44 protein-coding genes and 4 pseudogenes (1 of these 48 running past the window's edge) are annotated in these 57,671 nt (G+C 41.1%); 21 read left to right on the plus strand and 27 right to left on the minus strand.

Going from position 1 to position 57,671, the window contains the following annotated elements:
• Positions 1 to 254 precede the first annotated feature (254 nt).
• Positions 255 to 815, minus strand: coding sequence for a hypothetical protein (locus HCR01_RS28640; RefSeq protein WP_226889700.1), 561 nt, complete (start codon positions 813 to 815; stop codon positions 255 to 257).
• A gap of 650 nt (positions 816 to 1,465) precedes the next feature.
• On the opposite strand from HCR01_RS28640, the gene HCR01_RS28645 reads away from it, so the two are divergent.
• From HCR01_RS28645 to HCR01_RS28655, 3 genes are all read left to right on the plus strand, one after another.
• Positions 1,466 to 2,260: an aspartyl/asparaginyl beta-hydroxylase domain-containing protein gene (locus HCR01_RS28645; protein ID WP_193199459.1), complete on the plus strand. Its 795-nt coding sequence runs from the start codon at positions 1,466 to 1,468 to the stop codon at positions 2,258 to 2,260.
• 134 nt (positions 2,261 to 2,394) lie between these two features.
• The gene (locus HCR01_RS28650; protein WP_193199420.1) at positions 2,395 to 3,402 is read left to right on the plus strand and encodes a quinone oxidoreductase family protein; all 1,008 of its coding nucleotides are present in this window, start codon (positions 2,395 to 2,397) and stop codon (positions 3,400 to 3,402) included.
• A gap of 95 nt (positions 3,403 to 3,497) precedes the next feature.
• Positions 3,498 to 3,896: a nuclear transport factor 2 family protein gene (locus HCR01_RS28655; RefSeq protein WP_193199421.1), complete on the plus strand. Its 399-nt coding sequence runs from the start codon at positions 3,498 to 3,500 to the stop codon at positions 3,894 to 3,896.
• Positions 3,897 to 3,939: 43 nt separating this feature from the next.
• Here HCR01_RS28655 and HCR01_RS28660 read toward each other — a convergent pair whose 3' ends face one another.
• The 5 genes from HCR01_RS28660 to HCR01_RS28685 all read right to left on the minus strand — a co-directional run bounded on the left by HCR01_RS28660 (position 3,940) and on the right by HCR01_RS28685 (position 14,103).
• Positions 3,940 to 4,416, minus strand: coding sequence for a hypothetical protein (locus HCR01_RS28660; RefSeq protein ID WP_193199422.1), 477 nt, complete (start codon positions 4,414 to 4,416; stop codon positions 3,940 to 3,942).
• Between the two features lie 243 nt (positions 4,417 to 4,659).
• Positions 4,660 to 7,449 (minus strand): response regulator, encoded by a 2,790-nt coding sequence (locus HCR01_RS28665; protein ID WP_320073199.1) that lies wholly within the window; start codon positions 7,447 to 7,449, stop codon positions 4,660 to 4,662.
• Positions 7,450 to 8,063: 614 nt separating this feature from the next.
• On the minus strand, positions 8,064 to 9,575 hold the full coding sequence (gene glpK / locus HCR01_RS28675) for a glycerol kinase GlpK (RefSeq protein ID WP_193199423.1): 1,512 nt from the start codon (positions 9,573 to 9,575) through the stop codon (positions 8,064 to 8,066).
• Between the two features lie 140 nt (positions 9,576 to 9,715).
• Positions 9,716 to 10,897: a helix-turn-helix domain-containing protein gene (locus tag HCR01_RS28680; protein ID WP_193199424.1), complete on the minus strand. Its 1,182-nt coding sequence runs from the start codon at positions 10,895 to 10,897 to the stop codon at positions 9,716 to 9,718.
• A gap of 1,658 nt (positions 10,898 to 12,555) precedes the next feature.
• Positions 12,556 to 14,103 carry an acyl--CoA ligase gene (locus HCR01_RS28685; protein WP_193199425.1) on the minus strand — a complete coding sequence of 516 codons (1,548 nt, stop codon included), beginning with the start codon at positions 14,101 to 14,103 and terminating at the stop codon, positions 12,556 to 12,558.
• 237 nt (positions 14,104 to 14,340) lie between these two features.
• Between HCR01_RS28685 and HCR01_RS28690 the strand changes: the two genes are divergently transcribed.
• The gene (locus HCR01_RS28690; RefSeq protein ID WP_193199426.1) at positions 14,341 to 15,483 is read left to right on the plus strand and encodes a BMP family ABC transporter substrate-binding protein; all 1,143 of its coding nucleotides are present in this window, start codon (positions 14,341 to 14,343) and stop codon (positions 15,481 to 15,483) included.
• Positions 15,484 to 15,726: 243 nt separating this feature from the next.
• On the opposite strand, the gene HCR01_RS28695 is transcribed toward HCR01_RS28690, so the two are convergent.
• From HCR01_RS28695 to HCR01_RS28705, 3 genes are all read right to left on the minus strand, one after another.
• A complete protein-coding gene (locus tag HCR01_RS28695) occupies positions 15,727 to 16,191 on the minus strand; it encodes a hypothetical protein (RefSeq protein WP_193199427.1) in 465 nt (154 codons plus the stop codon).
• A gap of 236 nt (positions 16,192 to 16,427) precedes the next feature.
• Positions 16,428 to 17,600 (minus strand): AbrB family transcriptional regulator, encoded by a 1,173-nt coding sequence (locus HCR01_RS28700; protein WP_193199428.1) that lies wholly within the window; start codon positions 17,598 to 17,600, stop codon positions 16,428 to 16,430.
• Between the two features lie 803 nt (positions 17,601 to 18,403).
• Positions 18,404 to 18,742, minus strand: a complete 339-nt coding sequence (locus tag HCR01_RS28705) for a hypothetical protein (RefSeq protein WP_193199461.1) — start codon at positions 18,740 to 18,742, stop codon at positions 18,404 to 18,406.
• 382 nt (positions 18,743 to 19,124) lie between these two features.
• Here HCR01_RS28705 and HCR01_RS28710 point away from each other — a divergent pair, with 382 nt between their 5' ends.
• The gene (locus tag HCR01_RS28710; RefSeq protein WP_193199429.1) at positions 19,125 to 24,206 is read left to right on the plus strand and encodes a PAS domain S-box protein; all 5,082 of its coding nucleotides are present in this window, start codon (positions 19,125 to 19,127) and stop codon (positions 24,204 to 24,206) included.
• Between the two features lie 263 nt (positions 24,207 to 24,469).
• On the opposite strand, the gene HCR01_RS28715 is transcribed toward HCR01_RS28710, so the two are convergent.
• Positions 24,470 to 24,886, minus strand: a complete 417-nt coding sequence (locus HCR01_RS28715) for a hypothetical protein (RefSeq protein WP_193199430.1) — start codon at positions 24,884 to 24,886, stop codon at positions 24,470 to 24,472.
• A gap of 76 nt (positions 24,887 to 24,962) precedes the next feature.
• Positions 24,963 to 26,537 (minus strand): tyrosinase family protein, encoded by a 1,575-nt coding sequence (locus tag HCR01_RS28720; protein WP_193199431.1) that lies wholly within the window; start codon positions 26,535 to 26,537, stop codon positions 24,963 to 24,965.
• 689 nt (positions 26,538 to 27,226) lie between these two features.
• On the opposite strand from HCR01_RS28720, the gene HCR01_RS28725 reads away from it, so the two are divergent.
• Positions 27,227 to 27,415: a hypothetical protein gene (locus tag HCR01_RS28725; protein WP_193199432.1), complete on the plus strand. Its 189-nt coding sequence runs from the start codon at positions 27,227 to 27,229 to the stop codon at positions 27,413 to 27,415.
• Positions 27,416 to 27,663: 248 nt separating this feature from the next.
• Here the strand turns inward: HCR01_RS28725 and HCR01_RS28730 are convergent.
• The 3 genes and pseudogenes from HCR01_RS28730 to HCR01_RS28740 form a co-directional block, all read right to left on the minus strand.
• Positions 27,664 to 28,035 (minus strand): annotated as a pseudogene (locus HCR01_RS28730) (response regulator); the annotation flags it as partial.
• Between the two features lie 199 nt (positions 28,036 to 28,234).
• Complete coding sequence (locus tag HCR01_RS28735) at positions 28,235 to 28,933, minus strand: rhomboid family intramembrane serine protease (RefSeq protein ID WP_193199433.1); 699 nt, start codon at positions 28,931 to 28,933, stop codon at positions 28,235 to 28,237.
• Between the two features lie 239 nt (positions 28,934 to 29,172).
• A complete protein-coding gene (locus HCR01_RS28740; protein WP_193199434.1) occupies positions 29,173 to 30,504 on the minus strand; it encodes a hypothetical protein in 1,332 nt (443 codons plus the stop codon).
• 513 nt (positions 30,505 to 31,017) lie between these two features.
• On the opposite strand from HCR01_RS28740, the gene HCR01_RS28745 reads away from it, so the two are divergent.
• Positions 31,018 to 31,785 (plus strand): hypothetical protein, encoded by a 768-nt coding sequence (locus HCR01_RS28745; protein ID WP_193199435.1) that lies wholly within the window; start codon positions 31,018 to 31,020, stop codon positions 31,783 to 31,785.
• 236 nt (positions 31,786 to 32,021) lie between these two features.
• Here the strand turns inward: HCR01_RS28745 and HCR01_RS28750 are convergent, their stop codons facing one another.
• Both HCR01_RS28750 and HCR01_RS28755 read right to left on the minus strand, forming a co-directional pair.
• Positions 32,022 to 33,206 carry a WD40 repeat domain-containing protein gene (locus HCR01_RS28750; protein WP_193199436.1) on the minus strand — a complete coding sequence of 395 codons (1,185 nt, stop codon included), beginning with the start codon at positions 33,204 to 33,206 and terminating at the stop codon, positions 32,022 to 32,024.
• Complete coding sequence (locus tag HCR01_RS28755; RefSeq protein WP_193199437.1) at positions 33,194 to 33,649, minus strand: pentapeptide repeat-containing protein; 456 nt, start codon at positions 33,647 to 33,649, stop codon at positions 33,194 to 33,196. The genes HCR01_RS28750 and HCR01_RS28755 overlap by 13 nt, the downstream gene beginning before the upstream one ends.
• A 211-nt stretch (positions 33,650 to 33,860) precedes the next feature.
• On the opposite strand from HCR01_RS28755, the gene HCR01_RS28760 reads away from it, so the two are divergent.
• From HCR01_RS28760 to HCR01_RS28775, 5 genes and pseudogenes are all read left to right on the plus strand, one after another.
• Positions 33,861 to 34,268, plus strand: a complete 408-nt coding sequence (locus HCR01_RS28760) for a hypothetical protein (protein ID WP_193199438.1) — start codon at positions 33,861 to 33,863, stop codon at positions 34,266 to 34,268.
• A 22-nt stretch (positions 34,269 to 34,290) separates the two neighbouring features.
• Positions 34,291 to 35,232 (plus strand): dioxygenase, encoded by a 942-nt coding sequence (locus tag HCR01_RS28765; protein WP_193199439.1) that lies wholly within the window; start codon positions 34,291 to 34,293, stop codon positions 35,230 to 35,232.
• Between the two features lie 411 nt (positions 35,233 to 35,643).
• Positions 35,644 to 35,763: pseudogene (locus HCR01_RS39150) on the plus strand (YwiC-like family protein); the annotation flags it as partial.
• A 42-nt stretch (positions 35,764 to 35,805) separates the two neighbouring features.
• Positions 35,806 to 36,132, plus strand: a complete 327-nt coding sequence (locus HCR01_RS28770) for a hypothetical protein (RefSeq protein WP_226889701.1) — start codon at positions 35,806 to 35,808, stop codon at positions 36,130 to 36,132.
• A gap of 214 nt (positions 36,133 to 36,346) precedes the next feature.
• Positions 36,347 to 36,736 (plus strand): nuclear transport factor 2 family protein, encoded by a 390-nt coding sequence (locus tag HCR01_RS28775; protein WP_193199440.1) that lies wholly within the window; start codon positions 36,347 to 36,349, stop codon positions 36,734 to 36,736.
• 1 nt (position 36,737) lies between these two features.
• On the opposite strand, the gene HCR01_RS28780 is transcribed toward HCR01_RS28775, so the two are convergent.
• Positions 36,738 to 37,133 carry a hypothetical protein gene (locus HCR01_RS28780; protein ID WP_193199441.1) on the minus strand — a complete coding sequence of 132 codons (396 nt, stop codon included), beginning with the start codon at positions 37,131 to 37,133 and terminating at the stop codon, positions 36,738 to 36,740.
• 261 nt (positions 37,134 to 37,394) lie between these two features.
• Between HCR01_RS28780 and HCR01_RS28785 the strand changes: the two are divergent.
• Positions 37,395 to 38,738 (plus strand): annotated as a pseudogene (locus HCR01_RS28785) (cytochrome P450).
• Between the two features lie 96 nt (positions 38,739 to 38,834).
• Entirely contained in the window at positions 38,835 to 39,695 is an 861-nt protein-coding gene (locus tag HCR01_RS28790; RefSeq protein ID WP_193199442.1) for a hypothetical protein, read from the plus strand.
• Positions 39,696 to 39,706: 11 nt separating this feature from the next.
• Here HCR01_RS28790 and recQ read toward each other — a convergent pair whose 3' ends face one another.
• From recQ to HCR01_RS28825, 7 genes and pseudogenes are all read right to left on the minus strand, one after another.
• Positions 39,707 to 41,860: a DNA helicase RecQ gene (recQ, locus tag HCR01_RS28795; protein WP_193199443.1), complete on the minus strand. Its 2,154-nt coding sequence runs from the start codon at positions 41,858 to 41,860 to the stop codon at positions 39,707 to 39,709.
• Between the two features lie 147 nt (positions 41,861 to 42,007).
• A complete protein-coding gene (locus HCR01_RS28800; RefSeq protein ID WP_193199444.1) occupies positions 42,008 to 42,736 on the minus strand; it encodes a CRISPR-associated protein in 729 nt (242 codons plus the stop codon).
• A gap of 31 nt (positions 42,737 to 42,767) precedes the next feature.
• Positions 42,768 to 43,085, minus strand: a pseudogene (locus tag HCR01_RS28805) (AraC family transcriptional regulator).
• A gap of 637 nt (positions 43,086 to 43,722) precedes the next feature.
• Positions 43,723 to 45,150, minus strand: coding sequence for a sodium/proline symporter (locus tag HCR01_RS28810; RefSeq protein ID WP_193199445.1), 1,428 nt, complete (start codon positions 45,148 to 45,150; stop codon positions 43,723 to 43,725).
• A 44-nt stretch (positions 45,151 to 45,194) separates the two neighbouring features.
• Entirely contained in the window at positions 45,195 to 46,754 is a 1,560-nt protein-coding gene (locus HCR01_RS28815; RefSeq protein ID WP_193199446.1) for a tetratricopeptide repeat-containing serine protease family protein, read from the minus strand.
• A gap of 337 nt (positions 46,755 to 47,091) precedes the next feature.
• Positions 47,092 to 47,871 (minus strand): S1 family peptidase, encoded by a 780-nt coding sequence (locus HCR01_RS28820; protein ID WP_193199447.1) that lies wholly within the window; start codon positions 47,869 to 47,871, stop codon positions 47,092 to 47,094.
• A 39-nt stretch (positions 47,872 to 47,910) separates the two neighbouring features.
• Positions 47,911 to 48,483, minus strand: a complete 573-nt coding sequence (locus HCR01_RS28825) for a COP23 domain-containing protein (protein WP_320073200.1) — start codon at positions 48,481 to 48,483, stop codon at positions 47,911 to 47,913.
• A gap of 238 nt (positions 48,484 to 48,721) precedes the next feature.
• Here HCR01_RS28825 and HCR01_RS28830 point away from each other — a divergent pair, with 238 nt between their 5' ends.
• The 5 genes from HCR01_RS28830 to HCR01_RS28850 all read left to right on the plus strand — a co-directional run bounded on the left by HCR01_RS28830 (position 48,722) and on the right by HCR01_RS28850 (position 52,212).
• Positions 48,722 to 50,014: a proton extrusion protein PcxA gene (locus HCR01_RS28830; RefSeq protein WP_193199448.1), complete on the plus strand. Its 1,293-nt coding sequence runs from the start codon at positions 48,722 to 48,724 to the stop codon at positions 50,012 to 50,014.
• Between the two features lie 162 nt (positions 50,015 to 50,176).
• On the plus strand, positions 50,177 to 50,665 hold the full coding sequence (locus HCR01_RS28835) for a hypothetical protein (RefSeq protein WP_193199449.1): 489 nt from the start codon (positions 50,177 to 50,179) through the stop codon (positions 50,663 to 50,665).
• Positions 50,666 to 50,776: 111 nt separating this feature from the next.
• Positions 50,777 to 51,646, plus strand: coding sequence for a polyphosphate kinase 2 family protein (locus HCR01_RS28840; protein WP_193199450.1), 870 nt, complete (start codon positions 50,777 to 50,779; stop codon positions 51,644 to 51,646).
• Positions 51,647 to 51,758: 112 nt separating this feature from the next.
• Positions 51,759 to 51,893 (plus strand): hypothetical protein, encoded by a 135-nt coding sequence (locus HCR01_RS40165; protein WP_264299951.1) that lies wholly within the window; start codon positions 51,759 to 51,761, stop codon positions 51,891 to 51,893.
• A 142-nt stretch (positions 51,894 to 52,035) separates the two neighbouring features.
• The gene (locus HCR01_RS28850; RefSeq protein WP_193199451.1) at positions 52,036 to 52,212 is read left to right on the plus strand and encodes a hypothetical protein; all 177 of its coding nucleotides are present in this window, start codon (positions 52,036 to 52,038) and stop codon (positions 52,210 to 52,212) included.
• An 11-nt stretch (positions 52,213 to 52,223) separates the two neighbouring features.
• Here the strand turns inward: HCR01_RS28850 and HCR01_RS28855 are convergent, their stop codons facing one another.
• Complete coding sequence (locus HCR01_RS28855; protein WP_193199452.1) at positions 52,224 to 53,456, minus strand: cysteine desulfurase-like protein; 1,233 nt, start codon at positions 53,454 to 53,456, stop codon at positions 52,224 to 52,226.
• A gap of 389 nt (positions 53,457 to 53,845) precedes the next feature.
• Here HCR01_RS28855 and HCR01_RS28860 point away from each other — a divergent pair, with 389 nt between their 5' ends.
• Positions 53,846 to 54,067, plus strand: a complete 222-nt coding sequence (locus HCR01_RS28860) for a DUF4327 family protein (protein ID WP_193199453.1) — start codon at positions 53,846 to 53,848, stop codon at positions 54,065 to 54,067.
• 739 nt (positions 54,068 to 54,806) lie between these two features.
• Here the strand turns inward: HCR01_RS28860 and HCR01_RS28865 are convergent.
• Positions 54,807 to 56,087: an aspartate aminotransferase family protein gene (locus tag HCR01_RS28865; RefSeq protein WP_193199454.1), complete on the minus strand. Its 1,281-nt coding sequence runs from the start codon at positions 56,085 to 56,087 to the stop codon at positions 54,807 to 54,809.
• Positions 56,088 to 56,232: 145 nt separating this feature from the next.
• Between HCR01_RS28865 and HCR01_RS28870 the strand changes: the two genes are divergently transcribed.
• The gene (locus HCR01_RS28870; RefSeq protein WP_320073201.1) at positions 56,233 to 57,297 is read left to right on the plus strand and encodes a potassium channel protein; all 1,065 of its coding nucleotides are present in this window, start codon (positions 56,233 to 56,235) and stop codon (positions 57,295 to 57,297) included.
• A 47-nt stretch (positions 57,298 to 57,344) separates the two neighbouring features.
• Here HCR01_RS28870 and HCR01_RS28875 read toward each other — a convergent pair whose 3' ends face one another.
• Positions 57,345 to 57,671: the 3' end of a heme-dependent oxidative N-demethylase family protein gene (locus HCR01_RS28875; protein WP_193199455.1), read on the minus strand. 702 nt of this gene lie beyond the right edge of the window; the window shows 327 of its 1,029 coding nt (coding positions 703–1,029); the start codon falls outside the window, past its right edge — the gene reads right to left on this strand; the stop codon is at positions 57,345 to 57,347.

Consider the following 57,671-nt stretch of genomic DNA (forward strand, 5'->3'; position numbering starts at 1 on the left):
TGGCGTGGGTTAGGGGGGATCTCAAGTCTCGGTGGTACATCGAAAAACTTTGAAATGCTTATCAGACTAGGCTTTCACGTTAAGTTGACACCAATGGGTGCGATCGCACCAACTCCTGATAATTTAAATAACTAGAGGATTCCTAATTGAATTTTGGAAAATATCACTCCTCTGGGGTTCTTAATTAGTTCGGAAATGATGTTTGTATCTAAGCTGATTTACTCCTACACTAAATGACTGATTGAGGGTTTCATCTAAAAATTCTTCGCTTCTTGTAAACGATAATTTACCTCTTTTCTCGCTACCCCATCAGTTTGTAATTCTTTAGCTGTTTTTTTGATGTTATTTAAAGCCACAAATTCCAGGGTACGAATTCGCAAAATATCTAAGTTAGCTGCACTCAAAATGACTAATGGTTTACCATCGTTAGTTGTGGGAGGAACAGAATTAGGAATTTCTTTACCTACCCAATACCCCACAAAACCATCTGCATCCACACTACTGCAACTTAACTGACTCAAATCTTGGGAGTTATCTAAATAATGCCGTTCAAAATAACGTAAAGTTCCTTTTTGATAACTGTGACGTTGAGCGACTAAAGACCTTAAGGGACGGTGGAGAGATAACAGTTTAACTAAAGGCGATCGCTCTTGTTCTATGTAATTACTTAACTCACTGTCAACATTAAAATCAGAACCTTGCCAAATCCGCAATTCATCTAATTGACGACGATGAGTAATGAGATTCTGTTTTAGCAGTTTATCAATAATTTGTTGCCAATAATTAATCTGTGCTTCTGACGGGCGATCGCACATAGCTAAAGATACTGACGAGGGTGAAAAGTTTCATGGTTGGCAAATACTGGATTTACTGGATTGTCAAGATGTTTGAAGTTCAGACTAGTTTATATCATGATAGGATGTATATAATAGCAACTATTTTAGTTATTATGGCTCAAAAGTAAACAAGAGTTTTTATTTACTCAAAAATTTTTAATTAATAAATTTATTTTCCATAAAATTTGAATGCTGATATAAAATCTTACATGCTTATCTGAACTTACTCTAAAAAGTTTAAACCAATCAGAATAACATCATTTTCTGAAACCAATGAATATAACTGCTTTTTTTTATACATACAAGATATTATATAGTGTTTCTCTGGTGGATAAGGTACATACAGGAGAGACGATAAGCTAAGTTTGTCAATTAAGGTTTTTGGTATACCTCACCACGTAGGAACCTCGTTAGATATCATAATTTATCTAATAGCGTGTATCTTTACTATGCAGGAATAAATAAAATTAATTTTCTGTGAGTATCTTTGACAAATATGGGAAATGTATTTATATGTTTTATTAAACAGATATATTTTAATATTTGGTTTGACTAAAAATAACATATTTTTGGCTATTTTTATTAGTTGTTTCTTGACAACTCAACATTTTTCTTCAGGAGAAAAGACAATGGAAAGTTTTAATGAGTATCATCTGAATCCACAAGAATTTTCTTTTCTTGAAAGCTTCCAAAATAACTGGCAAATGATTAAAGATGAGTTTACGCACTTTATTCATCATGCATCTGATGAGGAATTAAAATTCACTTACGAGGTTTTGGGGCCTAAAAGTAAAACGATTAAAACTAAGGGAAATGCAAAATACAGTGCTTTTGGTATTTTATTTCAAGGGTTATTCATTGAAAAATATATCCAATTGCATCAAATACAATATCCTGATTATGAATCAGATGATGCATCTAAAAAAGCACTGACATTGAGAGATAAATATTTCTCAAATTTGGCTAAGGTGATAGAAAAAGTCAACTTTAGTAATGATGGTATCATCAGAAATGTGTATTTTGGTACATTCCGCCCAGGTTTAGATATCAAGTTGCATGTGAACAATAATCCTCACATGAATCGGGGCTATTTAGGATTAATTGTGCCAGAGGGGGATGTGGCTATGAAAATATGCCATGAGCAGCTTTACTGGTATGAAGGAAAATTCATGGTTTTAGATCACAGCTATCCACACTGTCCGCATAATTATACCGATTATGACAGAACTGTTTTGGTTGTAGACTTTTTTAAACCGGATAAGCCTAGAGAGGAAGTAATACAGTTTGAACAAGAGCAAGTTGCACAACGTATGCAAGATAATCCTTACAGTTTAGGTGTTTTTGGTAAAAGCGATAAAGCGAGAGAAGAAGATTTTATCAAGTATGGTTTGGCTCATCAGTTAGAGTGGGATAAAGCCTTATAAGCTTAGAGAATGTCTGAAAAATCTCATTTCTCGCTTTACCTGGCGACTAGAAGTCGCGGCTACACAATCAAAACCCGCCTCCGCGGGTTAAAAACCAATAGTTCCCAAAAGCAAGGTAAACATAATATTTGGAAATGAATGCAGAAACTTACAGAAAGTTAATAGCAAAGCAACTTAACAAAGATTTTAAATCTGCTGTTGAAGTTGTTGAGGTTCCTATTCCTAAACCTGCTGCTAGTCAAGTTTTAATTCAAAACAAATTTGCTGGGATTAATGGTGGCTTTGACACTTTACTTTGTCGTGGTGATGTTCCCTATGTTAACTTGATTCCTCCCTTTGATTTGGGTGTGGAAGCGGTGGGAGAAGTTATCGCTATGGGTGAAGATGTCAAAGATTTTCAAATTGGTGATGCTGTAATAACTACGGCGCGTGGCGGTGGTTATCGAGAATATCAGGTTATCGATGCAAACTTAGCGGTGAAGGTGCGCCAAGCAACACCAGAGTTGCTCACACTAATGCCTACAGGTGTATCAGCTTTGGTTGCATTGGAACAAGTGGGGGAGATGAAAAGTAATGAAGTGGTTTTAGTGACAGCAGCAGCAGGGGGAACTGGTCATATTGCGGTGCAATTGGCAAAATTAGCAGGTAATCATGTTATTGGTACTTGTAGTTCTGAGGCGAAGGCGGAGTTACTCAAAGAATTAGGTTGCGATCGCATTATCAATTATCGTACAGAAAATCTCAATCAAGTCCTCAAGCAAGAATACCCCAATGGAATTAATCTAGTTTTTGAGTGTGTGGGTAAACAGGTTTTCGATACTTGCGTTGACAACTTGGCTATGCGGGGACGTTTAATAGTAGTGGGTTTCATTTCTGAATATGCGAAGAACTTAGAACAAGTTACCCAACCTCGCATTTATCACCAGCTATTTTGGAAAGCTGCTTCTGTTAGAGGCTTTCTCATGCCTCATTATCAAGAATATATGATAAAAGCACGCGATCGCCTGATTAACCTCTTCTATTCTGATAAACTCAAAGTTGCCGTTGACTCAACCCAGTTTAACGGTATAGAATCCATTCCTGCTGCTGTAGAATACCTCCTGAGTGGGCAAAATTGTGGCAAAGTAGTTGTTAGATTTTAGCTACAAATTGAATTTTTGAAACTAACTAATGGTAGTAACTTTACAACCTAAAATCCTAAATTGTATAAAAGCTTAGATATTAAAAGGCAATCAAAATGACACAAGAGTCAGAAAATACTTTGAAAGTTGCTCAGCAGGCATTTGAGTATCTGACACATGGTATGGCTACAGGGGAATGGGAAGCATTGTTAAATATGCTCACAGAAGATTTTACCCTTTGGTTTCCAATGGGTAAATTTCACGGGTTAAATATAGGAAAAGAACGAGCTAGGGAGTTTTTCTACTATGTTTCTGAGTCCTTTAATCCAGGGTTGAAGTTGAATTCTCTTGACCGAGTTACTAGCAATGAAACAACGGCTGTTTTTGAGTTTCGAGATGAAGGACTTTTATTCGGACAGCCTTATAAAAATCGGGTAGCCGTTTCTTTTGATGTGCGTGGTGACAAAATCTGTGGCTATCGGGAATACTTTGGTAGTGATGGTAAATCGTATTAAATAATTCGTAATTCGTAATTACGAATTATTTAATTCACTTTGGTTAGTTCCTCTCAGGGTTTAGTTGGTTGATTTCTTTGCACTTAGCTTCTGCGGCTTGATATGCTGCTGAATAGTCTTGACCACCCAGCATTACGTCACCGTAATATTCATAAGGTGGATCACCATAGATTGGTAGGGGATCGTCTTCTGGATAATCTTCTTTTGATTCTTCGATTACTGCTTTCAGTTTTTTTGCGCTCAGGCTTTGTGCTGAAAAATACCAAAGTTCTTGAGGATTTTTGTTTAGGTGCGGTAGTGTGGGATCGACTATGATTAGTTCGGAGTCTTTGCCTAGCTCAATCCAACTATGTTCAATTGGTCTGTATGGCTTACCAGCAAAAGCTAAAAATCCCTGAACATACCTTGATCCCTCCGTTACTAATGCTGCTTTGTAAGCATTCTCAAACGGGGTACTAGCCTTGCTGTTTATACGTTCAGCTGTTTTGATTGACAGCGTTTCATCCAATGGTTTGTTCATCAATAGCGAGGATTAGAGCAGCCATTAGAACATTTTATCACTTTTACTTATTATCTTGCAGGGAGTAAGAATAATTAACGATACTTGACCCTTGACCGAATAATTAATCATTAATTCCTAGCCCTCACGCTCATTTTTAATAAGGTAGTCTCAAAGAACGTGGAGAGTTCAGAAGCTCACACTGATAGCGCAGCGTCTCGTAGAGAGCATCTTTAAATTATGAATTATTAATTATTTTGACTCCTACTTTGTATTAAGAACTAACTGTAAATTTCTCAATAAATCATTTGATGTGTAGGGTTTGGACAAAAAAGTTTTAACATTATTACCAAGAATTTTAATCATTTCATGGTTGGAGGTTAGCCCGCTGACACCAATAATCTTGATGTTTGGGTTAATTTTTTTTAACACATTGATAGCTGTTGGCCCATCCATAGATGGCATCATCATATCAATCACCACAACACTAATTTCTTGTTGATGTTGTGTATACAGTGCGATCGCTTCAATACCATCACAAGCTACTAAAACTTTGTAAGCATTTTTTTCTAAACAAGTTTTAGTAATTTCACGAATTGAATCTTCATCATCAATAACTAGAATAACTTCCCCGTTTCCTGCAAGTAATTCGTGATTTCCAGCTAATTTGTTAGCTGTCTCAATTGTCTCGGTGATGGGTAAACACACTTGAAACTCTGTGCTTCCCACTCGACTAACTACATTTACAAAACCGCCGTGGCTTTTAATGATGCCAAGTACTGTTGAAAGACCTAGCCCTGTACCTTTTCCCACTTCTTTTGTAGTGAAAAATGGCTCAAAAATTCTATCTATTATTTCTCTAGGAATTCCTGTGCCTGTATCGGCGACGGTAATCATCACGTAGGAACCCACCTTAGCATCAAGATTCATCCGGGCATAGTTGTTGTCAACCCAGAAAGTCTTGGCGGAAATCTTCAAGATACCGCCATCAGGCATGGCATCACGAGCATTAATGCAGAGGTTCATTAGTACTTGGTGCAGCTGAGTAGCATCGCCGGAGATATTCCACTGATTTTGTTTAGGAATATCGATGCGGATTTCAATAGCTCTAGAAAATGTTTGTTTAAGAATTTTTCCAATTTCTGAAATTAAAATACGCACCTCTAAAGTTTTAAAGTTGCCTTCAGCCCCTCGTGAAAACCACAGCACTTGTTTAACTAAATCTGCCGCACGTTTAATGTTTGTTTCCAAAATTGTTAGCCATTGCTGACTTTTTTGATCTGAAAGTTTTGCTTCTATGAGTTGCACTGTCATCATCATTGGTGTCAGTGTATTGTTGAGATCGTGAGCGATACCACTTGCTAGAGTGCCAAGACTTTCCATGCGCTGGGCCCGAAGAAACTGCGCTTCGAGTTGTTTTTTCTCTGTAATGTCAGAGTTGACAATTAAGATAGATTTGGGTTGTGCTTCATTATCGCGTACTAATGTCCAACGACTGGCAACGATAATTTCTTTGCCTTGTTTGGTAACTTGATGTAATTCACCTTCCCACGAACCATCTTCAGCTAGTATTTTCTGAATGTTTTTAAGTTGCGCTAAATTTCGTTTTTTATACAGAAGCCGATTGGCATTATTATTTAATACTTCTTCTGACATCCATTCGTAGAGATGTTCGGCTCCTTTATTCCAAAATTGAATTTGATTGTCTAAATCTTGGACGAGAATTGCATCTGTGGTAATGTCTAATAAAGCGGCTTGTTCACGAATTTTCTGTTCTGCTTGCTTGCGATCGCTAATATCAAGAACAAAACCGACAGTGGTCTGTTGAGACTTTTCTACAAGCGCACGACCAACTACCACTGGAACACGGCTACCATCTTGGCGAATGTATTCTTTCTCGAAAGGAGTAGAAACTCCAGCACAGATTAATTCTGCGATCGCTCTTTCATCTAAACTGTAATATTCTGGCGGCGTCATATCTTGCCAACGCAGTTTGCCTGAAAGTAATGCTTCTCGGTCATATCCTAGCATGTGAAGAAAGGCATCATTAGCTTCTGTAATGTTGCCACGCAAATCTGTCAAAGTAATGCCAATGATATTCGATTCTACCAAACGGCGAAAACGGGCTTCACTTTGCTGGAGTGCTACAAAAGCTTGCTCTCTTTCAGCTTGTGCTTGTTTGCGTTCCTGTAACGCGGCTTGCCGTTCGCTAATATCAATTATAAAGCCTGCCATGCGAGCAACTTTACCTGTGCAGTCTAAAAATAAATACCCATTATCTTCAACTGTAATGTAAGTACCATCTTTGCGACATACACGAAATTCCAGATGCAATCGCTCTTTTGTGGATAAAGCATGCTTAATCTGTTGGTTAAATAAATTTCTCTCTTCAGGATGAATTAACTCTAAACAACGCTTCAAACCTCCTGACATCTCAGCCATAGAGTAACCTAATATTTCTTCAACGTTACCGCCATATTTAATATCGTTGGTATGTAGGTTCCAGTCATAGAGAATCTGACCACTCGCCTGAATTAATGCTTGATAGCGATTATTCCACTCAGCTAATGCAGCTGAATGCCGGCGTAATTCCTCCTCTACTCGCTTACGTTCAAATATTTCTACCTCTAAACGCTCATTTTGTTCTGTGAGTTTTTTTGTGAGGTTTCGCAAACGTAGATGGATGTTTACTCTAGCTAAAACCTCGTCATATTCTAAGGGTTTGGTAATATAATCTACTGCGCCAAGATTCAACCCTTTGACTTTATCCACTTTCTCACTAAAAGCAGTCATGAAGATTATAGGAATATCTTTAGTGGCTAGATTGGCTTTCAAGCGTTGGCAAGTTTCAAAACCATCAATTCCTGGCATTAATACATCCAACAAAATTAGATCTGGAAAAGCATATTCTGCTATTTCAATTGCGCTTTTTCCATTTTCAGCCACCATAACTTTAAAGTTTGAATGCTCTAGAAAATGGAATAATACTTCTAAATTACTGGGAGTATCATCGACTATTAAGATAATATCTTTATGAATTTTATTAAGATTCATTTTTTGCCTCTTATTAAAATCTTTTTATTTAAAAGGTTTTTGATTTGTTTGCTTTTAAAATTTTGACAAAGTAAAAATATCTCTAGCGAAGGTCAAATCAATTCGCGGCTGTATAGACAAAATCTGGAAATACTGATGTCTCCGGCGTCTATAAAGCAAGCATCTGTTACAAAGTTCAGCTGTTTTGACCTCATCAATCACAAGCCTGGCTCCTGTTTGATTTGAGAATATTACATTTTCTGCAAAATTTTTGAGATATGTGCCAATTGTGAACTTGAAAGTAAAAAGATTTAATTAAAAGTAAACTAACTCCAGAAAATACTGACAAAAAACTAGTAGTCTGCCAACCCAAAATTGCTGGATGAGGGTTGGGGAAAGGTTAAAGGGAAAAAGATAAAACACATGCATCCCTTTACCCCACCAAGTTCACGCAAGCAAACTACTAAGGCTTACTGAGAATACAATCAATAACGGGTTGTGGAGATAATTAGCTGCTAGGTTTAAGTGCTTTGAGTTGACAATCTGAGTGAGCGATCGCTACTTGCAATTCTAGCTCGTTAATCTATCCCAGACGTTCAATATCAATCTTAATTAAGAGAATACTGAACAAAAAATCATTCCATTTTATCCGTCCAAGCCAGAGTGCGGTTAACTGCCTTTTGCCAAGTAGCGAAGTTAGACACGCTCTTGCTTCTTGGCTCAAATACACATTCAATCTGCCGCTGGCGCACTAATGCTTCATAGCTATGCCAAAATCCTATAACTAGGCCTGCTGCAAATGCTGCACCTTGAACGGTGGTATCGCGCATTATTGGACGTTCAACTGGGATGCCTAAGACATCAGCCTGGAACTGCATCAAGAAATTGTTCTCACAAGCACCACCATCTACAATTAATCGCCCCATTGGAGTACTGCTAGATGCATTAATTGCCTGTACGACTTCTAGAACTTGATAGGCGATCGCTTCCAAGACGGCGCGGACTAGATGCTGTGGTTGTACACTGGCGGTAATGCCGAAAAAGGCTCCTCTCGCGCTCATATCCCAGTGGGGTGCGCCTAGCCCGCTAAATGCAGGCACGAAGTATACTCCACCATTATCCGTAACCTGATTTGCCATTGTTTCGGTTTCAGCAGCAGTTGTAATCAGCTTGATGCCATCACGCAACCATTGGATACAAGCGCCAGTAGTAAACATACTGCCTTCTAAGGCATAGCCTACATCCATCCCGCTTTGGTTTGCTTGCGTCCATGCCACTGTGGAAATTAATTGATGTTGGGATCGCACTGGTTTAGAGCCAGTGTGAGCTACCAAAAAGCTACCAGTACCATAGGTGCATTTCATCAAACCGGGGCGATCGCAGCCATGACCAAACAAAGATGCTTGCTGATCTCCTAAAATGGCAGCAATGGGAATTTCTGCGCCAAGTATTGCGGCATCGGTAACTCCAAATACTCCCAAGCTGGGCTGAATTTGAGGCAGGATATGAGCCGGAATTTGGAATATTTCGAGTAATCTCTGATCCCACTCACAACTGTGGAGATTCATCAGCATTGTACGGCTAGCATTGCTGTGGTCGGTAGCATGGATTCCACCTGTAAGGTTCCACAGCACCCAACTATCAATAGTGCCGGCTAAGACGTTTTTGAGGTCAACGTCTGTAAAATGGTCTAGCAGCCACCTGAGCTTAGTAGCAGAAAAATAGGCATCGATAACTAATCCGGTGCGATCGTAAATCTCTTGAGCATAGCCTTGCTCTTGTAACTGATGGCAAAGGGGAGCAGTACGCCGATCTTGCCAGACAATCGCCCGATGCAATGGTTTGCCTGTAGTTTTGTTCCAAATCAAGCATGTTTCTCGCTGCACCGTCAGCCCCAGCGCCGCAATTGCCGATGGTGGAATCTGGGCATTCTCAATTGCGGTTTGCATCACCCAGCAGGTATCCTGCCAGATTTCTAGGGGGTCATGCTCTAGCCATCCAGGCTGAGGGTAATACTGTGTCAGTTCTTTGTATGCCTGTCCGACAATCTTGCAGTCTGCGTTAAACACAAAGGCACGGTTGCCTGTCGTACCCAAGTCTAGCGCTAAGATATAGCCTAATGATGTTGTGCCGTCAAGTGTCTGCATAACCGCCCTGAATGCCATGATAGCGATTGTACAGCTATGGGTATTGTAATCCTAGCCATGCATTATGTTTTTTGAACAAAATTGCTATCCAAAATATAAGTTCAATAGATAAATATACAACTTAGAATAATTAATTTATTTTACTTTAGTTTACTAATAGTATCTTTCAAAATTATATGTTTTGTTGAGTCGAAACTGATTATACCTTGTTGTTGTAATTTACCCATTAATCGGGTAATTGTTACTCTGGTAGTGCAGCAGGCATTAGCAATATCTTCATGAGTGAAGCGAACACTGAAGCGAGTTCCCTCCGACACAGATTCACCAACTTCCTGTTTTAAAAGTTGCAATAGATGGTGCAAACGCTCTTGTACCCGTCGCCTTCCAGCAATCACTAAAAAAGATTCTGTTTGCTGTAACCGCTGATTTATTTTTGGCAAAAGGACATGGCTTAGCATTGGTTGAGCAGCTATCTCTGCTACATGAATTGACACTAACTCGACATCACAGAGGGCTGTTGCTTGGTAAATATTTAGAGAGGTCATACTAGAGCCAAAAACCATTCCTGCTGTTGCCAACCCGATTACTATTTCTTCGTTTGTGTCACAGAAGGTACTTAATTTGACCCAACCATGACAAACATACAAAATTTCTAACGGGTTGACGGGAATATTTTCTCCTTTGGAATATTTTTGCACAGAGCGATCGCCGATGAGGTCACTGTCATTGTTAACTAAAGTTGATTCTGCCCGTCGGCACTCATTAATCTTACGTAACGTCCAGCTTAGAGAGATTGGCTTGGCCCACTGATTACGGACAACTGCCACTGTCAAAGCTGCATTAAAATACTCGCCATGACGTTGCTGCAAGCGTACTATTACTTCTTTAACTTTGTCCGATTGGCATAGCTCAATGATTTGACTCCGAACGTAGTGACGTTCTTCTAAAACGACGAACTTAAGTATTGGTTTGCTCACAAGAAAATGTTTGGAAACATTAAGTAACGTTGCGGCAGCTAGGTTAGCTTCTTGAATTATGCCTTCTGTATTAGTTACTAAATAACCCTCTGGTGCAAACTCGAATAAATCTTGGTAGCGTTGGCGTTCTACTTCTAGCAAATTTCGTGTTTGTACTAGTTCCTCGTTTTGCTGATACAGTTCTTCTACCGCTAACTGCACTACCTTTGAGGTGCTATAAAGTTCCTTAAAAGCTTGCGGTAACAAGTCTGGTGGAATCCAAGGTAATACTGTAGCAGTTTGGTATAAATCTGCTAAACGCTTATGCAATGCTTCTGTACGTTGAAGAAATAGTTCTATGTCCACTGTAACTTCCCGCTACTTGCTTGCAAAAGTTGGGCAAAAAAGTCAATTGTATAAAAATACTGTTGGTAAATCAGAGTTAACAGCCGCATTTGCATTGAATTATTACCGAATGGTTACTTCTGTTAGCGGTTACTGCTCACCTGACAGCAGATTCATCTTTAAGAACACTTTTGCTTGTGGGATTTTACCTATACATTCGCCAACAGTAACCGTAGTATTGGATTAAAGTACAACATTTAGCAAGCTGCTGAGTGACAAAATTAACCTTTGCCAAGTGGAATTTATATTTAACTAAGCTCTAGAACGGTATATTTTTTCAGGCTTTTTGAAAATTACTGTCGTCCTACAATACAGATAGGCCAGTAATCTCGATAACAAACATCAGGGTTTAAACTAGAATTCATTGAAATAATTGATAGTAACGCATTGATAATTTTTACTTTGACACACCTCCTTGACAAATATTTTACAGCTTGCTGTTGCCAAATGATAAAGCTATAGCCAATCAGAGTCATCAAACAATCTGGCTGTTGCGTGAAGAATTAAACTAAGTCTGACAACAGTTTGTATATAGGTAAATTAATCTTTACTAAGGGGATGTTTTAAAAGGGTCTTTATCTGTCATGTTGTAGCTATACTGACCGTAGGGTATGCAGCGTAGCGGAATGAAACATCTGATGTATGTGGTCAAAAACCTAGATTCTTTTCTACGAGATGCTGCTTTGTAGCTTGCTTCCCCGTAGGATGCCCAAAGGGCTGTAAGGCGAACACAGTCATCTGCGGAGGGAAACCCTCTCGTAGCGCTGTCTCACAGTAGAAGCGTCTACAGAATGACATTTTTATCTTATCTTGTGACTTTACAAACATCCTCTAAAATTGCTCTTTACTTTTGAATGATGCTTCTGTTGTTTAACCAAAATTTATTAAGCCTCGATAATTTAGTATTTATGTTCTTTATTGCTATTAGTCATCACAATAACTATTAATATTTTGTGCAACTTCCACCACAGGAATCAAGCTACTACTACTGAAGGGGTAGAGTTTAGTTAACTTTGTATGTGTTTATGAATACAATTAAATTTTATGTAATATTTTACACTTTATTAACCTACACTAGTAAGCGAGCGACAGGGACAGTTTTACTTAGTAAAACTCTATATGGTTCAGTTAATTTAACGAAGTCAGAAGTCAGAGAGAAGACGGAAGAAGGATGATCCTTCTGATATCATGTCCGCTTAATTAGTTATAATTCCCGCATCTGTGCAAAAATCGGAAAATCCTCTTTCCCCCTGCTCCCTGCTCCGGTTGCTGAGCGCAGTCGAAGCACTGCTCCCTTACGGTCTTAATGATAAGTCTTTCGCCGGACACGATATGACTCCTGACTCCAGAGTTCTTCCTTATTGTTCAGCATTTATTCTGGCGGGGTTGGAATCTCCGTACTTATTTTTCCTTCTTCCTTCTTGTTCAATCACTCAAAAAAATGTATAAATGTATAGAGCAACACCCAGTTATTTAATAATAATCCGTCTCTTTAGTTAGAGATAAGCAAAATAGTAACTTGCTGTAATTGAAGAATGCGTAACAGCTTATCAATGCGCGAGTTCTAAGGAGTGATAGGTGAGGTGTAAATGCTATCAAGTCTTATCACTCCTCTTTTATTACTGTCCGATGTTAAGTAATTTTGCCATAGCTAGCCGTTGCAATTTACCAGTGGCTCCACGAGGTAGTTGACCCAGAATATGAATTTGCTTGGGGACTTTGAAATCTGCCAACATAGTTGAGCAGTGTGCTAAAAGTTCTTCTTTGCTGGCTTCTGCTTTGAGAACTACAGCGGCGTGGATATCTTCTCCTAAAGTTTTGTGGGGGACGGCAAAGGCCAGAGCTTCAACAACCTTAGGATGGCGTAGCAAGACATCATCCACCTCTAAGGGAGAAATTTTTTCCCCACCTCGGTTAATCAACTCTTTAATACGTCCAGTTAAGCGGAGATAGCCATCTTCATCCAGTGTGCCTTGATCGCCCGTGCGGAACCAACCGTTGACAAAAGCAACGGCATTAGCTTCTGGGTTGTTTTCGTAGCCGTCAATAACATTGGGTGCTTTAATTACTACCTCGCCTAAGCTTCCTTGCGAGAGCAGATTGCCATCAGAGTCCATGATGCCGACTTCTACACCAAAGCCATAGCCAACAGTTCCGGGTTTCCGCACTTTCGGCGGTAGGGGGTTAGTTGTCATTAAGTGAGATGCTTCGGTCATACTGTAAGATTCCAGCACAGGAGCATTCAAGGTTGCTTCCAGCTGTTCGATGATAATCGGGGGTAGAGAAGCACTACTTGAGCGAATGAAGCGGAAGGGGTTGGCTTTGACAATTTCTGTGTTGCGGCTAGCGCGTGCCAAGATTGTCTGGTGCATGGTGGGCGCAGCGGAGTACCAGGTAGGTTTGAAGGTTGCTACAAGTTTCCAAAATTCTAAGGCATTGAAACCATTGGGACAAACTAGTGTACCGCCAGATGCCAAGGTTGCCAGCAAACACCCCACCAGTCCGTGTATGTGAAACAGTGGCATTAAACAAAGTGTAGTGTCAGATGCCGTTAGGGAGTAAGCACCGATAATGTTGTTGGCTGAGGCGATCAGGTTCCGATGCCGAATGGGGACACGCTTAGGGCGACTAGTAGTCCCACTGGTATGCAGAATCATTGCTACATCATCGGCATTCGGGGCTACAGGATTGAGAGATTCTTTTTGTGCTGAGCCTGCTTTGACTAATTCAAAGCTTAATGTGCCGTCAGGGTTGACTTTGGCATTGATTAGCATCATGTCAGATGTGGTGGCAGACACCGCCGCTTCTGGTTCCTCAGACAGAGTAATCAGCGCTTTTGCCTGGGTATCTTCGTAATAAAAGGCAAATTCTTCTTGCTTATATTTGGGATTTAGGGGTGCAGCAGTGCCACACAAGGAAGCAGCAATAAAGGTAATTGCCATCGGTGAACCGTTAGCCATAGCAATGGCAATGCGATCGCCTTTGGTGTTGGCGTTGACGAAGCCTCTCGTAGAGAAGCCATCGCCTCCTTTTAACCCAAAGCTGTTAAGTTGAGATACTAATTCAATAACATTTCCACGCAATTGTTTATAGCTCAGTGATGCTCCATTAGGTGTGACTAAGGCTGGATGATTGTCTTCCCCTGCTAAAAGCTCAAATAAATTCATTAAGTAACCTCCAGAAAACTCTATCTCGTTGTAGGAATAATTGTTAAGTAAAAACCTGTATTTTAATATACGTTTTATTAAAAAATATTGTGATTTTGTATAATATCAACCATTATTTGCTTTCTTTTACATGTAAATTAACGGCAAAAATCAAAAGTTAAAATTAAGTTAATACTGTATTTCTCGCTACTTAGACTCAAAAAAATCTTTTCCAGCAACTAAACCAAATTAATAAATATGGATCGTCGGAATTTTCTAAAGTATGCCACTTTAGCAGGATCTAGTTTTGCCTTAGCCAGCTGTATTCAGGGTAGAAATTCCAATTTACAGAGTGATGTATCTCCCTCAGCGTCGCCTGTGGTAGGAAATGAACTCTTAAAGGTAGGATTCCTTTATGTAGGGTCTGTGAGAGATTTTGGTTGGACTTATGCCCATGATTTGGGGCGCAGGGAAATGGAAGCCAATCTTCAGGATAAGGTAAAAACTACCTTTGTCGAAAATGTCAACGAGGGTGCTGATGCCGAGAGAGTGATTCGCCAACTGGCATTAGATGGCAACAAGTTGATTTTCACAACTTCCTTTGGCTACATGAACCCTACAATTAAAGTCGCCAAAGATTTTCCCAATGTGGTCTTTGAACACTGTGCCGGATACAAACGCATTGCCAATGTTGGCACTTATTCAGGACGCTTTGAAGAACCGCGGTACCTAACTGGCATGATTGCTGGGAAAATGACAAAATCTAATGTAGTTGGTTTTATCGGAGCCTACCCCATTCCAGAGGTGATTAGAGGCATAGGTGCATTCGCCCAAGGACTGCGGGCAACAAATCCCCAAGCAAAAGTTAGAGTATCTTGGATACAAAGTTGGTATGATTCAGCTAAAGAAAGGGAAGCAGCTCAAGCTTTGATCAATTTAGGCGCGGATGTCATGACGCAGCATACTAACTCAGGTGTCGTTGTGCAACTAGCTGAGGAAAAAGGTATTTATGCTTTTGGTTACAACACCGATATGAGTAAGTTTGGTCAAAAAGCACACCTGACATCTGCAATCAATAAATGGGGCAAATTTTATACAGATAAAGCTTTGGCTGTGATGAGTGGCACATGGCAATCACAAGCGGTTTGGGATGGCATTGGTGAAGGGATGGTAGATATTTCTCCAATGAATAAAGCGATTCCGGCTGATGTGCAACAATTAGTGAACACGAAGCGCGATGAGTTTATTCAGGGTGCTGCTCATCCTTTTGATGGCCCAGTAACAGACCAAAAGGGAGTAGTGCGAGTACCAAAAGGCAAGGTGTTAGATGATCAAGGACAACTAGCGATGGATTGGTATGTTGAGGGAATTGAAGGGTCAATTCCCAAGCGCAAATCCTAGCTGTGTTGTATATTTACGGGATGATTTATCTCACGCAGAGGCACAGAGACACAGAGAGAAGTCTGAGCGGCGGCTTCCACCGTTGGCGCAGCCCCACCGTAGGAAACTTTTCAAGACAGGCATCAGAACTTCGGAAGAGAGGATAAGGAGTTTGAGATTTCAATACATCAAATTTCATCCCCTGAATCAGCAACACCAGATTTTCAAGCCTGTTTCTTTTACGAATTACTTTAGCGTAGCCCATTACGAATTATGAAACATTTTCTGCAAATTTTCTGGCTGCGTAACCGCTAAATATTGCGCTGCCATTTCTGGTGTAAGCAGTTCTAGCATGACTTTGTTTTCTAACCATAACTCGATGACATCGAAGAAAGATTCGCGGTTACAACGTAAGACTCTCCAGCCTTCCCGTTTTGCAATCTGCTCGATTTTTTCTTGAGTAGAAGAGACAGAGATTGCTGCATGAGTAGCTGTAAACCCAGAAGAGGTAGCCGCTTCTGCAAACATACACTGATCATCTCCTTCACCAGGTATTAGCTGAGTTTTCAACGGATAAACTTCAATTCCCGTCCCATGTTCGTCGAGAGGGAAAACCATGTAACTACCTGGGTGAGGAAAGAAAGGAAAAGCTTGCCCATTCAATATTTCAGCTAGAACCTGGGCAACGTGCTGAGGGTTTTGAGCAGAAATAGAAATGTGATGAATCATATTTGTTACCTCATACCCCATAATTATGATGGGGTTGATAAACTTGTTGGTTTGCGGAGTGCTTATCTAGTACGATTAGCTTTATTATTTTTCAACGCATTTTGAGCATTTTATGCATTGAGTATAAAGAAGGCTACCAAGAAATGAATGAGTTGGTTTCTCGGTTGCAGGTAACAGGTATTTCTTTTTTACTACAGAAGGAGAGCAAGAATCAGAAAGTTTAATGATTTGATACTCTAAGCTAGTTCTGATTGACCATCAAAACGGCGAAACAAAAACAGCCAAAGTGGTAAAGAACTATTAATGGCGATGAGTCGCACTAAATGACCAGTTGTGACAATTTCAACATTATGATTCAATGCCAGGGAAACTAAGATCATTTCGGCTGATCCTCCTGGTGCTGTAACCAACAGACAAGTCAACCAGTCCCAAGAGGTTAATTGCATAGCAAGTATAGCAGCGATCGCTCCGGCAGCGAGGGTCATCGCAACAGACATCAAAGCGTAACCTAGAGTCTGTTTTCCAAAAGTGGGTTTGTCTCCCCAATACTCACCAACAGTAATCCCTAAAAGCATTTGACCTAATAAGTTGATTACTGGTGGTGGATTAAAGTGAATATCTCCTACAAAAGGCAGGCAATTGAGCAAAGAATTAAATCCTATACCAATCAACAATGCCCCAAAAAAATCGCCAGCAGGAATTTTAAATAAAATAGCAAGATAAACTACTAATCCAGTAACTAATAATACTAATAACAGTAATTCTAGTTGAGATAGATCGAGATTAAGTAAAGCACTTTTCACAGGCAGGGTTTGCGGATTCCAGTAATTACCAACTGATGTTCTGGCAATAAAGGGAATTGTCAAAACTACGGTTGTGACACGAATCGCCTGAACTAAAGCTACTAAAGGAACATTGCGATTGTAATCGGCGGCAATAGCTGCCATAATTCCTACACCACCGGGAACTGTAGCTAGCATTGCTGTTAATAAATTGGTTTGGCTCATGCGAGAGTAAATGTAGCCAATGCAGCCGCCACACAGTAACAAAAACAAAGTCAGAAAAATAAAAATCGGAATACCAGAAGCAACACTGGTTAGATTTCCGTGGATACTGGAACCGACAGTTAACCCTACAAATGCCATTCCCACTTTTCTGGCAGTACGGTTAGGTTTGGGGGAATATTGATAGAATAGCCGACATCCTTGAAGAACTAATGTACCGGCAGCAATCCCACCAAATATCCAGACAATCCCGCCAGTATAAAACTTTGCCAAGAGTAAACCCAGAGGTAATGCCAAAAGCATTTCTAAGAATAGAATAATTAGTTGCTTAAATAGCTTGGCAATAGCAGTATCTTGATGAGTGGGTTCCTCTAAAACGGCAGTAATACTTATACTTTGATTCATCGATATGAGTTTTTTTAATTATTTTAACTATGCACTTAAGCTAATGCGATCGCGCAATCTACCTAGAGTTTAAATTCAAAATATCTAGAGGATGACATGAGGTAAGTTTAAATGAGATTTAACCATAGCACCAATCAACAGGGGTTTATAGCTTGCATAACATCACATCATCTTTTGAGCGCCAATATTTTGTATTTCCTGTATTTGGTGATATTAATTGTAACGCTTTACGAGATGCTCCCGAAGTTCTGACCAAAGGAAGCCTTCTGCATTCTGCAAATTGCTACAAACTTCTATTTGCGTAGCTTGCTTCTACGTAGAGGTATGCGAACAGCATCACATAGATATTTTTTTTACCCAGAAGGGGCAGGCGGGGCCCCCTCTGGGGATAAGCTACGGTGTACACACATCTCTGTACAAAACCAAAATCTTTGTATATCCTCCTAAATCCCCCTTCAAAAGGGGGACTTTGAGAGGTTTTTGCCCCCCTTTTGAAGGGGGGTTGGGGGGATCAAAAGCCTGTGGGGCAACTCTAAAAGACTTGTGTGTACACCGTAGCTGGGGATAAGAGGCAGGAGGAGAGGTAAAAGCCTCGCTTCGCACTTCGTTCCTCTGCGCTAACGTGGGCGAAAAAATCCTTGTAAGGCAGGTTGAAACCCCACTCCTTGTGGGTGGCATCATTTCCCCTTTAAGCTTTTCCCCTCTTCATAAATAATGAAACAGACTTGATATAATATGAAGATAGAGCACAACTGATGTTGTACCCTATAAATACTCTGTATTTATGTTAAGATTTCAACTTTTTAGTCTTCGTCAAGTGCTGGGAAAACTTCCTCAAACTGCCACAACCTGTCTTTATTTTCGACGAACCAAATACGAGTTTCTGGAGTTAATTTACTCCAAATAATGTCAACAGGAACATGAGGAGATGCATATTGGTATTGCTCACCAAGTGACTTGAGATTGTCTGTCACATCATGAGGGATTCCAAATTCATCCCAGTCAACTGCTATATTTCTTCCTGAGACTCCCGCTGTGGGATCAAAAATCAATTGTGCAGCTCTCACTAAGTCAGCAAAGTGTTTCGGTTTAAGTCCGGTTATTTCTTGAACGTGGAATGATTCGTTATGCTCTTGAGACATTGCCGCTGGAGTCATGAAAATTAGTGGTGTATTGAACTTACTGCCAGAGATTTTTATCCCAGTAGCTCTAGTTGAGTGCAGAGCCACTAAATTCACTTATCTTTCTTTTTGTCTAGATTTTAGCTTATAATTACTGTTATAAAGTTGCTCATAATATTGCTTTCACATTTGGTATTTACCATTAGTAATAGAGTGTCATAAATCTTAAAATATCAAGCTAAATTTTCATTTTACATACCAGATTAATGAAGATTCAGCTTCTAGCAAAAGGTTTTTTTAAACTAAATAAATATCTATCCAGAGATAAATTACTAAAATTTGCAAACTAGCTTAGGGTATATAGAGTTTCGGCTACAAGTATTGGATCTTCTAAAACGATTTCATGCCCTATATTCATCATTCTCAGTTATTGCGTTATGGTGTAGTTGTATTAATTGTTGCACTTCCATTTGTGTTAACGCTGATGCTAGACCCGTGGTTAGGCATAAGTGAAAGTCCATTCTTGCTATTTTTTAGCGCTGTAGTGGTGAGTGCTTGGTATGGTGGTTTGAAGTCAGGGCTGTTAGCAACCGTCTTGTCTGCTCTACTGGGCAATTACTTTTTCCTTTTGCCAAGGTATGAACTGAGTTTTGACCTATCGAGTTTAGTGCAAATCGGTTTATTTGGATCGCAGGGATTTCTCTTCAGTATTCTCTGTGAAGCTCTAATGACTGCCAAACGACATGCTGAAGGAAATTTAGAAAAGCTTAGAGCGAGTGAGGAACGATTTCGATTAGCGTTAAGCAGTTCAGATATCGTGGTCTTCCAGCAAGATCAAAATTTGCGATACCAGTGGATTCATAATCCTCAAGGTGTCGAAGCAGCTGAGGAAATGTTAGGTAAATCTGACTATGAATTATTTTGTGTCTCACAAGCAAAGCAACTAGCTGCAATTAAGCAGAGAGTAATCGAAACAGGTACTTCCGCCCGTGAAGAGGTTTCTCTGACAGTGGGTGAAGAAGATCGTTACTATGATTTAATAGTTGAACCGCTCAAGAGTGAAGAGAATAGTAGCATTGAGGGCGTTAGTTGTGCGGCTGTGAATATAACTGAGCGCAAGCAAGCAGAATTAGAAAACGCCAAGTTGCAGCAAAAACTCCAAGAAGCCAATCAGCATAAAGACGAATCCCTGGCGTTGTTCGATGCTTGGCTCGCTAGTTCACCAGTGGCGCTGACTTTTCTTGATACTGAACTTCGCTACGTTTATGCTAATGAAGCGCTGGCAGCCATGAACGGTACACCACAAAGTCAACACATTGGTCGTACTTTAGGCGAGGTATTGCCACAATGGGTAGAGCAACTAGAGCCAATCTTACGTCAGGTGATGCAAACAAAAGAACCATTACTTAACCAGGAAGTGAGTGGTGAAACATATCCGCCTGGGGTGCATCGTTGTAGTCTTGTCAGTTATCATCCGGTGTGTTTAGCAGATGGGCAAGTGCTGGGAGTAGGCGTAACTGGAATTGAGATTACTCAACTGAAGCAAGCTGAGCAAGCATTACGCGAAAGCGAAGCAAAGTTTCGTAGTGTAGTTGAGTCAAACATGATTGGTATTGGTTTCTGGGATAGTGGCGGTAGAATTACAGAGGCCAACGATGCTTTACTGAACATGGTGGGTTATACCCGTGAAGAATTACTGGCTGGAAGACTTAACTGGCAAGATTTGACGCCGACGGAATACCAGCTACTCGATGAGCAAGCACTGACTCAATTTCAAAATAGCTTGTTTTGCACCCCCTTCGAGAAGGAATATATTCGTAAAGATGGCTCACGTGTCCCAATTCTGATAGGTGGTAGCCATTTTGAGGAGACTTCAGATAGAGGAGCTTTCTTTGTTCTCGATATTACAGAACGCAAGCAAGCTGAGGACGCACTCCGTTGTATTGCTCAAACTAGTACTACACTTTCTACTTCTTTAGATTATGAGGAAACCTTAGAACAGATTGCTAAAATCTTGGTTCCTCAACTGGCTGATTGGTGTTGTATAGATATTATCGATGAAGATGGTTCTGTTCACCGCCTAGCTGTTGCTCATGCAGATTCTTCAAAAGCAGAGTGGGCGCGTCAACTTCAGCAATATGTGCCAGACTCCAAGGGTACAAGTACCATTGCTAGAGTACTGCAAACTGGGCAACCAGAATTAATCACAGAAGTATCTGACTCACTACTAGCTGGAAATACTCAGAATAATGAACATTTGCAAATTGTGCGGCAGATGGGAATCAAGTCTGCGATGATTGTGCCGTTAGTGGCACGCCAGAGAGTACTCGGCAGCATTACGTTTGTCAGCGCTGAATTAGATCGTCACTACGAGCAATGTGACCTAGCTTTAGCAACCGATATTGCCTGTCGCGCTGCTTTGGCATTTGAAAATGCCCGACTTTATCAAGACATCCACGAGGCTTTGCTGCATTACGCTGAATCATTGTCTCTTCTGGATGCCCTGCTGGCAGGTGCTCCTGTCGCTGTATGCTTTTTGGATAGAGAACTGCGATATATCAGGATAAATAAGGTGTTGGCTGATATTAACGGTTTGAGCATAGAAGAACATTTGGGACGCAAATTCGGAGAAGTATTACCAGAAATGGCGGCTGAGATTGAGTCGCTGTTACAACAAGTACTGGATACAGGAGAACCTCTGCTAAATGTGGAAATCAGCGGTGAAACACGGGAACAACCCAAAAGGAATAGCTACTGGCTGGGCAACTATTACCCTGTCCATAACGCATTGGGTGAAACGGTAGGAATTGGGATTATTCTGGCAGACATGACAGCAGCAAAACAAACAGAAGTTGCCCTGCGCGACAGCGAAGAAAAGTTCCGAACCATGTTTAATCAGGCAGTTGTCGGTATTAACTTGGTGGACTTGGATGGAAGATACCTCCAGGTGAATCCTGCGATGTGCGACATTACCGGGTATAGCAGTGAAGAGTTAACCCAAATGACCTTCCAAGAAATTACTCATCCTGATGACATAGAGCCTGATTTGGCAAATGCTCAGCGAGTATTGGCAGGGGAAATTAGTGGTTATTCTTTAGAGAAGCGCTATATTCGCAAAGATGGTTCTCTAATTTGGGTAAACCTAACTTCATCAATAGTTTGGGATGCTGACGGACAGCCAAAGTATGCATTAGGTGTAGTCGAAGATATTAGCGAACGGCAAGCCGCGCAACGCGATCGCCTAAAGGCTGAGGCTGCACAAAACTTTTTAGTCGAGGCTAGCACTCTATTAGCTTCTTCATTAGATTATGAAGTCACGCTGACCAACGTGGCTAACCTAGCAGTTCCGACTTTAGCGGACTTGTGTATTGTAGATATTTTCCGGGAAGATTGGTCAAATAAACAGATGGCGCTAGTAACAGCCGACCCCGCAAAACGCCAGATTTTAGAGGAAATACAACGGGATTATTCATCCAAAAACGGGGCCCAACAATTTCTTGTATACAGACTGCGGCAGGGGGAATCCGTCTTTTATGCCCAATTTCCCGACTCTGCTTTTATCCAGATGGCTCAAAACGCAGAACATCTGCAATTGATGCGAAGCTTAGGTATTCGTTCCCTAATGGTGATACCTCTGCGTTCCCGTGGGCAATTATTTGGCGCGATCGCTTTTTTCACAGCTGAATCAGGTCGTTACTACGAAGCAGCAGACTTGGCTTTAGCAGAAGATGTTGCCCGTCGGGCAGCCACAGCAATTGATAACGCCAGACTCTACCAAGAAACTCAGCATGCAAAACAAGCAGCTGAGCGAGCTGTCAATCGGACGGTGCTTTTACAAACAATTACCGCTGCCCTTTCAGAAGCCCTAACTCCCCAGCAGGTAGCTGATGTGGTAATGAACCAAGGAATTGCTGCCTTGGGTGCTAAAGCTGGTTCGGTTCTGTTACTCACTGAAGATACTTCCCTAAAAATTGTACAAGCAATCGGCTATCAGCAATCAACTATAGATGCTTTTGACAATTTTCCTTTGACTGCTTCTATCCCCTCAGCGGAAACAGTACGAACTGGTGAGCCAATCTTTATAGACAATCGAGAAGCTTGGATTGAGAAATATCCTAATTTAGCGGATATTCCTCCTAAAACTGGACATTTTGCTTATGCTTGTATTCCTTTAATGCAAGACGGCAAAGCAATAGGGGCATTGGGATTAAACTTTGACACTGCACAAGCATTTAGTGAAGAAGACCGGGGATTTATGTGGACTTTAGGGCAACAGTGCGCCCAGGCGATCGCCCGCGCTCAACTTTACGAAGCAGAACAGAGGGCGCGAAACCAAGCCGAAACAGCCAACCGGATTAAAGATGAATTTCTCGCTGTTCTTTCCCATGAATTAAGAACTCCCTTAAATCCCATTCTGGGATGGGCAAAGTTATTGCGAACCCGCAAGTTTGACGAAGCAACTGTAACTCGCGCTTTGGAAACAATTGAGCGTAATGCTAACTTACAAACTCAACTCATTGAAGACTTGCTTGATGTTTCGCGGATTTTACGAGGTAAGCTTAGCCTCAACATCTATGCAGTGGATTTGCATGCAACCATCGCCGCCGCCTTAGAAACAGTGCGCTTAGCAGCAGAAGCCAAGTCTATCGAAATTCAAATGTTGCTGAGCAATGATGTTGGACAAGTTATGGGTGATGGCGATCGCTTGCAACAGGTAATCTGGAATCTAGTCTCTAACGCTGTGAAATTTACACCCTCAGGCGGACGGGTAGAAATCCGGCTAGAACAAGTTGACTTCAACGCTCAAATCAAAGTAACTGATACAGGCAAGGGTATCAACCCAGAATTTTTGCCTCACGTCTTTGAATACTTCCGTCAAGCTGACGCCAAGACAACTAGGATATTTGGCGGACTGGGACTAGGACTAGCAATTGTGCGTAATCTGGTGGAACTGCACGGTGGTACTGTTGAGGTAGAGAGTGCCGGCGAAGGACAGGGAGCAACATTTACAGTTAAGCTACCGGTGCTCAAAAATTCTGAGTCCCAAGTGGTGAGTGCTGAATCTTCTGTGTCGGAAGCCGATAATCAAGACTCATTACTTTCTGGAGTACGAATCTTGCTTGTGGACGATCAGCCTGATGTGCGAGATTTCTTTAGCTTTGCGCTAGAACAGTTTGGGGCGACTGTAACACCTGTAGAATCGGCAACTGAAGCACTAGAAGCACTAGTCCAGTTAAAGCCAGATATCTTGTTAAGCGATATTGGGATGCCGATAATGGATGGCTATATGTTGCTGCGCGAGATCAGAACATGGTCAAAAGAGCAAGGTGGGCAAATTCCGGCGATCGCTTTGACTGCCTATGCTGGAGAAATTGACTACAATCAAGCAATTGCAGCCGGATTTCAAAAACATGTCCGTAAACCTGCTGATCCACTTGAGTTAGCTACAGCGATCGCTAATCTCATCGGACGCAACCAGTCTTGAGCTTCACTGAAGAGTGCTGTTAGCGTAAGTAGCTTAAAGTTTATAGTCAGGACTTTAGTCCTGATAATCCTTGTTTTGAGCAATGAATCGCTCACTACGAACTAGGATTTTTTTATGTTACAGAATCACATGTAGAGACCGTAGATGTAACGTCTCTACAGGGTTTCGGGTTTTATTTATATAATTATACCTATCTACTTAGCAGGGCGTAGCCCCAGAGCGAATTACGTAGCTTGCTTCTCGCCGGAGGCGAGTATTACGAATTACGAATTATGATCATACTTGTGAAGTGAGACACCTTCGACAACAATGTCCTCTTGTGAAGAAAAACCGTTTTCTTTAACGAAAGTCAATGTTAATTTAGAGATTTTTAACGGCTGTTCGTGGTTTTTTACCTGCTCAATTAGTTTGTCGGTAATATCAAACAGAAGAGTTTTTGTCACTCTTTCTTTGCTTGGTAACTCAAAGAAACTCATCACACCAGCATAATAAGCAGCTTTATTAGCAGTTGTGATATTAGGTAGATTTATATAAACACTATAAGTTTCTGTTGGTCTTCCTTGGAATGACACTTGAACATCAAGCACATAACTTATTTTTGTAGAAATAAAAGTTGGATTGAAGTCAATAGGAGTGGATAGGAGAAGGGTGAATATTGTTGGTTCAGTAGTTAACTTCATAACAGTTAGGGAATAAATAAATGTCCGACTTCTTAAATAAATCGGACATTTACTTGACATCATAAACTAAATATCCTCATAGCTTACGAAGTGAAACCTTCTCGACAAAAACTTCTTCTCCCCGCTCACCATTTTTGGGGAGAAAACTCACTTTTAAATCTGGTTCTGACTGTTGTTCGCGTCTGTCTACTTGTTCAGCTAGTTGGTCAGTGATGTCAAACAGAAGAGTTTTTGTTACTCTTTTTTGACTTGGTAATTCAAAGAAACTGATAGTACCAGCAAAATAAACATCTTTGTCAGCCGCCGCCGCTGTATTGGGCAAGTTGACATAAACATCATAAGTTCCTCTCGGCTTTCCTTGGAAAGACACATCAATTTCCAGCACATAGCCATTTTCTGGAGTAGCCAGCAAAGAGCGCTCACCCCCGCGAGTAGATAATGGAACAACTACTGTTATTGGTTCATCAGTTAATTGAGCTTTAACTTCCTTAGTAGCAACAGTTTCTTGCTGACGTACTCTTGGTTGTTGAATACTTGCAAGCGATCGCGGACGCACTAAGATTTGATCATATTTATCATAGGTGTAATTAAGGTTATAAACTGCCTTAACGACTTCTTCAGGAGTTTTATATTCAACTAGCTCCCCTTTGCCATCAAAAAAGGCATAGGGAAATTCTACTGCTGCTAGCTCTTGAGGTGTCACTTGAGAACTAGCACCCTTTGCTAATGTCCAAGATTGCCAGTAACGGTCAATACTAGCGTGATGTAGCCAAAAGATTGGGTCAAATCCAGCAGTCGGAACATCTCCCATCAGTCCCACACCTTCATCATAAGGAGAAGGGCCCTGCCAAATTGGATTAAACTTGTCTTTGGGAAAACTACCACCTATGTAGCCATGCATGACATTGTGAGGTGATTGTTCAATCTGGCTATTAAACACACTATATAGAATATTTTGGTATGCCGTCCGTTTGCCATCAATCAGACCTTGTTGTGTTGATGGCTCAATTGGTTGACCTGCATTTAGGCTTGTGAGCCTCAATTCTTCGTAAAGACCGTTGGTTGTTTGGTCAGTAGGAAGTCTAAATGCTTCTGGCATTGATTTGTATTTTGCAGACTTACTGTTAGTGTAATCCCAGTAGGGAATAGCAAAATTCGGATTACCAGAAAGGTTGCGAACAACTTGTTCAAAGTGATAAAGGTAGAGTCGATGCCAAGGGAGAAAGTGAACTCCAGTACCCGCTTCATGGGGACACTTCTGCCAATACTCTAGTAACTTTTTGATTTGTGCTTGGGTTTTTGGATCTAAAGATGATGCATTCGTATAAATTGGACACAGAGAATTTTGCTCTGTAAAATCCGCAGGAATGGGAACCCCATGAATTGCACCTTGGTAATAACAACTAACGGGATCTGTGCAACCCGATTCTCGGATCTTTTTGAGTGCAATTTTTAGCGACTGAAGATCTTTTTGTCCACTGCGAGAGTAAACATCTTTGCGAACAAACTTGGCCCGGGGTGATCTAACTGATTGGGTTGGCTGAGTTAACTCAGGTACTTGGGTAGATTGAGCATAAGCGTTGCTTGGCACTAACAATGTCGCCACAATAGCGAATATTGCCAAAATCAAAGCGAGAAGAACCTTTTTCATAACTTTCCTAAACATTTGATCAGCGAAGTGAATTACAGAGATCATCTAATACCATTTCACCTAAGTTCTGTACGACTGAAACTTAGGGTTTGGAGTGCGATCGCTTTGCTGCTTCTGCTAATTAGCGAAAAGGCTAATCATCTCTCCTGGACTGTGATAGACATTAGTCTCACAGAAAACTAGAAGCGTCAAACTTCCGAACTTTATTAGCAGCCTTTGAAGGGAGAATATACGGTTACTGGTTCCGTTCTCAGTTATTAATTAAACCAGGTATGTGAAGCATTTTTTTTTACTTCAAAAATCTTCACAGCAGTTCTCACTTGATTGATGTGTGATAAATACAGAAACCCTGTAGAGACGTTACATGTAACATCTCTACATGTGATTGTTTTCAAAACAGGAGCGCCTGGTTTGATTACAAACTATTGTGATTAGTACTACTAGCAGGGGATCATCCATAACTCGGCTGTTTACCCTTGTATATGCTGTTATTCTTTATTTACTGCAATTATTGAAAATAAAATATTTGCTTAGTTAATTTGTGAAGTAACAAAAATTATGTCAGCCAAAAGCTAGAAATTGAATGTTTTAATATATAACTTTGGGATAGTTAAATCTCTAAAAAACATGTTTATAAGTAAAACCATAGGTATCAAACACCTATGTACATACAAGTGAGGCTAACAATTATGTCACTTCAAACCATTACATCCGAGTTGTTCAGGGAGCTATCCAGAGAAGAACAAGAGATTCTATCTGGGGGACAAAACGGCAGAGATGGCGACAGAGATAGAGATAGAGACAGAGACAGAGATAAAGACAGAGACAAAAGGTACAAATGCCGTTACTGTTACGACTGTGAACGTTACCGTGACTAAGTTTGCAAAGCTTACTGACTGAGTAACGCAGTAGTTTTGACTTTGCAATTAGTAGGGATAATAGGGAAGGGAAAGACTTATAAAACTTAACTCAAGAGCAATTAAGTTTTGAGAAGTTTAGATAGTCTTCTGCATTCTTTTAAAACTTTCAATTAAAAGAAAAAATGGGATAGTCCTTACTTTTGCACCCTTCTCTTACTTTAAATGCAAGTATTAGTGGTGGAAAGCCTAGCGAACGTTTACCTACATTAACTTGGGTTAATCAAACTAACGATCGCCTTAACCAATGCATCCGGATCTACTGGTTTGGGAATATGCATTTGAAACCCCGCTGCTAGTGCTTGCTGCTGATTAATTTCGCCTGCATAGGCTGTCAGAGCGATCGCTGGTACTTGTCCTCCCTGCTGAGGCGATCGCTTTCTGACTTCACGCATCAGCATATAACCATCTGTCCGTGGCATTCCAATATCACTAACTAGAACATCTGGTATGGATTGAGACAGTGCTTCTAATGCCTCTTGTGCTGATGACACGGCGGTTACTTCCACACCGTAGTCTTGCAAAATGAAAGTCACTAAGTCTCGAATATCTGGTTCATCGTCTACCACTAAAATTTGCATAAGTCAGAGGAATGGAGGTTCAAGGATACAAGTGAGAGTCGAATTTCTACCCGTCCTCTTGTTGGTGTAAATTTTACCGCATTTAGCTATCGACATAGCTTAAAATCTCATATTTTAGTCCTCTTGAGAGGACTTTAGCTATGAGCTTGAGAATTTATTCCTAGGCTCTTTAGCAACGAAGCGAACGTACTGATTTAAATTATCTCTTCAGTCGCATGAAAGCCGCACCAATCAATAGTCCTAAAACCTGTGTCCAGTGAAACATACTAGTTTGATTCACACCAACAGGAGGAATATTTAAACTACCAATGCCATAAAACATTTGTTGCAAAAACCACCAAAAAATATATACAAAAGCTGGTAGTTCGATAGGTATATAAACAATTATTAACGGCAAAATTGTGTCAATTTTCGCTTTAGGAAACTTCATGATGTATGCTCCTAATATAGCTGCGATCGCGCCATTCGCTCCAATCAATGGTACTGTCAAACTCGGCTCAGCTATAATTTGCACTACGCCTGTGAGGCTGCCAGCAATCAGATAAAATCCTAGATAGCGTCCATGTCCGAGAATATTTTCTACAGTCTTGCCAAAAACCCACAAAAATAGCAGATTTCCTAATATTTGGCTAAAGCTACCATGTAAAAACATCGCCAAAGGTAGCGAAAACAAACGCCAAATTACAACTATCCAAGCAGCAGAGTTAAAGAAAATCGCATTTGTAATTGCCCCATTAATCTGAGCTGGAATCACACCCCAACTGTTGACAAAATAGCCTAATTCCCCACTTAGTTCTAATTTGAGTTCCCATAAAAATATGGCAATGTTAATCCCAATCAGCCAGTAATTAATAATTGGCTGACTGCGATTACGAAGGTTATCACTAATAGGAATCATGGGGTTATATAGGCTTGACTATGCTAATGTAACAACCAATACAAAACTCAGGAACCAAAACTCGTCCGCTGTAACCTGATTGATAAGAGGCAGGGGTCAGGAGGAAAGGTACAAACCTTGTCCCAGAAGTTTGCCCGGAGGGAGACCCTCCCGCAGCGCTGGCTCCTCCTTGCAACTTCTCTTCTTGTGGGCAAAAGCCCCCATGCTCCTTTTCTCCCAAGGTTGTTCTAATATCTGTTTTAGACAGTTACGAAATAGCTAGCACTCAGGCTGAGGTTGGTAGAGCCTTGAATGATAGCAATTAGTTCAAGACTAATTTCATTCAGGAATAAGGCTGTACCTGTAGCCAAACCAGTTGGCACTGCTCCCAAGCTATAACTAGAGTTAGAGCCAAACAATTGAAACGTGTCTTCCAAAGTATTGAAATCAGTAATTAGAGCATAATCGTCTAGGCCGGAAATACTAGTATTGCTATCACTATAGAAGACACCTATAGTAGTACCTAGTACAAAGCGATCGCTCCCAGTGCCGCCAGTTAAGCGGTCAATTTCACCAACACCTCTTGTTGCTGTATCTGCTCCTGTCAGTACGTCATTACCTTCATCTCCAAACAGGCGATCGCTACCAGTACTCCCGAAGACAGAATCATTACCACGTCCACCATAGAGAATATCGCTACCACTATCCCCAAAGAGTAAATCGTTACCATCGCCACCTGTAATGTAGTCATTCCCTGCATTACCACGAATGGTATCATTGGCTGCACCACCCGCCTGGGTGTCGTTGTTAGCAGTACCCAAAAGATTTAAAGCAACAATACCCTTATTGTTTTTAGTTCTGGCATCGTTCTGCCCAGTAAATTCAGCATTGACTACTGTGTTCAAGTTCAGAAGAATGCCGTTAGACTGGGTAAAGCTATTGCCTTGGACTAATTCTGTATAGAGGGTGTGGGCATAGCCATGATTGCCAGCAAAATTCCACTGTCCAGGCTGGAATAAGTCGTTCCAATTGACGTAGATATCTAGGGTAGCCAATCGATCATCATAGCCCAGAGTTTCACTAGTATGTAAAGATACAATGCGAGTACCATCACTTGGATCTAGGCGATCGCTTGCTGCTTTGCCTTCAAACCCTGGCCCTGCGGGATCTAGTCCTACTATTTGAGCAATAGAACGCCCAGTAGATTCACGGTAGGCAGAGCCAGCGAATCCAGCAATGTGCGCTCCCAGGCTATGCCCGATCAGGTTAGTGTAAGTGGGATCTACGCCATTATTTATTAAGTATGTAGCTAGTTGATCACCGACATTGCGTGTTCTGCCGGCAGAAGTGGGATACCATGAGGAACTAGCTCCTTCCTCCCAATCTAGCAAAATGATATTAGCATTGGACTCACGCTGTCGAATGGTTTGGGCTATGTTTCCCATCCAGTTGGCAGGTTTATAGTTATTACCTGCGTTGCCACCAGTGCTTTGATAACCATGAATAACAATATAGGTCGGCGCATCAGAATTAATGCGCCCCGAACGGTTGATAGAACCGTTACCCCAAACATTAAAGTTAACTTGAACCATTTAAAAAATCCTATGTGAAGAATTTCTGTTTCTTAGGCTTAAAATTGTTTTGCAGCTAGAATTTCACTTACTTGACTGCCTAGATATCTGCAATAAAATAAATGCTAGATAACAAATTGTTTGGCGTAGTTAATCCCATATATGAAAATGATTTTACATAATATCAAAGTCCTTTTAGAGAGGTTCTAACAGAACCTCTCTACATGCAGATTCATCCGTCAATTCAGCAATGCCCATAATAACTAAGTTGAAAAAACTAATCTTGGGATAAGTAAATTTAAAATAGCTAATTAATCTTTTAGTTAAAATTAGCATAAATTTAATTTAAAATTAAATAAATTTTTATTAGCAACTATTAGCCTAATTTTACCTAGTGTGGGCATTAGTCGCTAAGAGCGATCGCACAGTGACTCGTGAGAACCCTAAAAACCTAGACAGTAACAAATTAAATAAAATTTAGTGGTTGAGATAGCTAGATAGTTATCATACCTTTCAACCAAAGTAGTAGAAATTATGTTTAGAGTTACGGAGCTATCAGTGCCTAATGGTATTTTCCTATTATCTGCATTTTGTGCGATCGCTTTAGCCATCATCCATCTATTCGCCGGTAAACTGCACTTTCTCGGAACTATCCCGCGTAATCGGTGGCTTTCCTTTGGCAGTGGAGTATCTGTTGCTTATGTGTTTGTCCACATTTTGCCAGAATTAAGTGAAGCACAGAAAACAGTTGAAGACAGCCTAGACTTTGGGCTTGTCTTTCTGGAGCATCACGTTTACCTAGTTGCACTCTTCGGTATGACAATATTTTATGGACTAGAGCGAGTTGCTATGGTATCGCGTCAGCGCAATCAAAAAGCAGGTAAGGGAGATGTAACCTCTTCTGGCGTTTTCTGGCTACACATTGCTTCTTTTGCTGTTTATAACGCTTTGATTGGCTACTTGCTAGTACATCGGGAAGAACCGGGTATTCAGAGTTTGTTTCTCTTCTTCTTCGCAATGGCGCTACATTTTGTAGTCAACGACTACGGTTTGCGCGAAAACCATAAAGGAATCTACGATCAGATTGGGTGTTGGCTATTAGCCGCAGCAATTATTGTCGGTTGGGTAATTGGTAGTGGAACGGAAATCCATAAAGCAGCGGTTGCAGTTCTCTTTGCTTTTTTAGCCGGAGGTGTTGTCTTGAATGTACTTAAGGAAGAACTACCAGAAGAACGAGAAAGTCGCTTTTGGGCTTTTGCTCTAGGTGCTGGAAGCTATGCAAGCCTGCTGCTGACTATTTAACAGTAAACAGTAGACCTCTTGCATGAATCAAATTATGAACTCCAAATAGATAAATTTCTCGTTACTCTCTGCGCCTCTGCGCCTCTGCGTGAACCTTAAAATTCTTATTTTCAGATATTCGTGCAAGAGATCTAGTTAACTGATTTAATATTCTCTTAATCGAGACTCAACAATGGTTGGATATACCAAATCTACTAGCTAAAATTCAATCCCATCTCAATAAATCGCCGATTATATTACTCTTTGCCAAAAGATTTAATTTCAATCGCCCCTAAAGCTTTCAGTATAGTCTTTTGAGCTTCAGTTAGACCCATAACACCAGTAATATTCATGTCCTCGTAGAGCCGCTCGGCTCTGAGCGTGTTGACGCATTTCCCCATACTGACATCCCAAAGCTTAATCGTTTCATCTTGGCTACCGCTAGCTAGAATCAGACCAGCCGGACTGAAATTGACAGACCAGACCTTGTTTGTGTGACCGTGTAATACTTTGAGACATTGACCGCTATGTGCATCCCACAGACGCACAGTTTGATCGTGACTGCCACTAGCTAAAGTACAACTATCCAGACCTCCAGGCATGGTTTGGCTTAAGCTTACGGAGTAAACCCCACTGGTGTGACCGTGTAACACTTTTAAGCAGTGACCATCCGAGACATTCCATAACCTGATAGTGCGATCATCACTGCCGCTGGCTAAGATTTGACCATCTGGACTAAAGCTGACTGAGCAGATCCCACTGCTATGACCATGTAATACTTTTAAACACTGGCCGTCTCGCACATTCCACAATCGCACAGAGGAGTCAAAACTGCCAGTGGCTAAGATTTGACCATCTGGACTGAAACTGACTGAGCGTACCCAATCCGTATGACCAGATAAAACTTGAAGGCATTGACCATCCCGCATATCCCACAATCGTATTGAAGAGTCATTACTGCCGCTAGCTAGAATCTGACCATCTGGACTGAAACTGATTGAGCGTACCCAATCCGTATGACCGGATAAAACTTGAAAGCACTTACCATTCTGCACATTCCACAACCATATTAAGGAATCATGGCTGCAACTGGCCAAAGTCTGACCATCTGGACTGAAAGTGTTTGCCCAGGTCGCACTCGTGTGACCTTGCAAAACTTGCAAGCAGTTACCAGAAACTACATCCCATAACTGAATAGAAGAGTCATGACTACCGCTTGCCAGAGTTTGACCATCGGGATTGAAGCTGACTGAACGTACTGCACTGGTATGGCCATGGAAAACTTGCAGACACTTACCAGAAGCGACATCCCATAGCCGAATACTTTGATCGTGACTACCACTTGCCAGAGTTTGACCATCTGGACTGAAACTGACTGCCCAAACCCAACCTGTATGTCCCTCAAATGTTAGAAGTTGTTTACCATCTGCTACTTGCCACAAACGAACTCTACCTCACCCGTCGCTAAGAGTTTGCCATCTGGGCTAAAAGCAATCGCTACTACACCAGTTAGAGTTTGAGCGAAAACCGACTTAACCAGATTAGCGTTCTGAAAATTGACTCCAGCCAGATTCAGCCGCCGCAAATCTGCTTGCCATACACATATATTGGAGAAGTCATACCCCCGCAAATCTACTTGCAAATATCCCAATAGATTGAGAATATTGCCGCCTACATACCCTGGTTGTTGAGGATGTAATAAACGCTGATGTTCAAGCAATTGTTTCAATTGCCGTTCTACAATTGGCTGACTGCTTAACTGTGCTAGCAGACACTCAATTAATGGTTGCACAATCAGCCGCTTTTGCGTTTCGCGCACGTAGTCTTTAGCAGTGGCTTGCATGAGAGCGTAATTTTGGAGGACGTGTGTAAAGGAAGACACCATGAGTTCTCCGTTTCCTAAGCCCACTTCTTTATTTCTTCACAAGCTTGCTCTACCAATCTTTCTGTGAAATATTCCATCACCACAGGTTGTAGCGAGAATCGTTCAGCGCTTTTTTCGATTAGAGATCGCCTTAACAGGGAGGTCAAAGCTTCTGGTAACTTTTGCTTAGATACAACTGTGACTATCTCTTGTGCTAACTCAGAGATTGACGATGCAATCTCCGGCTGGCAAAGCCAAAATCTTGCGGGGAGTCTACCAGTGTCTCAAACCCGGTGGTCAATTCCTTACCCATGAATTGCTAGCACGCAACCATGAAATAGAACTGCATCGTGTCTTGTCTTCTGTAAACCGAGTGAATGCCACACCTCTATCTATTGAAGACTGGAAAGCTACTCTAGAAACCGCAGGTCTACACATTCAGAATAGCCAAACAGGGGCAATGCGTCTATTGCATTTACCATCTTTGATTGCAGACGAAGGCGTTAATAGCACCCTCAAAATTTTTTGGAACATTGCCACACAACCACAAATGCGATCGCGAGTGTTAGCAATACGCCAAGTGTTTCAACAATATCAGCAAGACTTAGGCTACATCATTTTAGCTACCACAAAGTTCTAACGCAATTCACAGGAATTAACTTATGACGAACATTACTCTCGACAACATCACTCAGGCAGTAATTAATCACGGTGATGCAGGCCAGTCGCACCCGCGACTTTATGAGATTTACACAAGCCTTGTTACACATCTGCACGCCTTTGTGCGGGAGGTAAATCTGACCGAGCCAGAGTTGCAGCTAGGGCGTGATTTCCTCAATCGGGCGAGTCATTACACACAAGAGATTCCCAACGGAGAGATCCACATGCTGACAGATCTACTAGGAATCTCAGAACTAGTGGAGTTGTTGCACGACATAGAGCGAGGCACAGCCACAGAAAGCAATCTAGAAGGCCCCTTGTACGTACCAGATGCACCAGAACGCCAGATAGGCGATCGCCTCGGAGTAGACGAGAAAGGTGATAGGCTTTTGTTGTCAGGATGTGTTCTAGATTTGAACGGCCAGCCGATTCATGATGCGCTCATTGAAGTCTGGCAACCGAATTCCAAAGGATTCTATGACCTTCAAGATCCATCTCAGCCGCAAGGTAACTTTCGAGGTCGTTTCAGAACTAAGGCAGATGGCAAGTATGAGTTTGAAACTGTTGTACCACAGGGATACAATGTCCCAGCTAGCGGGCCATCTGGTGAAGTTCTAAGGCTTTTAGGGCGGCATACTTGGCGAGCTGCACATATTCACTTTAAGCTGAGTGCGGCAGGCTACTCTCCGCTGATCACGCAGATATTTATAGATGGAGACCCTCACATTGATTCGGATACAACTTTCTCGGTGAAGTCTGCGATCGTCAAGTTGCAAAAGCACGGCAGTCCAGAAGAACTATTCGCGCACAATCTAGACAAACCCTTCTATACAACCGAGTTCAACTTTATCCTTAAGCCAACTGCTTCTGAAGCAAGCAGGGTAGAACATTTGACTTTATTGAAGAAGGTAGAAGGCAAAGCCCTGACGCTCGTTCGCTCTTAGCGTCTCCCCTTCTCTCAAAGGGCTACGGTGTACACACAAGTCTTTTAGAGTTGCCCCACAGGCTTTTGATCCCCCCAACCCCCCTTAAAAAGGGGAGCAAAAACCTCTCAAAGTCCCCCTTTTTAAGGGGGATTTAGGAGGATCTACTACGATTTTGGTTTTGTACAGAGATGTGTGTACACCGTAGCTCTCAAAGGGAGAGGCTAGCGCCAAGGGAGAAGACTCGCTACCGCTACGCTATCGAGCAAGGTAAAGTTACCCTGGTGCTAACGAGATTAAAGTACGCAAACACTGGTACTGACAAAACGCCTTCACATTATTCACTGTGTTTTGAACTATTTTCTCAGGTGAGGTTTTAAATGAAAAGCAGATGGCGTTTCTTACTAGGAGTTCTCTGAAAATTCAGTATTAATATGGATTTATGCTGGTGCGATCGCTGCTTTCTTTGTTGATGCTTTCTCCGTTCTCCAAAGAGAGCAAAAATCAGTTTTTAATGAGTTAATTACCTTTGCGGCTGTTTGTCTTGCGGCTCCTTTTGCTTATGCTGCAACGACTGGCACAATCTCTATCAATGTGATGGCATTGTGGGTACTCAATACTCTTTTCTTCTCTAGTTCCATTTTTACAGTTAAGCTGCGAAAACCGAAAACTAGTTCTGTAATTCCAGGGGTAATTTATCACGCGATCGCTACTCTAATTATTTTCGCTCTCTACTGGTTTGCTTGGTTATCTCCAGTTACAGCTTTAGCTTTCAGTTTGGTAGTGTGCAAGTTTGCGTTTGTTGCTCTTAATCAGCAATGGTATCGCACCGCTAAAATTCGAGTTGTAGCAATGCTTGAAACTTTGACAGCTTTAAGTTTTCTAATAATTGTTATCTTTGCAATTTTGTTAGAAGGATAATTGCCAACTTTTTTTAATCAAAAAAACGGCGTTGCTGAATGAGGATATGAAATTCAAAAATCAACTCTTCTCAACTCTTACTCTCTGCAACTCTGCGTGGGATAAATTCATATTTCTACTCAGTAACGCCAAAAAACTACTTCACCCAATACCCCATCAACAATCTAAGACATTTCAATAAGCTAACAAAAACAAAATACAGACAGGAGTCTTGATGAAATCTGCTGAAATTTTGACACTAACTCAGCCTATACAAGAAGTGGAGCGACTAGAAGAACTACGCTACCAAGCAATGCTCAATAATGATACCGCTACTTTAGAACGACTGCTAGGGGAGGATCTGCACTCGAATGCGATCGCTGATACTAAACTAAGTTATGTTACCTTCCTAAAATCAGGTAACGTTCGGTATCAACAAATTGAGCGTGAGAACGTTTTACTGCGTGTTTACGGTGACACTGTTGTTGTAACAGGTAGGATTTTGATTACTGCTCTTATCAAAAGCGAAATCAGTTTTATAGACAATATATTTGTGAATATTTGGGCGAAACGAAAACAGGGTTGGCAACTTGTGCATTGGCAATCTACGCTGATTACAAGGTAAATTAGTCGAAGGCTAAATCTATGCTTTTATTACTAATCATGGCATCAAATCTAGCTCTGGTAATCACCCAAACCCGACTGACCCATTTTAGGTCGCGCCCTCGTGCTTTCTGGTAGATTGTTTTAACTATGATCATTCCAGGAATTAACTTATCTGCTGGAATGGCAGCAATAGTTATGGTAAGTTTTTTGTTTAATCTTAACCCTTTACAAAACTCGCAGCATGGTCTGATTGCATCGTATATGACATCTATAATCTTTGCCACAATCATGAATCTACTGCAATGGTTATTATGGCAAAACCGCCCAGATGTCATATTTCGATCCGTGACAACAGCTATAGCCCAAACTGCTATATGGTATTTGTCCCCGGTATTCGGGACTGAACTAATTAACATTTTCACTCCTGCGATTATCTGGCTGTTCCCTGTGTTTGGTGCGATTGTAGGGATAGCTATTGGATACCTTATCAATGCAGCTTGTTACCAGACATCGATCAATCTTTGATTATGTCTGAGGCTGAGGATAAATGTTTTCTCAAGAATCTATTTACTAAGCTTCATTTGTATAAATAAAGCAGGGCTAAACATCATTCTTTGCTGATTGCATTACCCTCAATATCGCGGATTTTTAGAAGAATTATTAGGATAAAAAATCACATGCAACTACCCAATACTCTCCAAACCCCTTCATTTTTCTAAAAACTTCATTGGGTTGCTGACCCTATAGGATATATGGAAAGTGCTGCCCAGAAATATCCTGACCTATTCACGGCTGAGATTATAGGTTTTGGAGATACAGCCGTATTTGTACATCATCCCAAAGCACTGCAAGAAATTTTAACCAATGACAGAAAGAAGTTTACTGCCCTTGGTGAGCCTAACAGATTTTTAGAAACGATCATAGGGAACTCTTCAGTTATCATGCTGGAGGGAGAACGCCATAAACAGCGACGGCAAATATTGATACCCCCTTTTCACGGCGATCGCATGAAGGCTTATGGTAATCTCATTTGTAGCCTCACGGAAAAAATCTTTAGTCAGTTACCACAAAATCAGTCTTTCCTAGCAAGAACTGCTACGCAGCAGATTTCCCTGGAAGTCATATTACAATCTGTCTTCGGTTTATCTGAAGGCGAACGTTATCAAAAACTCAAGCACTTGCTGATATTGATAACAGATGCGTTTCAATCTTCCTTTACTTCTGCCTCCATCTATTTCTCCTTTCTGCAAAAAGATTTAGGTGTTTGGAGTCCTTGGGGAAATTTTCTGCGTCTCAGGCAGCAAATTGATAAATTACTCTACGCAGAAATTGCAGAGCGTCGGCTGCAAAACAATTTAAACCGCATTGATATCCTTTCGTTATTAATGTCAGCCAAGGATGAACAAGGTGAATCGATGACCGACCAACAGTTGCGTGATGAAATGATGACATTGCTATTAGCTGGAAATGAAACCACAGCATCAGCAATGGCTTGGGGTTTGTATTGGATTCATCGTTTACCAGAAGTACGTGAAAAAATGCTCCAAGAACTAAATACCCTTGGCGATTTTTCTAATCCTATGAGCATTGTCCAGCTACCTTATCTCACTGCTGTCTGCAATGAAACCTTACGAATTTCTCCTGTAGCTATGATTACTTTCCCCAGAATAGTGCAGGAACCGACTGAACTACTGGAACATCATTTAAAGCCTGGGACAGTAATGATTGGCTGCATTTATCTTTTGCATCAACGTGAAGATTTATACCCACAGCATCGGCATTTTCAACCTGAACGCTTTCTAAAGCGTCAATTTTCTCCTTATGAATTTATGCCATTTGGCGGTGGTGTGCGTCGCTGTGTCGGTAATGCTTTGGCGAGCTTTGAAATGAAGCTCGTTTTGGCAACTATTGTGTCACGCTATCAACTAGCGTTGGTTGAGAATCGACCAGAAAAGCTACAGCGCAGAGGTATTACGTTGGCTCCTAAACATGGAGTCAAGATGAGATTTGACGACAATTAGTTTCAGTATTGCTGAAGCGCGGTAGCGGTGCTTTTAGCCTGTTCTGAGTCCTAAGTTGAAAGTCCTGAGTAGGTAAATAAGATTATTTGGACTATTATGAAATCACTTGGTATTGCTTGTGCATCAGGTAGTTTTAAAGGCGTATTTGTTCATGGTGTATTAAGCGCTTTTGAGTCGCTAAATAACCGTGCTAATGCTTATGCTGGGGCATCATCTTCTACTTTAATAACTGCTTGTGCAGCTATTGATAAAGCATGTGAGGTTGGTATTGAGTACTGGTATCAAGCAATAAAATTCTCAGAACAATCAGGTAGTAACATGAGCCAAACGGTTCTTCAGAGCATTAAAGAATATGCTCCAATGTTACGCGCGCACCTATTCTTACCTGATACACCGCGCTTAATTATTGCAGCTAGCAAGGTTGTTACGCCAGAAGGTGCTGAAGAAACACAAGGAAATAAAGCGAGGCGGTTGGGACGGCAATTATTGATTTGTGCTGCACGAGGCGAACGGACATGGGTGGATAAGCATCTTAAGACTCATTTATTTGATACTGCTGCTTCTGAAGAGACTCTACAACTAAATGCAAATAACTTTGACGAAGTTGCTTATGCATCCACACGAATGTTGCATGCATGGGATATTCCTGCTTGGGTAGATAAAAAACCATATATAGATGCTTCCTATGTTTGCTCATGTCCGGCTGTGGAACTAGCTCAATTAGGATGTAGTGAAGTTATTGCAGTGGCGACTGAACCAGGTGATTTATATCGAGATTTATTTCAAACTGCTTTGGTTCCAACTTCCTGGAAAGATGTACCGATTCATATTATCAGACCAGATGTAGATTTAAAAGAACTTGGCGTAGACTTTACTAACGCCACCAAAGATGGTTTACGTACAGCGTATCAGCATGGTGAAAACAAGGGAAAAGAATTTGTTAGAACTTACTCGTAATAAGTAAATTCTCACTTACGATTTTCACGTCGCCACTTTCCCCGCACTAAACGAATTTCATCATAACTGTAGCTTTCGCCAAGTTGCTCTCGAATTGGAGTCAGAGAAATATCACCTACCGCTTCTAAAACTTGCCAAATGTTTTTCTGACGTTCCAGAGGTACTAACTGATTTAAATCTATAGGTTGATCTTTTTCAATTAAATCTGCCAGATGACGAATAATTGTAGTGGCGCGGATGTTGCGTTTTTGGGCAATTTCAGCAACACTCAAACCTTGTTGATACAACTGTAAGGTAAATAACTCTGTGTCGGAAGGTAAGCCTAAAAAAGGTGTAGATTTAACTTGTTCCTGTGAACCTTGTTCTTGGCGGTAAGCTTTAATTTCTGCGAGGAACTTATCACCATACTGGGCTAGTTTGTGACTACCTACACCAGAAAGTTTACCGAACTCGGTGATTGTTTTAGGTTGTACCTGCGTCATTAATTTTAGGGTTGAATCATGAAAGATCACGTAAGGTGGTACGGATTGTTCATCAGCGAGTTGTTTGCGGAGCGATCGCAATCTTTGCAATAATACTTCTGCCTCTGCGGCTTTTTCACTTCCCTCTTCCCAAGTAATCTTTTGAGCCACTGGAACAGCTAGAGAAACTGTACGCTGTCGCCGCATAACTTCCCAACTGAGGGCGTTCAGTTTCAAAACTGAGTAACCATCGCTAGTTTGTTCTAGTAAGCCTTGATGTAAAAGCGATCGCCCCAACATTCGCCACTCATCTACAGTTTTATCTTTACCAATACCATAAGTAGAAAGTTTATCATGTTCATTTTGGGTAATTTTCTGGTTTTTCCCTCCCCGCAACACATCAATAATATGCAGCATTCCAAATCTTTCTTTACAACGCGCCACACAAGATAAAAACTTCATGGCTTCAATTGTCCAGTCTTGCAATGGTTTAGGATAACGACAATTATCACAGTTACCGCAATTTCCTGGAAAACGTTCTCCAAAATAACCTAACTGAATTGTGCGTCGGCAAACAGTACCTTCAGCATAGTCAATTACTTGACGCAGTTGTTGTTTGGAAATCAACTGTTCTTGAGGATCAGTTTTTTGGTTAATACTCCATTCAATAGTTTTAATATCACTAAAACTGAAAAAAAGTGTACAACGTGAAGGTTCGCTATCTCTTCCCGCCCTACCTGATTCTTGATAATAACTTTCCAGATTACGTGGTAAATCAAAGTGAATTACTAACCGCACATCTGGTTTATTAATTCCCATTCCAAAGGCAATTGTTGCCACCATAACGCGCACATCATCCCGAATAAATCGAGTTTGATTGTTGCTGCGTTCTTCATCACCTAAGCCAGCATGATAAGACAAAGCAGAAATCTGATCATTTTGCAGTTTAAAGGTGAGTTCATCAACTTTTTTGCGCGTCAAGCAATAAATAATTGCTGAACCTTCGTTTTCCCGGATAAGTTCCAATAATTCAGCGTAAGCAGACTTAGTTTTAGAACGAACCTCGTAGTAAAGATTTTGGCGGTTAAAGCTGGCAATGTGGATACTGGGTTGCTTTAGCCCTAATTGTTGAATGATATCAGTACGGACGCGATCTGTTGCTGTGGCTGTGAGGGCGAGAGTCGGGATATTGGGGTAGCGTTTCCGCAGAGATTTCATCTGGCGGTATTCTGGGCGAAAGTCGTGTCCCCACTCAGAGACGCAGTGCGCTTCATCAATAGCAAAAGCCGCAATCCCAATTTTTTCCTTGACTAAATCTAGAAATGGCAAAAATCTTTCACTCAGTAGACGTTCTGGGGCGACGTATAGTAACTTAACTTTACCGTTTAAGATGGCTTCTTCACGCGATCGCACTTTATAAGGGTTCAGACTGCTGTTGAGAAATGTGGCAGAAATGTTATTATTTCGCAGTGCTTCCACTTGGTCTTGCATTAAAGCAATCAGCGGCGATACCACCACCGTTAAACCTTTTTTCAGCAATGCGGGTAACTGAAAACACAGAGATTTTCCCCCACCGGTTGGCATTACAATCAGTAGATCCCGGTTTTGTAGCGCATCTTCGATAATTTGCCGCTGTCCGGGGCGGAATTGGTCGTAACCGAAGTGATATTTTAGCGCTTGTTCGAGATTCGGATACTGAAGCATAGCGATCGCTTTGGGTTGCTCTCTGCGTGGGTAGTTATGAGGATAACAGGATTATAAAAGTACTTAGTTTTTACTAGTTATACCAATTCTCCAAAATCAGGCTATAGATACAAGCCTAGAAACCTAGATTAAATTTAACTTTCTTAATTACGAGTTCCGTGTAGTGGTGTTAGCATCTTGTACAGTATACAAAGCGATTTCAATTGGAGAGAGCGATCGCCCCGTTGGTTTTTGCGTAGTTTTATCTATTTCTGCTGGCGTATATTGTAGTGAATATTGCCCTCCTAAACTGGCTAACACCATACCCACAGAACCGTGTGCAGTCATGCCTGTATAGTCTGCTATTACATCAGAAATATTCCAACCATCCGACAAATTTTTGTAAATCTTTTTGACACACTGATAAAAGTCTAGAGGATCGTAGATATCATTCACAACAATCGGTGCTGGTATTTTCAACTGGGCAAACTCCTGTTGTAAATTTTGAGCAACAGCTAACGTCTCTTGAGAGCAAATTAGCCAAACACACTCTAATACTGGCGTATGATAATTAATTGCCTTGCGACAAGGTTCAGGACGGCTGACAAGCAAAATTAATCCCCGTCGTTTAGCAGGTGATACCTTATCTAACTTGACTTCTGTTTTTTGGCGCAACCGTGATAACCCAATCGCAAACAACCACACTGACAGCGAAAAGATACACACAGCCCCTAGGGCTATTCCTATCGATGCTTTTACCGAAGTGCCCAACCAGCTAAACAATATTTGCGTAACTGCATTGCTCAATACTGATAAGAATATCGTGCCAATTAAGAAGGGAAAAATAGTTTCAGGACTAAAGAAGATTTTGGCTACATCAGAGAAATTAGGACGCAACGCAGTTATTCCTCATTTTGGGTAACACAAATTACTGTAGCGAATGACGCAGGCTTTTCCAAATAGCGCTAGTTTTTGGGGAATCTAGAAGCCTGACGAGCCGCACCACAGCGTCCAACAGATTTGCATCCAACGGACTTACGTCAATCGCTTTCACATCAACACGGCTGCGCGATCAGGGATGCCCTGCCTCGACCATCACTGAGCCAACGAGGGTGGGGTCAAGATCGAGGCGAAGGCTAAGGTACGGTTGCGCCTTGGATGCTTCCAGAATTTGGCTGACAATCGGCAGTTCAACCGTAGCAAGCAGATAATGCATCGGGTCGTACTGATAGCGATCGCATCGCAGCCCAGAAGGACTTCTTTTCCGATAGCATCGTCGTCGATGAACGCTTCGTTCTGCGCGTCCCCTCCAACCTCGATCTCGCTGGGGCTGCGCCGCTCCTTTGTGCTGGGATCACAACCTATGCCAATTCCGGGTACCACGAAGTTGCATCGCTTGGACGAAAACATCGGGGCAGTCTCAGTCAAACTCACGCCCGACGATCTGCGTAACATTGATGATGCGACCTCAAAGATCACGGTGCAAGGAGCTAGATACCCCGAAAAGCTGGAGCAAATGACCGATCGCTGAGCGGTATCCCTACGGGGTACAGGACTGGACTCACCGCACTGGCTCACCTTTTCCCAGACCACACGAGAGATCAGAACAGGACTTACGCACTCAGATCCCCCAACCCCCTTAAAAAGGGGGCTTTAGAAGTTCCCCCCTTTTTAAGGGGAGCCAGCGCGGTCTTCTCCCTTCGCGTAGCGTCTCCAAGAGTTGGGGAGACGCAATCATGCGATGGGGTCTCCCCAAGTGGAGCGACTGGCGTGGGCTAGGGGGGATCTAGGTTTCAGGCTTCAGTGCATAAGTCCTAAAGAAGTGCTTAGAAGGGAAAGTATTGACAAAGAGTTAGGAGCTAATTGTACACTCTCCATTCTGGCTACTTGCTCTTAACTCCTAACTTCTTGTTGGTAAAAAATTGAGCGATTAAATAGACAAGGATACCCGCAGCCATTCCCGGAAGCACTTCGTAAACAATATTAGACAACTTGAATACTAGACTCCAAGAAATAGCTGCTGCAATGCCAACGCTCATCATTAACAGGGCTACAGATGTCTTTACAGGCAATTGCCAGACACGTAATATTAATAATGGCCCCAAACCCGAAGCCAAAGCTGACCAAGAAAATGTAACTAATAGGAATACATTATTATCACCTGCTAAGGCAATACTTAAAACTATCATTGCCACAGTCAGAGTTCCTAGCTTTGCTAGTTTGTAAGAGTTAGCAAACTGAGGAAAAATATCTTGCGTTATTGCTGCTGAACAACAGAGAATTTGAGAATCTGCGGTGGACATTGTAGCAGCAAATACTCCTGCTAGCATCAATCCCACAAAGACAGCAGGTAAAAACTCTTGTGCTAAGTAGGGTAAAGCCAACTCTGGATCGCCCCCAGTCATCAATTCTGGTAAAACTACTCGCGCTGTCAAGCCAATACCAATAGCAGAAAAAGAATTAACCAGACCACAAATGGTTTTGATATTGAGAGCATGATTTACATTTTCAGCCGAGTCAATCGCCATTGCTCGTGTCAAGATGTGAGGTTGACCGACTACACCAAACCCAGCGACTATCCAACCAAATAAAAAGGGCAAGAATCCCAGAGGGAGATTTGTGGGACTCAAATTAACGAGTTGTGCATCAATGGCTGCCAGTTTTGTCCAAATTTCTCCTAATCCCCCAGAGTTGACAACTGCAACAGTTAATAGTAGCAGCAATGAACCAATCATGATGATCCCTTGTACTGCATCTGTCCAGATTTCGGCACGGACACCTCCAGAAAAACAGTAAATGACAACCATGATCGCCCCAAGTACAATTCCCCAGTAGTAATCCCAACCGAACACTACATTAAGCGCTTTGCTGCCGGCGACAAGTTGTGATGCAGCATAGGAACCAAGAAAAGCAATAATAATCATAGCTGAGACAATAGAAATCCAGCGATCGCCTGAAGTATTTTGAGCTAAAAAGGCAGAGACAGTATTAGACGAGTTTTCCTCAGAAATTTGTCTTAACCGCTTGAAAAAAAACCACCAAGCAATATAGTCTCCAATCGCCCAGCCAATAACTAACCAAATAGCAGAGATTCCGATCTTGTAGGCAAAACCAACTTGACCCAAAAATAATAAGCCACTCTGACCTGTTGACATTGCTGATAGTGCTGTTAACCAGGGATGTACCCCTCGACTCGCTAGTAAGTAATCAGCAGTTGTGTTTTGCTTATGGCTTGCAGAGTAAATTCCTACGAAGATAATTAAGGCAAGAAAACCGATGAAAGTAGCTGCTATTAATAGTTGATTAGTCATAGAGAATTAGGGGAATCTTGTGATAAAGTTCCTGGTATTCTAAATTACCGCCTAATTCTACCAACTAAAGAGATGCCAGACTTCTTAAGCTTTTTAATTAACTCCAATAGTTGTTGGTAATCATCTGTTTTGCCTTGTTCTAGAAAGAGGTTAGCAGCTTTTTGTAAATCAGTAATTGCTCCTTGTTTATCTCCCAGCTGAAAACGGGCAATTCCTCGACCAGTATAAGCTGGGGCAAAGTTGGGATTAATCCGCAAAGCTTGATTAAAATCAGTAATTGCTCCTTTCTTGTCTCCCAAATCAAAGCGGGCAATTCCGCGTCCGGCATAGGGTGGGGCCAAGTTGGAATTAATTCGCAAAGCTTCGGTGAAATTAGCGATCGCTCTGTTCTTATCTCCTAACTGATAATAGGAAATACCCCGGCCAGCGTAGGCTTCGGCGTAGTTGGGATTAATCTTCAAAGCTTGGTTGAAATCAGCGATCGCTCTGTTGCTGTCATCCAGGCTATTATGGGCAATTCCCCGATTATTGTAAGCAAAAACAAACTTAGGATTAATCTTCAGAGCTAAGGTATAATCATCAACAGCTCCTTTCTTGTCTCCCAAGGTAGAGCGAGCCAGACCCCGGTTATTGTAAGGGTCAGCATCTTTGGGATTAATCTTCAAAGCTTGGTTATAGTCGTCAATTGCCCCCTGGTAGTCTCCTAAGTTATAGCGGGCAAGACCTCGATTATTGTAAGCATTGAGATAGTTGGGATTAAGGCGAATTGCTGTAGTGTAGTTAGCGATCGCACCTTTAAAATCTCCCTGATCATACTTGTCCCCACCTTGAATATAGAAGTCGTCTGGTTTCGGTGCTGTTGCTACGGGTGCAGTAGGAGGACTAACGCCCACATCTACCCCAGCTTGAGATGAAAGTCTCAAAAAGGTATTGATCGGAATCCCCAAATTAAAACCTGATTTGACATAAGCAACTGTGGAATTGATTTTAGAGGTTTCGATATCCGCTTCATCTGCTCTACCATGAATTCCCACCAGTTGACCTCTGTCATTCAACACCGGGCCGCCACTCATCCCCGGTAACGTATTATTGTTGTAGACCAAAGCATAGCCATCACGCAGAGGTTTTGAGGCGTTAGCAGTAATTCGCCCATCGGTAAAATTGTAAATTGTGCTGGAAATTGCTGCCGTTACTTGAGGAAAACCAGCTACATAGGCTGTTGTCCCTTCTGCCGAGTCATCTGAGTTGCCTATCTTGGCAACAGTGTAACTTTGGTTGCTGGTAAACTCTATAACGGCTAAGTCTACTTCTGGCAGCTTTTTCACAGTATTGTAATCGAGTGGATAACGCTGACCATCTGGGGTGACGATTTCATATTTGGCTTGAGTTTCGATCACATGCTTAGCTGTCAGAACAGTATAAGTCTCGCCCTGTTGCTGAATAATTATCCCAGTCCCAGAACCGTTTTGATTCTCAATCAGCACCGTGATTGCTTTGGCAACTTTCGCCACCTCAGATGAGGAAAGTGCTACGACAATTTGCGGTTGCACCAGGGTAATTGATACTCCAATGATTGCTGGTACAAGTGCATAATTAAATTTCATGATTTTATTTTTAATAGGTATTAATCGACTTTACAAGTAAATAGCTCCATCTCAGTCCACACTTTTTATGGTTTGCTTAGCATCAGCCGTCACCCTCAAGAAAGCAGGTGGAACAGTAAAAAAGACAAGGAAGAATAATGTATAAGTAGAAGGGCTTAATTAAATCAAAGCTAGTAGTAAGGGATTTATCCCTTGAAAACCTTATATAGAGCGATAAATCGCTGACTACGAACAAAAGCTTTATCTTATATTTAATTACGTCTACCTACTTAACTGTTTTTTGATAATTAGTATAAGTCACATTTAAACTGCAACTTCCATTCATTAAGCTTTGAACTCAAAACTTTGAGCTTTTAACTCGAATGTCCACCTCTAGTGCAGATGTCGGAATTGGCACAGCCCAACTCAAACGAATAATCATCTGATGCAACCGTTCATCTGCTTCCATGCCATCCTGAAACACAGAAGGAGCATCCCACAGAGGATAAGCCTGCATCCCATTCACACCCACAACCTCACCGCGACGATTCAACAATGGGCCACCACTCATGCCCTTTTCGAGATTATTGGTGTACCCCACTTGATAGCCTCCTTCTAAAGGTTTGGGTAGCACTAACGAAACCTTACCTTTAGCAAATGCAAAGACTTTTTCTTGAGATTCTTCTTCAGTAGCCCGAAACCCTGCAACAAATACCTCATCTCCCACTGCTGAGGGAGAACCGAGGAATGCCACAGCATATATTGTGCCAGTACTTTGGAATTGTAATAAAGCTAAATCATTTTTCCCAAAGTTCAAATTTTTGGATAAATTAGCTGCATGGATGCTACCATCTGGTGTTTGAATGCGATACGGGGCGTCGCCTGCTTGTAACACATGAGCATTGGTCAATACTGTGTAAACAGAACCTTTTTTTTGCAGCAAAATTCCTGAGCCTAAGAAATCTGCTGACAAAACTTTGACGGTGATAGATTGCGCTTGTTGGTATTGTCCTGATTGCAAAACCTTGCAATCATGGCTTGTACATGGAGCAGAAACACTGACAACTGGTGTCGATGCTGACAGTGCCATAGATAAGCTGCCAATATACACAACCAGTGTCAGTTTACGCCAATTCATCTGAGTTTCCAGATAATACAAAATTGCGGTGCGATCGCATCAAGGAGTATTACCTGAATCTTGATTGGACTCACTACTTGATTCAACTGTGGCGTTGTTAAGGTACGCATCAAATTCGATATTCAGCGCTTCCTCACTACTTTCATTGAGTACATTTCCAGCTACTAATCCACGGCGATTCAATAGCCTTCGCACAGTATCTCTGGCATTACTACCACGCCTGAGAGTGAATAACAAAGTGCTATCTGTACAAGCAGCGTTTTGATTAATAGCAGCGCATACTACAGATTCCCCTCTCAGTATCCCAGTTCTGATGTACTTTAAAGTACCGTTGTCATAGCTTCTTTGAAATCTGCGAGATACCTCTTGACAACGGCGTTCAACTGTCCACTCGCGTGAGAAGTATTCCTGAGAAACCCATCTAATCATTGGTACGTTCCTCCCATCCTGAGTCCGAGCAAATGTGATTGGTATGCCTTTGCTCTTTCCACAGTAGAAGGTTGTGCCTCCTGCATAGCTAGGTTGACCGATGGTTGCAGTTGTGGTCAACACAGTCAGTGAAGCTATTGTAATTCCTGTCAACCCTTGACCAAATAACTTTAGTCCCATCATGAATGCGCGGCTTGTTAGAAAAAACATCAGTTATATTACGGATACTTGAGAAAAAGTGACAATACTTTCTAAGTATTTGTTCCCGATAATTGACCCTATGAGTTACACAACCACTGTATTGTAAATTAAATTGATCATTTAAGTAAATAAAATATCCTCTAAGCATTTCTTAATTAGCTATTACTTTTTCTTGATTTATACTAAATTACAATAATTAATATACATAATAATATCTGAAATGAAACCTTCATTTTTTAAAAGGAATACAGAATTGCTTAGCCAAAAGCTCAAAGAAAACTTGCGATCGCTAAAACAATGGTATTTGAATACACCAGAAAGAGCGCTCTTAGAGGCTTACCAAGCAGCTCAAAGCATCAGAAACATCGAAATACAGCATTTTAATAACAAAAAAATATCTCCCAAATCAGCAAATTATACTGAAAATGTAATGTCTTATTGGCAAGGATACCTGAATAAAAAGTTAACTATTATCAAGGTAAAACTTGCAGAATTTAGGCTAAGCCGTGGAATCATAAATATCTCTAATTCTACTTTATTAGAAAATTTAAAATTTATTGATGAAGTCGTAGAAAAGTATAATATCAAAGACGAAATAATTAGCAACAGCCCAGTCATACCACCTTCACAACCACTAAAAATTAAACAGACTAAAGTCAACAACCAGCCAGAATCATCTGAAATTAATAGCGTTAAAGTTCCAGTTCCACCTTTCACTCAAAAAACAGGAGCTTTACCGAGGTCTATTGGCAGAACAATTAATAAAATTAAAGCAGATCTTGCACCACAGGCAGAAGAAGATTTTATCAGAAATTACCGGATTTCTACGAATCGGACAAAAACTGCTGTGAGATTTTTGATACTTCTAGTTATTGTGCCACTTTTAACTCAGCAATTATCTAAACAGTTTTTAATAACTCCTATATTAGATCGGATTAGAGGTGATAATGAAATTCAGATTTTTCTAAATTCTGATATGGAAGTAGAAGCTCTCCAAAAATTAAAGAGTTTTGAAGAACAATTGAGATTTCAGTATCTACTTAATCAAGCGCCACCACTCTCTTCAGAGGTAATTAAAGAAACTGTCAAAAACAAAGCACTTGAGATAGCCGAGGAATTTCGTTTTAAAAGTAATAGCGCTATTAGCAATGTTTTTGCTGATTTGCTCTCACTGATTACGTTTGCTGTGATAATTTCTTCGAGCAAAAGAGAAATTGTAACTGTGAAATTATTTCTAGATAATATTGTCTATGGTCTGAGTGACAGTGCCAAGGCGTTTTTAATTATTTTGTTTACAGATATCTTTGTAGGATTTCACTCGCCACATGGGTGGGATGTTATTCTTGAAACATTGGCAAAACATTTAGGTTTACCAGCTAGTAGAAACGCAATATTTTTATTTATTGCTACATTTCCTGTAATTTTAAATACTATCTTTAAATACTGGATATTCCGTTATCTCAGTCGCTTGTCTCCGTCAGCATTAGCTACATTGAAGGAGATGGATGAGTAACACTAGAGTTATTTCCTTAGATTCCCGACTTCTTAAAGAAGTTGGAAATATTGTTATTCATAATCCTATTTTTTATGATCTAATATTGCTAAATTTGTAAAAAAATGACACGTTGTGTCTCGAATTCGCTAGGCTATTTATATCCTGGTTCTTTATCATGCTATGGATTTTGAAGGCAAAGCCACTGCCCCAACTGCTACAGACAATGTTGAATTTGCTCAACCAGCTACCACGCGTAAGCCACTGGAACTACTGCGAGATACTGAGGCTTTACTGCGTCGCCCAACCGTAGCAACTCTAGCGCCAATCTTACCATCTAAGCTGAGTAAAAGATTCCAAACAGCCTCATCTTTAGCAGATGACTCCTTAAAGAAACTGGCAACAATTGAGCTAAACAATATTAGCGATTTTGATCTGCGACCTGCAAGAATTCTTGTTGGTCTAAGCTTTGTTGGTTTTGGGGCGCTAATGATATTGGTGCTGTTGCTTTACTTGAACACATTACATCCAGAACTCAGTACGGTAGAACAAATTCGGCAATACTGGTATCAATATATTTGGTTTGTCAGCTTGGGTGTTGCGGGGATGTTTATCTTGGGTCGTGAGGCGATGCGCCCTATTCCCAAGGGGCGAAAGTCATATAAGCGATAAATCTATCTGGGTAAGCGCTGTTTTTGATATTGATTAGCAAAAAGAATATGTATGTAATACTTAAAATGCAAAATATAACTGGGTACAAGCACAATATTGGAGCTATCTTACATGAATCATGATGCTTTTATTGTTCCACCAGGTTCAAAGATTTCTCTGCCAAAAGATTATGACCCAGCTTATAAAACTCAATTTCATGAAAAAACTGATGCTGCAACCAAATTGCAGGCAGATGTTATTAGATTAGCAAATTACCAAAATATTCTTTATGCTCAAAATACTTATGCTTTATTAATTATTTTTCAGGCAATGGATGCTGCTGGTAAAGATAGCACAATTAAACATGTGATGTCTGGTGTAAATCCCCAAGGATGTCAGGTGTATAGTTTTAAAGAACCTAGTTCGGAAGAATTAGATCATGACTATCTGTGGCGTTCAATGAAAGCTTTGCCAGAACGAGGTCGAATTGGGATATTCAACCGCTCATACTATGAAGAAGTACTAGTAGTTCGTGTCCATCCAGAAATTCTAAAAAAACAACAACTACCCCAAATACCTAACGGAAATCTGATCTGGAAGCAGCGTTTTGAAGAAATTAACAACTTTGAAAAATATTTGGTAAATAATGGTGTTGTCATCCTGAAGTTTTTTCTCAATATTTCTAAATCTGAGCAGAAAAAACGCTTTTTTCAGCGGATTGAATCACCTGAGAAACATTGGAAGTTTTCAGCTAGCGATGTCAAAGAGCGAGCTTTTTGGGATGATTATATGAATGCTTATGAAGAAGTTTTTAATAATACTAGTACTGAGTGCGCGCCCTGGTATATCGTTCCTGCCGATCGCAAATGGTTTACACGCTTGGTAGTCGCTGATATTATCTGCACAAAATTACAAGAACTAAATCTGAAATACCCCACTCTCCTTGAAGAACATAAACACCAACTTTTACAGGCAAAACAGATTCTAGAGCAAGAAAATTAACTCTCTAACTCAACAGGAAAATACTGAAAATACTCATATATATTGTACAATATGTATTATCAAACCTACTTTTAACTAAGAAGTTTGGCTAAATAATCACAGCCGAAAAATCATGGCAAAAATGGCAGAAAATGCCAGCAATCATCCACCTCAATTTGCTAATGCTGCCTTCGATATAGTAGCTTTGGCAGCTTCAGCGGGTGGGTTGACTGCTATAACTATATTAAAAATTCAGATTGTGGATTAGACCTCTTGCAAAAGTCCGAAAATTATTAGTGTGATTCTGACCGAACGTAGTGGAGTGTACTCCTACGCAAAAGCCAAGCTACGCCTTGGTTCAGCCCATTAGACTTAAAAAACGAATATTTACAAAGATATCGTCAGTTAATATGCGTGATCGCCTCCTAATTATGGCAAATCCAGCAGATGATGAATCTACCAGCCGTTTGTCTCGAAATCTCCGTCTGCGAGACATGGGTTTTGATACAGCACCAATCGCCCAAGTAGTCATCTCGACTTTTGACAAAGGACTAATGACAGCCTTAACAAAAAAATGTGCAATTTAAATACACTAAAGTTATAGTACCTGCTCAAAAGCCTCAATTAGGCAGTCAACTTCCTCAAGCGTGTTGTAATGTACCATACTCACGCGTACTATTCCACTTTGCGAAGCTAACCCCAAGTATTCAATTAACCGTTTAGCATAAAAGTCTCCGTAGCGAATTCCTATGTAATGTGAATCAATTTTTACAGGGATGGTTGAGCTATCAATTCCATCTACTACAAAAGATATAGTAGGTACACGAGATTTGTGGTTGGCCTTTAATTGGCCAACCACACGTACATTAGACTTGCTGTTGAGGTAGTCTAGTAAGCGATCGCCTATCTTTTCTTCATGCATACTGATTAAATCAAAAGCCTGCACCATTTGACTTCTCAAATCAGGTGTAGTTTGATTGCCATAGTGTATTTGTGCTAATTCACTCAAATAATCACATAAACCTAACATTCCATAACTTAATTCAAAATTGACATTACCTAATTGAAATTTATAAGGAATATCTGTCTGATCAATAAAATAATGATTCAGACCAGGCATTTTTAATAAATGTTCTTCTTTGCCATAAAGCAAAGCATGATGTGACCCGTAAACTTTATAAAAACTCAAAGCATAGAAATCTACATCTAAATCTTGGACATCAACTAATCTGTGTGGTGCATAAGCAACTCCATCTACACAAATCATTGCCCCTCGTTCATGTACAAATGCAGCAATTTCTTTAATAGGGTTGATAGTTCCCAAAATATTAGAGGCATGAGTTAATGCTACCAGTTTTGTGCGTTGACTCATTAATGGTTCTAAATCTTCTAAATGCAATTCCAAAGTATCTGGAGAGATTTGCCAGATTTTAATCTTTATTCCTTGTTTTTCTAGAGCAACCCAAGCCCCAATATTGGCTTCATGGTCACAATTAGTAATAATAATCTCATCTCCATGTGCGAAGGTTTGACTCAAACACATCGACAGAACTTTCAACATCATTGTAGTTGATGGCCCCATGACCACTTCTCTGGAAGACTTAGCATTAATGAAAGTAGCCATTCCCCTTGTTGCTAATGCCAAGCGTTCTCCTGCTAGCTGAGAAATTGCATAAGAAGCACCCAACTGGACATCAGATGTCAACAGAAATTCACTAATCCTATCTACTACTTTCTTTAAGGTTTGTGACCCGCCAGCATTATCAAAAAAAGTCCATTTACCAGCTAAGGCAGGAAAATATTGACGAACTTTATCAAGATTCAAGACCAAAGTAGAAGTCCTCAAGCGAATATAGAAAAATGGGTAAAATCAGATGATGAAGGTTGAAGTAAGAAGGAAAAATTTTATTCTTCACTTTTCTTCATTCTTTATCATGTATTCTTTAGCCTAGCTTACCTTTTAGCAAGTCATCCAGAGAGCATCTGCATATTTTTTTGTTTACAACTTGTTACGCCATCCTTCTTAGTTTGTGAAAATACCTCTATAGGGGGTGTTCTTGAGATCTGAAAAAGTGTCTAACTGAACCATCTGGGTTGCAGCAAACATTTATGTTTTGATTCTTCACAATTTACTTCAAGTTTTTTGATAAGTTAAAGGTAGAGCCAAAAAATTTATTATCTTGACTCTTAATGCCTTGATAAAAAGCGAGGTAACGAGCTATGGATATTGCAGTTAAATACGACATCGAGGTTATCAAGGAAGAAGCACGTCAACTTGCTCAAAAGGGACTTGTTAACCGTCAGCAGCCAATCTATACTCTTTGTAAATACATTCCTGATCAGGAATGGGTATATTTTGAGCTTGAGCTAGAAAAAAACGAGTTTTTACTCAGAGATAGAATTATCGACCTGCTAGATCATGAATACTGGCAAGATGATTGAAGTTGTACCTAGAAGTTGAAACACGTTAGTAACATCCTCAAGAAAATCCAAATTAAAAATTAAAATCTCAACATAAAAAGCCCTCGAATTAATTTGGGGGTTTAAAAATAGCTTATTAAAGTCAATACCTTTGCCAAAATAAGAGCCTACAAAAATTTTGGCAAAACTGGCAAAATAACCCATACATAAGCGTTTAGCTTATAAGATAGCTTGGACTCTCAAACCCTTTATACTGCGGGCAATACGTTAAAAAAACCTTGCGGGAAACCTGGAAGGAATTTTTAGGACTTATTGTTTTTGCCAAGCTTCAGAGAAAAGGGAGTTGATACATCAACTCACCCTCGTAAATTGGCGAAGGTATTGTAAAGTAAGCAGCAAATATTGACTTATATCTCAGGTTAATGAGTGTATTTCTGACAAATTGTGTTGAATTTATCCTAGATACAAGTCCTATTAACAATAGACCTTTTGCAAAAGTCCGAAAATTATTAGTGTCATTCTGACCAGAACGTATTGGAGAAAGGAATCTCACTCCTATGTTTCGCTTCTGTGCGAGACCAGGGCGAACGCTCAACATGACAATTTAAGCATTTATGCAAGAGGTCTAATGAAGGGGAAGGGTTAAGGGTTAAAGGGGAAAAAGAACAATCTTTACCCTTTACCCTTTACCCTCTTTCTATCCATCTCGCCCAAGCGGTTTAAAGCCCCTAAATTATTGAGCGAAAGGGAGTGTCAATGTTTAGGCTGTAACGGTCGTGAATGCCTTGTCAACAGCTTGCAGTGCGGTATTGACTTCTGCATCTGTCACAATCAGCGGAGGTACGAACCGGACAACTTTTGGCCCTGCTGGTACGAGCAATACGCCCTCGTCTATGGCGGCTTTGACGATATCAGCTGCGGTTAGCTGAGTGGATGCTTGCAACTCCAGACCATTGATCAAACCCCAACCCCGAACTTCAGCAATTTGATGAGGATATTTGGCGGCGATCGCTTTTAATCCAGATCGCAACTGTTCACCTCGTTCTTCCACATTCTGCAAAATATTCTCCCGCTCTATTGTCTGACAGACACTAAGCGCTACTCCACACACAAATGGATTTCCGCCAAAGGTGCTGGCGTGTTCTCCTGGTTGGAAAATATCACAGAATTTTTTGCTCATCATTGCACCGATGGGGATACCGCCACCCAAGCCTTTGGCACTGGTGAAAATATCCGGTTCAACGCCAAGATGTTCATAACCCCATAATTTACCACTGCGCCCCATGCCAACTTGCACTTCATCAAAAATTAGCAAAATGCCGATTTCATCACAAATCTGCCGCAGCTTTTTAAAATAGGCAACATCCCCTGGACGTACCCCACCTTCTCCCTGCAATGGTTCTATTAAAATCGCCGCCACACGGTAATCGCCTTCATCCAACTCGCTAATCGCTACTTCCACAGCGTTAATATCGTTGTAATTTACGTAGTGGAAACCAGGCACTAATGGATCAAAATATTTTTGATACTTCGGTTGTCCCGTTGCGGTAATTGTTGCCAAAGTCCGCCCGTGGAAACTGGCATTGGCGGTTAAAATAATCGGTTTTTCAATTTCTAGAACTGTGTGGGCATATTTCCGCGCCAGTTTGATTGCTGCTTCGTTAGCCTCAGCCCCAGAGTTGCAGAAAAATACGCGATCGGCACAAGAATGTTGAATAATCCATTTTGCCAATTCACCTTGCTCAGGAATGTAGTACAAATTAGAGACATGGTGCAGCTTTTGGATTTGGCGAGTCACCGCTTCTACCATAGCTGGGTGGGCGTGTCCCAAGGTACAAGTGGCAATTCCAGCCACAAAGTCCAGATATTCCCGCCCCTGTGTATCCCAAACCCGGCAACCAGCACCCCGTTCTAGGGCTAAAGGAAACCGGGCATAAGTGGACATTACAGCTTCATTAAAGCTATCTGCATCAAAGGGACTAGATGCTACACCTGAGTCTGGGGGGATTGTGGCTTGTTCAACTAGAGTTTGTAGGCTCACTACCGCTCCTCCTAAGAGTTTTTCATCATATAGTTATTTACTAGTTTCCTAGAAATCTTTAAAAATTACTTTTTATTTGGCGCAAGTATACTTCCTATTAGGCTAACGCTTAGTATCCTCAAACGTGTGGTAGTGGTGAAAAATTTTGTACTCAACACTTGAGCAAAAATACCAACGTATTCAAAAAGAGTTAATGGCTGGGGCGATCGCCCTCGGTGGTGTTTTCCTGATTGGGACTTTGTGGTATTGGTTAGTTGAAGGCTGGTCATGGCAAGACGCGGCTTATATGACAGTCATCACCTTAGCTACGGTAGGATATGGGGAGACACAGCCACTCGGTAGTCGAGGACGATTGTTTACAATTGCTTTGATTTTGTTGGGTGTGGTCAATATCGGTTACATTGTCAATAGATTTACCGAAGCCATAATAGAAGGCTATTTTCAAGAAGGAATTCGGCTACGGCAACAAAAGCGATTAATGGAATCCTTGACACAACACTACATTATTTGCGGATTTAGTCGGACTGGTCGTCAAATTGCCAAGGAATTTCGGTCAGAAGGCGTATCTTTTGTAGTGATTGATTCCGAAATAGAATCTGTGCAAAGGGCGCAGAACGAAGGTTATACAGCATACCAAGGTGATGCTACGCTAGATGACACACTTTTGAAAGTCGGCATTGAACGGGCGATTTGTATTGTTGCAGCCCTGCCTTCAGATGCAGAAAATTTATATACAGTTTTATCAGCTAAAACACTGAATCCAGAAATTCGGGCGATCGCACGCGCAAGTACCGAAGAAGCTTTACAAAAATTACAACGCGGTGGTGCAGATGAAGTGATCTCTCCCTATATTACTGGCGGGAAGCGGATGGCTGCTGCGGCACTTAGACCCCAAGTTTTAGATTTTGTGGATGGGATTCTCACAGGTGCAGATCGCCAGTTGTATATGGAAGAATTTTTACTCGACCCGGCTTTCTGTCCCTTTGTCGGTCAAACTTTACAAAAAGCCAGATTGCGATCGCAAACTGGGGCATTAGTTCTAGCAATTCGTCGCGTTGATGGCAATCTCATCGGTGGCCCCACTGGCGAGACGGTTTTAATGCCGGGAGATAGACTGATCTGCATGGGTACAGCCGAACAACTGCGTAGCCTCAACCAAATTCTAGGGCCAATTGGTTCACAGAAGTTGCGTGAACCGAAGAATAGTTGATGTAGTTAGATCCCCGACTTCTCAAAGAAGTCGGGGATCTGGACGTATCAGCTTGACAAAGCGTCTAGCCACTCCAAAATACTGGCTTTGCTCTCTGCTAATCCTTTATAAACCAGTGATTCCGGTGTCATAGACTCAATTGCAGCATGAAGCTTAGACCTTAACACTAAGTCTTTTTTGACCACGCCACAATCTCTAAAATAAGTACGAATAGTAAACAGCGCTGCTTCATACTCCGGTAGTCCCCAAATTACCTGTCGCTCAATTCGCAGGTAGAGCCTGGGTTGCTGCGGATCAAAGTTTCTACCCCGCCACTGGCTGAGTGACATCCCAGACGGCGCTTGAGGATGGTGGTTAAGACGAGTGTCAGTACC

Origin of the sequence: Nostoc sp. MG11 (assembly GCF_014904695.1) — a bacterium.
Classification (GTDB): Bacteria; Cyanobacteriota; Cyanobacteriia; order Cyanobacteriales; family Nostocaceae; genus Komarekiella.

Excerpts from the sequence above, each read along its gene's own strand:
- HCR01_RS28640 (WP_226889700.1), bottom strand. The coding sequence starts at position 815 with ATGTGCGATCGCCCGTCAGAAGCACAGATTAATTATTGGCAACAAATT.
- HCR01_RS28645 (WP_193199459.1), top strand. The coding sequence starts at position 1,466 with ATGGAAAGTTTTAATGAGTATCATCTGAATCCACAAGAATTTTCTTTT.
- HCR01_RS28650 (WP_193199420.1), top strand. The coding sequence starts at position 2,395 with ATGAATGCAGAAACTTACAGAAAGTTAATAGCAAAGCAACTTAACAAA.
- HCR01_RS28655 (WP_193199421.1), top strand. The coding sequence starts at position 3,498 with ATGACACAAGAGTCAGAAAATACTTTGAAAGTTGCTCAGCAGGCATTT.
- HCR01_RS28660 (WP_193199422.1), bottom strand. The coding sequence starts at position 4,416 with ATGAACAAACCATTGGATGAAACGCTGTCAATCAAAACAGCTGAACGT.
- HCR01_RS28665 (WP_320073199.1), bottom strand. The coding sequence starts at position 7,449 with ATGAATCTTAATAAAATTCATAAAGATATTATCTTAATAGTCGATGAT.
- glpK (WP_193199423.1), bottom strand. The coding sequence starts at position 9,575 with ATGCAGACACTTGACGGCACAACATCATTAGGCTATATCTTAGCGCTA.
- HCR01_RS28685 (WP_193199425.1), bottom strand. The coding sequence starts at position 14,103 with ATGAATTTATTTGAGCTTTTAGCAGGGGAAGACAATCATCCAGCCTTA.
- HCR01_RS28690 (WP_193199426.1), top strand. The coding sequence starts at position 14,341 with ATGGATCGTCGGAATTTTCTAAAGTATGCCACTTTAGCAGGATCTAGT.
- HCR01_RS28695 (WP_193199427.1), bottom strand. The coding sequence starts at position 16,191 with ATGATTCATCACATTTCTATTTCTGCTCAAAACCCTCAGCACGTTGCC.
- HCR01_RS28700 (WP_193199428.1), bottom strand. The coding sequence starts at position 17,600 with ATGAATCAAAGTATAAGTATTACTGCCGTTTTAGAGGAACCCACTCAT.
- HCR01_RS28705 (WP_193199461.1), bottom strand. The coding sequence starts at position 18,742 with ATGTCTCAAGAGCATAACGAATCATTCCACGTTCAAGAAATAACCGGA.
- HCR01_RS28710 (WP_193199429.1), top strand. The coding sequence starts at position 19,125 with ATGCCCTATATTCATCATTCTCAGTTATTGCGTTATGGTGTAGTTGTA.
- HCR01_RS28715 (WP_193199430.1), bottom strand. The coding sequence starts at position 24,886 with ATGAAGTTAACTACTGAACCAACAATATTCACCCTTCTCCTATCCACT.
- HCR01_RS28720 (WP_193199431.1), bottom strand. The coding sequence starts at position 26,537 with ATGAAAAAGGTTCTTCTCGCTTTGATTTTGGCAATATTCGCTATTGTG.
- HCR01_RS28725 (WP_193199432.1), top strand. The coding sequence starts at position 27,227 with ATGTCACTTCAAACCATTACATCCGAGTTGTTCAGGGAGCTATCCAGA.
- HCR01_RS28735 (WP_193199433.1), bottom strand. The coding sequence starts at position 28,933 with ATGATTCCTATTAGTGATAACCTTCGTAATCGCAGTCAGCCAATTATT.
- HCR01_RS28740 (WP_193199434.1), bottom strand. The coding sequence starts at position 30,504 with ATGGTTCAAGTTAACTTTAATGTTTGGGGTAACGGTTCTATCAACCGT.
- HCR01_RS28745 (WP_193199435.1), top strand. The coding sequence starts at position 31,018 with ATGTTTAGAGTTACGGAGCTATCAGTGCCTAATGGTATTTTCCTATTA.
- HCR01_RS28755 (WP_193199437.1), bottom strand. The coding sequence starts at position 33,649 with ATGGTGTCTTCCTTTACACACGTCCTCCAAAATTACGCTCTCATGCAA.
- HCR01_RS28760 (WP_193199438.1), top strand. The coding sequence starts at position 33,861 with ATGCAATCTCCGGCTGGCAAAGCCAAAATCTTGCGGGGAGTCTACCAG.
- HCR01_RS28765 (WP_193199439.1), top strand. The coding sequence starts at position 34,291 with ATGACGAACATTACTCTCGACAACATCACTCAGGCAGTAATTAATCAC.
- HCR01_RS28775 (WP_193199440.1), top strand. The coding sequence starts at position 36,347 with ATGAAATCTGCTGAAATTTTGACACTAACTCAGCCTATACAAGAAGTG.
- HCR01_RS28780 (WP_193199441.1), bottom strand. The coding sequence starts at position 37,133 with ATGTTAATTAGTTCAGTCCCGAATACCGGGGACAAATACCATATAGCA.
- HCR01_RS28790 (WP_193199442.1), top strand. The coding sequence starts at position 38,835 with ATGAAATCACTTGGTATTGCTTGTGCATCAGGTAGTTTTAAAGGCGTA.
- recQ (WP_193199443.1), bottom strand. The coding sequence starts at position 41,860 with ATGCTTCAGTATCCGAATCTCGAACAAGCGCTAAAATATCACTTCGGT.
- HCR01_RS28810 (WP_193199445.1), bottom strand. The coding sequence starts at position 45,150 with ATGACTAATCAACTATTAATAGCAGCTACTTTCATCGGTTTTCTTGCC.
- HCR01_RS28815 (WP_193199446.1), bottom strand. The coding sequence starts at position 46,754 with ATGAAATTTAATTATGCACTTGTACCAGCAATCATTGGAGTATCAATT.
- HCR01_RS28820 (WP_193199447.1), bottom strand. The coding sequence starts at position 47,871 with ATGAATTGGCGTAAACTGACACTGGTTGTGTATATTGGCAGCTTATCT.
- HCR01_RS28825 (WP_320073200.1), bottom strand. The coding sequence starts at position 48,483 with ATGATGGGACTAAAGTTATTTGGTCAAGGGTTGACAGGAATTACAATA.
- HCR01_RS28830 (WP_193199448.1), top strand. The coding sequence starts at position 48,722 with ATGAAACCTTCATTTTTTAAAAGGAATACAGAATTGCTTAGCCAAAAG.
- HCR01_RS28835 (WP_193199449.1), top strand. The coding sequence starts at position 50,177 with ATGGATTTTGAAGGCAAAGCCACTGCCCCAACTGCTACAGACAATGTT.
- HCR01_RS28840 (WP_193199450.1), top strand. The coding sequence starts at position 50,777 with ATGAATCATGATGCTTTTATTGTTCCACCAGGTTCAAAGATTTCTCTG.
- HCR01_RS40165 (WP_264299951.1), top strand. The coding sequence starts at position 51,759 with ATGGCAAAAATGGCAGAAAATGCCAGCAATCATCCACCTCAATTTGCT.
- HCR01_RS28850 (WP_193199451.1), top strand. The coding sequence starts at position 52,036 with ATGCGTGATCGCCTCCTAATTATGGCAAATCCAGCAGATGATGAATCT.
- HCR01_RS28860 (WP_193199453.1), top strand. The coding sequence starts at position 53,846 with ATGGATATTGCAGTTAAATACGACATCGAGGTTATCAAGGAAGAAGCA.